General features: G+C 72.0%; 51 protein-coding genes (2 of these 51 only partly in view). 33 read left to right on the plus strand and 18 right to left on the minus strand.

What is annotated here, in order from left to right:
• The 6 genes from FHX45_RS27385 to FHX45_RS27410 all read left to right on the plus strand — a co-directional run.
• Positions 1–573, plus strand: the end of a protein-coding gene (locus FHX45_RS27385) for a DNA glycosylase AlkZ-like family protein (protein WP_167107958.1). 597 nt of this gene lie to the left of the window's left edge; 573 of the gene's 1,170 nt are visible here — the last part of the coding sequence; its start codon lies off the left edge, out of view; it ends in the stop codon at positions 571–573.
• Positions 574–722: 149 nt separating this feature from the next.
• Entirely contained in the window at positions 723–1,727 is a 1,005-nt protein-coding gene (gene gap, locus FHX45_RS27390; RefSeq protein WP_167107961.1) for a type I glyceraldehyde-3-phosphate dehydrogenase, read from the plus strand.
• 4 nt (positions 1,728–1,731) lie between these two features.
• Positions 1,732–2,940, plus strand: coding sequence for a phosphoglycerate kinase (locus tag FHX45_RS27395; protein ID WP_167107964.1), 1,209 nt, complete (start codon positions 1,732–1,734; stop codon positions 2,938–2,940).
• Positions 2,940–3,728: a triose-phosphate isomerase gene (gene tpiA / locus FHX45_RS27400; RefSeq protein WP_167107967.1), complete on the plus strand. Its 789-nt coding sequence runs from the start codon at positions 2,940–2,942 to the stop codon at positions 3,726–3,728. The genes FHX45_RS27395 and tpiA overlap by 1 nt, the downstream gene beginning before the upstream one ends.
• Before the next feature lie 75 nt (positions 3,729–3,803).
• Complete coding sequence (gene secG, locus FHX45_RS27405) at positions 3,804–4,034, plus strand: preprotein translocase subunit SecG (RefSeq protein WP_154758078.1); 231 nt, start codon at positions 3,804–3,806, stop codon at positions 4,032–4,034.
• Between the two features lie 61 nt (positions 4,035–4,095).
• Positions 4,096–4,437, plus strand: a complete 342-nt coding sequence (locus FHX45_RS27410) for an RNA polymerase-binding protein RbpA (protein WP_167107970.1) — start codon at positions 4,096–4,098, stop codon at positions 4,435–4,437.
• A gap of 106 nt (positions 4,438–4,543) precedes the next feature.
• On the opposite strand, the gene FHX45_RS27415 is transcribed toward FHX45_RS27410, so the two are convergent.
• The 7 genes from FHX45_RS27415 to tkt form a co-directional block, all read right to left on the minus strand.
• Complete coding sequence (locus tag FHX45_RS27415; RefSeq protein ID WP_167107973.1) at positions 4,544–5,725, minus strand: sensor histidine kinase; 1,182 nt, start codon at positions 5,723–5,725, stop codon at positions 4,544–4,546.
• A gap of 181 nt (positions 5,726–5,906) precedes the next feature.
• Complete coding sequence (gene pgl / locus FHX45_RS27420; protein ID WP_167107976.1) at positions 5,907–6,680, minus strand: 6-phosphogluconolactonase; 774 nt, start codon at positions 6,678–6,680, stop codon at positions 5,907–5,909.
• On the minus strand, positions 6,680–7,699 hold the full coding sequence (opcA, locus tag FHX45_RS27425) for a glucose-6-phosphate dehydrogenase assembly protein OpcA (RefSeq protein WP_167107979.1): 1,020 nt from the start codon (positions 7,697–7,699) through the stop codon (positions 6,680–6,682). Before opcA ends, pgl begins: the two co-directional genes overlap by 1 nt.
• Positions 7,696–9,228 carry a glucose-6-phosphate dehydrogenase gene (zwf, locus tag FHX45_RS27430; protein ID WP_167107982.1) on the minus strand — a complete coding sequence of 511 codons (1,533 nt, stop codon included), beginning with the start codon at positions 9,226–9,228 and terminating at the stop codon, positions 7,696–7,698. Before zwf ends, opcA begins: the two co-directional genes overlap by 4 nt.
• 73 nt (positions 9,229–9,301) lie before the next feature.
• Positions 9,302–10,918 (minus strand): glucose-6-phosphate isomerase, encoded by a 1,617-nt coding sequence (locus tag FHX45_RS27435; RefSeq protein WP_167107985.1) that lies wholly within the window; start codon positions 10,916–10,918, stop codon positions 9,302–9,304.
• 4 nt (positions 10,919–10,922) lie between these two features.
• Positions 10,923–12,032 carry a transaldolase gene (tal, locus tag FHX45_RS27440; protein WP_167107988.1) on the minus strand — a complete coding sequence of 370 codons (1,110 nt, stop codon included), beginning with the start codon at positions 12,030–12,032 and terminating at the stop codon, positions 10,923–10,925.
• Positions 12,033–12,053: 21 nt separating this feature from the next.
• Positions 12,054–14,159 carry a transketolase gene (tkt, locus tag FHX45_RS27445; RefSeq protein ID WP_167107991.1) on the minus strand — a complete coding sequence of 702 codons (2,106 nt, stop codon included), beginning with the start codon at positions 14,157–14,159 and terminating at the stop codon, positions 12,054–12,056.
• Between the two features lie 317 nt (positions 14,160–14,476).
• Here tkt and FHX45_RS27450 point away from each other — a divergent pair, with 317 nt between their 5' ends.
• From FHX45_RS27450 to FHX45_RS27480, 7 genes are all read left to right on the plus strand, one after another.
• Positions 14,477–15,454, plus strand: a complete 978-nt coding sequence (locus FHX45_RS27450; RefSeq protein ID WP_167107993.1) for a heme o synthase — start codon at positions 14,477–14,479, stop codon at positions 15,452–15,454.
• Between the two features lie 86 nt (positions 15,455–15,540).
• Positions 15,541–17,808: an ATP-binding domain-containing protein gene (locus FHX45_RS27455; RefSeq protein ID WP_167109531.1), complete on the plus strand. Its 2,268-nt coding sequence runs from the start codon at positions 15,541–15,543 to the stop codon at positions 17,806–17,808.
• 42 nt (positions 17,809–17,850) lie between these two features.
• A complete protein-coding gene (locus FHX45_RS27460) occupies positions 17,851–18,441 on the plus strand; it encodes an FKBP-type peptidyl-prolyl cis-trans isomerase (RefSeq protein ID WP_167107996.1) in 591 nt (196 codons plus the stop codon).
• 5 nt (positions 18,442–18,446) lie between these two features.
• Positions 18,447–19,208 (plus strand): SDR family NAD(P)-dependent oxidoreductase, encoded by a 762-nt coding sequence (locus FHX45_RS27465; protein WP_167107999.1) that lies wholly within the window; start codon positions 18,447–18,449, stop codon positions 19,206–19,208.
• 42 nt (positions 19,209–19,250) lie between these two features.
• The gene (locus FHX45_RS27470) at positions 19,251–20,228 is read left to right on the plus strand and encodes a DMT family transporter (RefSeq protein ID WP_167108002.1); all 978 of its coding nucleotides are present in this window, start codon (positions 19,251–19,253) and stop codon (positions 20,226–20,228) included.
• A gap of 110 nt (positions 20,229–20,338) precedes the next feature.
• Positions 20,339–21,022 carry a DUF3159 domain-containing protein gene (locus FHX45_RS27475; protein ID WP_167108005.1) on the plus strand — a complete coding sequence of 228 codons (684 nt, stop codon included), beginning with the start codon at positions 20,339–20,341 and terminating at the stop codon, positions 21,020–21,022.
• A gap of 230 nt (positions 21,023–21,252) precedes the next feature.
• On the plus strand, positions 21,253–23,313 hold the full coding sequence (locus FHX45_RS27480) for a phosphatase PAP2 family protein (RefSeq protein ID WP_167108008.1): 2,061 nt from the start codon (positions 21,253–21,255) through the stop codon (positions 23,311–23,313).
• On the opposite strand, the gene FHX45_RS27485 is transcribed toward FHX45_RS27480, so the two are convergent.
• Entirely contained in the window at positions 23,267–24,481 is a 1,215-nt protein-coding gene (locus FHX45_RS27485; protein WP_243869242.1) for a PucR family transcriptional regulator, read from the minus strand. The two genes, FHX45_RS27480 and FHX45_RS27485, sit on opposite strands and share 47 nt — an antisense overlap.
• A 137-nt stretch (positions 24,482–24,618) precedes the next feature.
• Between FHX45_RS27485 and hpnC the strand changes: the two genes are divergently transcribed.
• From hpnC to map, 8 genes are all read left to right on the plus strand, one after another.
• Positions 24,619–25,521 carry a squalene synthase HpnC gene (hpnC, locus tag FHX45_RS27490; RefSeq protein WP_167108013.1) on the plus strand — a complete coding sequence of 301 codons (903 nt, stop codon included), beginning with the start codon at positions 24,619–24,621 and terminating at the stop codon, positions 25,519–25,521.
• Entirely contained in the window at positions 25,518–26,381 is an 864-nt protein-coding gene (gene hpnD / locus FHX45_RS27495; RefSeq protein WP_167108016.1) for a presqualene diphosphate synthase HpnD, read from the plus strand. The genes hpnC and hpnD overlap by 4 nt, the downstream gene beginning before the upstream one ends.
• Positions 26,378–27,733, plus strand: a complete 1,356-nt coding sequence (gene hpnE, locus FHX45_RS27500; RefSeq protein WP_167108019.1) for a hydroxysqualene dehydroxylase HpnE — start codon at positions 26,378–26,380, stop codon at positions 27,731–27,733. Before hpnD ends, hpnE begins: the two co-directional genes overlap by 4 nt.
• The gene (locus FHX45_RS27505; RefSeq protein WP_167108022.1) at positions 27,730–28,737 is read left to right on the plus strand and encodes a polyprenyl synthetase family protein; all 1,008 of its coding nucleotides are present in this window, start codon (positions 27,730–27,732) and stop codon (positions 28,735–28,737) included. Before hpnE ends, FHX45_RS27505 begins: the two co-directional genes overlap by 4 nt.
• Positions 28,737–30,635, plus strand: a complete 1,899-nt coding sequence (shc, locus tag FHX45_RS27510) for a squalene--hopene cyclase (protein ID WP_167108024.1) — start codon at positions 28,737–28,739, stop codon at positions 30,633–30,635. Before FHX45_RS27505 ends, shc begins: the two co-directional genes overlap by 1 nt.
• On the plus strand, positions 30,632–32,107 hold the full coding sequence (gene ispH, locus FHX45_RS27515) for a 4-hydroxy-3-methylbut-2-enyl diphosphate reductase (RefSeq protein WP_167108027.1): 1,476 nt from the start codon (positions 30,632–30,634) through the stop codon (positions 32,105–32,107). Before shc ends, ispH begins: the two co-directional genes overlap by 4 nt.
• A 3-nt stretch (positions 32,108–32,110) precedes the next feature.
• Positions 32,111–33,115, plus strand: coding sequence for an adenosyl-hopene transferase HpnH (gene hpnH, locus FHX45_RS27520; protein WP_167108030.1), 1,005 nt, complete (start codon positions 32,111–32,113; stop codon positions 33,113–33,115).
• Positions 33,116–33,409: 294 nt separating this feature from the next.
• Positions 33,410–34,216: a type I methionyl aminopeptidase gene (gene map / locus FHX45_RS27525; protein ID WP_167108033.1), complete on the plus strand. Its 807-nt coding sequence runs from the start codon at positions 33,410–33,412 to the stop codon at positions 34,214–34,216.
• Between the two features lie 21 nt (positions 34,217–34,237).
• On the opposite strand, the gene FHX45_RS27530 is transcribed toward map, so the two are convergent.
• Both FHX45_RS27530 and FHX45_RS27535 read right to left on the minus strand, forming a co-directional pair.
• Complete coding sequence (locus tag FHX45_RS27530) at positions 34,238–34,714, minus strand: TIGR03618 family F420-dependent PPOX class oxidoreductase (RefSeq protein WP_208406160.1); 477 nt, start codon at positions 34,712–34,714, stop codon at positions 34,238–34,240.
• Positions 34,715–34,794: 80 nt separating this feature from the next.
• Positions 34,795–35,766 (minus strand): quinone oxidoreductase family protein, encoded by a 972-nt coding sequence (locus FHX45_RS27535; RefSeq protein ID WP_167108036.1) that lies wholly within the window; start codon positions 35,764–35,766, stop codon positions 34,795–34,797.
• A 78-nt stretch (positions 35,767–35,844) separates the two neighbouring features.
• On the opposite strand from FHX45_RS27535, the gene FHX45_RS27540 reads away from it, so the two are divergent.
• Complete coding sequence (locus FHX45_RS27540; protein WP_167108039.1) at positions 35,845–36,150, plus strand: hypothetical protein; 306 nt, start codon at positions 35,845–35,847, stop codon at positions 36,148–36,150.
• Positions 36,151–36,153: 3 nt separating this feature from the next.
• On the opposite strand, the gene FHX45_RS27545 is transcribed toward FHX45_RS27540, so the two are convergent.
• The 5 genes from FHX45_RS27545 to mptB form a co-directional block, all read right to left on the minus strand.
• Positions 36,154–37,068 (minus strand): acyl-CoA desaturase, encoded by a 915-nt coding sequence (locus FHX45_RS27545; RefSeq protein WP_167108042.1) that lies wholly within the window; start codon positions 37,066–37,068, stop codon positions 36,154–36,156.
• A 100-nt stretch (positions 37,069–37,168) separates the two neighbouring features.
• A complete protein-coding gene (locus tag FHX45_RS27550) occupies positions 37,169–38,143 on the minus strand; it encodes a COX15/CtaA family protein (protein WP_167108045.1) in 975 nt (324 codons plus the stop codon).
• A gap of 69 nt (positions 38,144–38,212) precedes the next feature.
• Entirely contained in the window at positions 38,213–38,938 is a 726-nt protein-coding gene (locus tag FHX45_RS27555; RefSeq protein ID WP_167109535.1) for an ABC transporter permease, read from the minus strand.
• A gap of 65 nt (positions 38,939–39,003) precedes the next feature.
• Complete coding sequence (locus tag FHX45_RS27560) at positions 39,004–39,930, minus strand: ATP-binding cassette domain-containing protein (protein WP_167108048.1); 927 nt, start codon at positions 39,928–39,930, stop codon at positions 39,004–39,006.
• A gap of 24 nt (positions 39,931–39,954) precedes the next feature.
• A complete protein-coding gene (mptB, locus tag FHX45_RS27565; RefSeq protein WP_424923828.1) occupies positions 39,955–41,571 on the minus strand; it encodes a polyprenol phosphomannose-dependent alpha 1,6 mannosyltransferase MptB in 1,617 nt (538 codons plus the stop codon).
• 206 nt (positions 41,572–41,777) lie between these two features.
• Here mptB and FHX45_RS27570 point away from each other — a divergent pair, with 206 nt between their 5' ends.
• From FHX45_RS27570 to FHX45_RS27600, 7 genes are read left to right on the plus strand one after another with little or no spacing between them, the layout of a single operon-like run.
• Positions 41,778–42,488: a helix-turn-helix transcriptional regulator gene (locus FHX45_RS27570; RefSeq protein WP_167109539.1), complete on the plus strand. Its 711-nt coding sequence runs from the start codon at positions 41,778–41,780 to the stop codon at positions 42,486–42,488.
• The gene (gene sufB / locus FHX45_RS27575) at positions 42,485–43,933 is read left to right on the plus strand and encodes a Fe-S cluster assembly protein SufB (protein ID WP_167108051.1); all 1,449 of its coding nucleotides are present in this window, start codon (positions 42,485–42,487) and stop codon (positions 43,931–43,933) included. Before FHX45_RS27570 ends, sufB begins: the two co-directional genes overlap by 4 nt.
• Before the next feature lies 1 nt (position 43,934).
• A complete protein-coding gene (sufD, locus tag FHX45_RS27580; RefSeq protein ID WP_167108054.1) occupies positions 43,935–45,101 on the plus strand; it encodes a Fe-S cluster assembly protein SufD in 1,167 nt (388 codons plus the stop codon).
• A gap of 42 nt (positions 45,102–45,143) precedes the next feature.
• Complete coding sequence (gene sufC, locus FHX45_RS27585) at positions 45,144–45,914, plus strand: Fe-S cluster assembly ATPase SufC (RefSeq protein WP_167108057.1); 771 nt, start codon at positions 45,144–45,146, stop codon at positions 45,912–45,914.
• A 46-nt stretch (positions 45,915–45,960) separates the two neighbouring features.
• Entirely contained in the window at positions 45,961–47,247 is a 1,287-nt protein-coding gene (locus tag FHX45_RS27590) for a cysteine desulfurase (RefSeq protein ID WP_167108060.1), read from the plus strand.
• A complete protein-coding gene (gene sufU, locus FHX45_RS27595; protein WP_167108063.1) occupies positions 47,248–47,691 on the plus strand; it encodes a Fe-S cluster assembly sulfur transfer protein SufU in 444 nt (147 codons plus the stop codon).
• On the plus strand, positions 47,688–48,080 hold the full coding sequence (locus FHX45_RS27600; protein WP_167108067.1) for an iron-sulfur cluster assembly protein: 393 nt from the start codon (positions 47,688–47,690) through the stop codon (positions 48,078–48,080). The genes sufU and FHX45_RS27600 overlap by 4 nt, the downstream gene beginning before the upstream one ends.
• 116 nt (positions 48,081–48,196) lie before the next feature.
• Here FHX45_RS27600 and FHX45_RS27605 read toward each other — a convergent pair whose 3' ends face one another.
• Positions 48,197–49,846 carry a GGDEF domain-containing protein gene (locus FHX45_RS27605; protein WP_208407927.1) on the minus strand — a complete coding sequence of 550 codons (1,650 nt, stop codon included), beginning with the start codon at positions 49,844–49,846 and terminating at the stop codon, positions 48,197–48,199.
• Between the two features lie 171 nt (positions 49,847–50,017).
• On the opposite strand from FHX45_RS27605, the gene FHX45_RS27610 reads away from it, so the two are divergent.
• The 3 genes from FHX45_RS27610 to FHX45_RS27620 all read left to right on the plus strand — a co-directional run bounded on the left by FHX45_RS27610 (position 50,018) and on the right by FHX45_RS27620 (position 53,767).
• Entirely contained in the window at positions 50,018–51,574 is a 1,557-nt protein-coding gene (locus tag FHX45_RS27610) for a deoxyguanosinetriphosphate triphosphohydrolase family protein (protein WP_167108070.1), read from the plus strand.
• 178 nt (positions 51,575–51,752) lie between these two features.
• Positions 51,753–53,381 carry an ATP-binding cassette domain-containing protein gene (locus FHX45_RS27615; protein WP_167108073.1) on the plus strand — a complete coding sequence of 543 codons (1,629 nt, stop codon included), beginning with the start codon at positions 51,753–51,755 and terminating at the stop codon, positions 53,379–53,381.
• Between the two features lie 176 nt (positions 53,382–53,557).
• Entirely contained in the window at positions 53,558–53,767 is a 210-nt protein-coding gene (locus tag FHX45_RS27620; RefSeq protein WP_017982988.1) for a helix-turn-helix domain-containing protein, read from the plus strand.
• On the opposite strand, the gene FHX45_RS27625 is transcribed toward FHX45_RS27620, so the two are convergent.
• Positions 53,754–55,061, minus strand: a complete 1,308-nt coding sequence (locus FHX45_RS27625) for a glycosyltransferase 87 family protein (protein ID WP_167108076.1) — start codon at positions 55,059–55,061, stop codon at positions 53,754–53,756. The two genes, FHX45_RS27620 and FHX45_RS27625, sit on opposite strands and share 14 nt — an antisense overlap.
• 277 nt (positions 55,062–55,338) lie before the next feature.
• On the opposite strand from FHX45_RS27625, the gene FHX45_RS28665 reads away from it, so the two are divergent.
• The gene (locus FHX45_RS28665) at positions 55,339–56,562 is read left to right on the plus strand and encodes a cytochrome P450 (protein WP_341771633.1); all 1,224 of its coding nucleotides are present in this window, start codon (positions 55,339–55,341) and stop codon (positions 56,560–56,562) included.
• 73 nt (positions 56,563–56,635) lie between these two features.
• Here FHX45_RS28665 and FHX45_RS27635 read toward each other — a convergent pair whose 3' ends face one another.
• Positions 56,636–57,671, minus strand: the end of a protein-coding gene (locus tag FHX45_RS27635; RefSeq protein ID WP_167108082.1) for a LuxR C-terminal-related transcriptional regulator. It continues 1,289 nt past the right edge of the window; only the last 1,036 of its 2,325 coding nucleotides appear in the window; its start codon lies off the right edge, out of view; it ends in the stop codon at positions 56,636–56,638.

The raw sequence follows: 57,671 nt of genomic DNA on the forward strand, positions 1-57,671 counted from the left end.
TACGCCTGGTCCACCGTGGAGACCTGGCTGCCCGGGCTCGAACCGGTGGACGCCGGCACCGCCCGCGCCGAGCTGGCCCGCCGCTGGCTGCGTGCCTTCGGCCCGGCGCCGGTTGCCGACCTCAAGTGGTGGACCGGCTGGAGCGCCGGGCAGGTGAAGAAGACGCTCACCGCGATCGGCCCGGTGGAGGTCGACCTCGACGGGGGGCCGGGCATCGCGCTGCCCGGCGACGACGAACCGGTTCCCGAGCCCGAGCCGTCCGCCGCGCTGCTGCCCGCACTGGACCCCACCCCGATGGGCTGGCAGGAGCGCGGCTGGTTCCTGGGCGAGCACCAGCCGCTGCTGTTCGACCGCACCGGCAACATCGGCCCGACGGTGTGGTGGGACGGCCGCGTGGTCGGCGGGTGGGCGCAGCGGCCGGACGGCGAGATCGCGATCCGCCTGCTGGCCGACATCGGCGCCGACGGAACCGCGGCCGTGCACGCGGCGGCCGGCCGATTGCACGGCCGCCTCGGCGGCGTCACGGTCATACCGAAGTTCCGCACTCCCGTCGAGCGAGATCTCTCATCTTGATCGTCCTCTTGATCGATTCCCCACGGTGGTGGACATCTCGCTAGGGTGTGCGGGTAGACGCAGGCCAGCACCGATAGGGTTGGCCTCGAGCCCGAAGATGTGTGCCCGGCTCCCGCGTGGGCCGGGACGAACCCGAGGAGACAGCAGCAGTGACGGTTCGCGTAGGTGTGAACGGCTTCGGTCGGATCGGCCGCAACTTCTTCCGCGCCGTGCAGGCCGCGGGTCACGACATCGAGGTGGTCGCGTTCAACGACCTCGGTGACGTCGCCACCATGGCGCAGCTGCTCAAGTACGACAGCGTCCTGGGCCGCTACCCCGAGGAGGTCACGGTCGGCGACGACGGCATCGTCGTGGGCGGCAAGACCATCAAGGCCCTCGCCGAGCGCGACCCGGCCAACCTGCCCTGGGGCGACCTGGGCGTGGACGTCGTGGTCGAGTCCACCGGCTTCTTCACCCACGCCGACGCGGCGAAGGCCCACATCGCGGGTGGCGCCAAGAAGGTCATCATCTCGGCCCCGGCCAAGGGCGAGGACCTGACGGTCGTGCTGGGTGTGAACGACGACCTCTACGACGGCTCGCAGACGATCATCTCGAACGCGTCCTGCACCACCAACTGCCTCGGCCCGCTCGCCAAGGTCCTGCACGAGGCCTTCGGCATCGAAAAGGGCCTGATGACCACCATCCACGCCTACACGCAGGACCAGAACCTGCAGGACGGCCCGCACAAGGACCCGCGCCGCGCCCGCGCCGCCGCGCTGAACGTCGTGCCGACCTCCACCGGCGCCGCCAAGGCCATCGGCCTCGTCCTGCCGGAGCTCAACGGCAAGCTGGACGGCTACTCGCTGCGGGTGCCCGTGCCCACCGGCTCGATCACCGACCTCACCGTCGACCTGGCGAAGAAGGCCTCCGTCGAGGAGATCAACGCCGCGTACCGCGAGGCGGCCGAGGGTTCGCTGGCCGGCATCCTGCGCTACAGCGAGGACCCGATCGTCTCCAGCGACATCGTCAACGACCCGGCCTCCTGCATCTTCGACGCGCCGCTGACCAAGGTCATCGACAACCAGGTCAAGGTGTTCGGCTGGTACGACAACGAGTGGGGCTACTCCAACCGCCTCGCGGACCTGGTCAAGCTCGTCGGCTCGAAGCTCTCCTGAGGCCATGGCTGTCAAGACTCTCGAAGACCTGCTGGCCGAGGGTGTCTCCGGGCGGCGCGTTCTGGTCCGGTCGGATCTGAACGTGCCGCTCGACGGCTCGACCATCACCGACGACGGCCGCGTGCGGGCCGCGCTGCCCACCATCCGCCGCCTGTCCGAGGCCGGCGCGAAGGTGATCGTCGCGGCCCACCTCGGCCGCCCGAAGGGCACCCCGGAGGCCAAGTACTCGCTGCGGCCGGTCGCCGACCGGCTCGGCGAGCTGCTCGGCGCCGAGGTCCGGCTGGCCGGTGACGTCGTCGGCGAGCAGGCCCGTGCGGTCGTCGCGGGCCTGGCCGACGGCCAGGTCGCCCTGCTGGAGAACGTGCGGTTCGACCCGCGCGAGACCAGCAAGGTCGACGACGAGCGGGCCGGGCTGGCCCGCGACCTCGCGGCCCTGACCGGAGAAGGCGGCGCGTTCGTCTCCGACGGCTTCGGCGTGGTGCACCGCAAGCAGGCCTCGGTCTACGACGTGGCGCGGGCGCTGCCCGCCTACGCCGGTGGCCTGGTGCTCGCCGAGCTGGAGGTCCTGAGCAAGCTGACCGGTGACCCGCAGCGGCCGTACGTGGTCGTGCTCGGCGGGTCGAAGGTGTCGGACAAGCTCGCGGTCATCGAGGCGCTGCTGCCGAAGGTGGACCGCCTCCTGATCGGGGGCGGCATGGCCTTCACGTTCCTCGCCGCGCAGGGCCACGGCGTCGGCAACTCGCTGCTGGAGCAGGACTACGTGGACACCGCGCGCACGCTGCTGGCCGAGCACGCCGACAAGATCGTGGTGCCGTCCGACGTCGTGGTGGCGGACAGGTTCGCGGCCGACGCGGCCACCGACACCGTCGCGGCCGAGAAGATCCCGGACGGCTGGATGGGCCTGGACATCGGCCCGGCCACCACCGAGCACTTCGCGGCCGAGGTCGCCGCGGCGAGGACGGTGTTCTGGAACGGCCCGGCCGGCGTGTTCGAGATGGCGCCGTTCGCGGCGGGCACCAGGGGCGTCGCCGAGGCGATCGCCGCGTCCGGCGCGTTCAGCGTGGTCGGTGGCGGGGATTCCGCGGCCGCGGTCCGTGTGCTGGGCCTGCCCGAGGAGAAGTTCTCGCACATCTCCACCGGCGGCGGCGCTTCCCTGGAGTACCTCGAGGGCAAGGAGCTGCCGGGCGTGGCGGTACTGGAGGGTGGTGCCTGATGGCGCGCAAGCCGTTCATCGCCGGCAACTGGAAGATGAACCTCAACCACCTCGAGGCCATCGCCCTGGTGCAGAAGATCGCCTTCTCGCTGCCGGAGAAGTACTACGCGAAGGTGGACGTCGCGGTCCTGCCGCCGTTCACCGACATCCGCAGCATCCAGACCCTCATCGACGGGGACAAGCTGCTGCTGGCCCACGGCGCGCAGGATCTCTCGCCGCACGACTCCGGTGCCTACACCGGGGACGTGTCCGGGCCGATGCTCGCCAAGCTGGGGTGCTCCTTCGTGACGGTCGGGCACTCCGAGCGCCGCGAGTACCACCACGAGGACGACGACGTGGTGAACAAGAAGGTCCGCGCCGCGATCAAGCACGGCATCAAGCCGATCCTGTGCGTCGGGGAGAAGCTCGACGTGCGCGAGAGCGGCGGGCACGTCGAGCACTGCAGCGAGCAGCTGCTCGCCGGGCTCAAGGGGCTCACGGCCGAGCAGGTCAAGGACAACGTCGTGGTCGCCTACGAGCCGGTGTGGGCCATCGGCACCGGTAAGGTCGCGACCCCGGCCGACGCCGAGGAGGTCTGCAAGGCGCTGCGCGGCGCCCTGGTGGACAAGTACGGCGCCGAGGTGGCCGACGAGGTCCGGGTGCTCTACGGCGGCTCGGTGAAGTCGGGCAACATCGCCGAGCTGATCGCCTGCGACAACGTCGACGGTGCGCTGGTCGGCGGGGCGAGCCTGCAGGCCGACGAGTTCACCAAGCTCTGCGCCCTCGCTGCTGGCGGGCCGCTGCCGTAACGGGGCGGTCGGCGAGTAGTCTGGCAACCTCAGACCGTCACACGATCAGGCAACCCCCGAAGACCAGAGGATGAGATGAAGCTGTTCCTGCAAATCCTGCTGATCGCGTCCAGCGTGCTGCTCGTGATCGCCGTGCTGCTGCACCGTGGGCGCGGTGGCGGGTTGTCCTCGCTGTTCGGGGGTGGCATGCAGTCCAGCCTCTCCGGGTCGAGTGTGGCCGAGAAGAACCTCGACCGCATCACGCTGCTGCTCGGTGCCATCTGGCTGATCAGCATCGTGGGCCTGGGGCTGTTGCTGAAGGTGTGACGGACTGAAACGCACGGGCGTGCCTATGGGGGGTGCGCCGCCTATCACACTGTGAGGATTCATGGTTGGCGGTAACGCAATCAGGGGCACCAGGGTCGGTGCCGGTCCGTCCGGTGAGTCGGAGCGCGGTGAGGCCGCTCCCCGCCGCCGGGTGTCGTACTGGTGTGCCAACGGGCACGAGTCCCAGCCGTCGTTCGCCGTGGAGGCGGAGATCCCGGCGGAGTGGGACTGCCCGCGGTGCGGGCTGCCCGCCGGTCAGGACGAGAAGAACCCGCCGGCCGCGCCGCGGACCGAGCCGTACAAGACCCACCTGGCGTACGTGAAGGAACGGCGCAGCGACGCCGACGGTGAGGCCATCCTCGCCGAGGCGCTCGAGCGGCTGCGCCAGCGCCGTCAGATCTGAGGAATCGCTTACCCACGGACGGACCCGTCCCGCCGGCGCGCACCGGCGGAGCGGGTCCGTTCCGTCTGTCCGGGGTCCCGCCGGCAGCGGTCGCCGGCTTCGATGGTCAGACCCCGAGCGGGTAGCGGGCGCGGATCCGGAAACCGCCGTCCTCGGTGGTGCACGTCTCCAGGCTGCCGCCGAGCAGCCGGGCCCGTTCGGCGAGCCCGGCGAGCCCGTAGCCGCCCGACGGGAGCGCGGGCGGTTCCCCCCGGGGCCGTTCGTTGCGGATCTCCACGGTCAACGCGCCGTCCCCGCCGCGGACGAGCACCGTCGCCGGTGCACCGGGCGCGTGCTTGCACACGTTCGTCAGCGCCTCCTGCACCGTCCGGTACGCCGCCGCCGACACCTTCGGCGGCACCTGCTCGGGCACCGCGTCCATGGTCAGCCGCACGGCGAGGTTGCAGTTGTGCACCAGGCGGCCGAGCTCACCGATACCGGGGTGCGGGCCGTCGTCCTCGCCGCCCGAACGCAGAACCCCGACCAGTGACCGGAGTTCCTCCAGGGTGCGGGTGGACAGCTGCCGGATGACCTCCGCCGTCTGCCGCGCGGACGGCGGGTCCTGGGCGGTGAGCGCCCCGGCCTGCATGGCGATGAGCGTGATGTCGTGGGACACCACGTCGTGCATCTCCCGGGCGAGGCGGGCCCGTTCCTCTGCGCGCACGGCGGCGGCGGCGAGCCGGCGTTCCCGGTCGCGGCTCGCGGTCAGCTCACCCAGCTTCCGGGTCAGCCGCGCGCGAGCCCCGGCGAGCAGGCCGATCGCGATCGGCATGCCCGCGACGAGCACGCCGTAGATGCCGTCGAGGACGTGCTCCCGCCAGCTCAGCTGGGTGAAGTCGCCGGGCGGCCACCGCACGAACCGGCACGCCCACACCAGGACCGCGCCGGCCCACACCTGCCAGTGCATCTGCTTGCGGGTGGCGAGCATGCCCAGCGCGATCATCGCGGCCAGCTGGGACCAGCCGATGAGGAAGCCGGGCACGGTCAGCAGCACCGCGCCGAAGGGCAGCCGGCGGTGCGCGGCCAGCGCGAGGCAGGCCAGCGCGGACAGGAGGATCGAGTACGGCGGTGCGTTCGCCGGGACGGCGAGCCAGACGTCGAGCGCGGCGACGAGGATCGCGGCGACATCGACCGCGAGCGGCACCCACCGGGACCGGCGGACCACGGCCGCGGGGCGGTGTGCCCGGCCGGCGGCCCCCGCGCCCGGGCCGCCGACCGAAATCCCGATGGACAGTCCCTCGGAGCTCATGGTTGCGACCTCACTCGTCTTGTGGACTGTCTAGGAGAGTCCCCAGCGGTGCGAGCGGGACGCGTGCCGTCACAACAATGTGCGGATGCTAACGAGAATGCGGTGCGGGCCGTGAATCGCCGTCGCCCACCGGCACGAGAAAGGCCCGCCGGCAGCACCGGCGGGCCTCGTCCCAGTCGGCTCAGGCCGTGGGCGGCTGGTAGACGTGCGACAGCTTGCTCGCCGCCGTCCGGTCGAGCAGCCACAACGTGCGCCGCCGCCCCTGGGCACCAGCCACGGGCAGCTGGACCTCTCCCGCGCCGGACAGGGCCAGCGCCACCGCGTCGGCCTTCGCCTCGCCCGTGGTCATCAGCCAAACGTCGTGCGCGCGGCGGATCGCGGGCAGGGTCAGCGACACCCGCGTCGGCGGCGGCTTCGGGCAGTTCCGCACCGCCACGACGCTGCGCTCCGTCTCGTACACCGCGGGCGACTCGGGGAACACCGACGCGGTGTGCCCCTCGCCGCCGAGGCCGAGCAGGCAGATGTCGAACGACGGCACGTCGCCGTGGTCCTCCGGCCGCGCGTTGTCCGCCAGCACCCGCGCGTAGGCGGCCGCGGCCGCGTCCACGTCGTCGCCGAACTCGCCGTCCGACGGCGCCATCGCGTGCACCCGCTCCGGGTCGACGGGCACGTGGTCCAGCAGCGCCGCACGCGCCTGCTTCTCGTTGCGCTCGTCGTCGTCCGCGGGCACGAACCGCTCGTCGCCCCAGTAGATGTCGAGCCGGGACCAGTCCACCGCGTCCCGGGCGGGGGAGCGGCGCAACTGCTCCAGCACCGCGATCCCGGTACCGCCGCCGGTCAGCACCAGCGAAGCCGAACCCTTTGCGGCCTGCAGGTCCACCAGGCGCGTCACCAGCCGGGCCGCCGCCGCGGCCGCGAGCAGCTCGCCGCTCGCGTACACCACGACCTCCGCCATCAGGCGCTCGCCTCCGACTTCACCGACTTCACCGACTGCGCCGACTTCACCGGCTTCACCGGCTTCTTCGCGGCGGGCTTCTTCCTGGTGGCGCCCGCCGACCCGCCGGACAGCTTGTCCAGGCCCTGCAACGCCGCCTCGTACACCTCGTCCGGGTCGAGCCGCCGCAGCTCCTCGATCAGGCAGTCCTTGGTGTTGCGCCGGTGCAGCGCGATCCGCCGGGTGGGCTGGTCCGGCTGCATCAGCGTGCCGACCTTGCCGTCCGGCCGGTGCAGGGCGATCGCGCCCGACCGCCGCTCCATCTCCACGGACACGATGCCCTGCGCGGTGGTCGTCTTCACCCGGCGCACCGGCACCTTCAGGTACTCGGCCAGCCAGCCTGCCAGCAGCTCGGTGGACGGCGAATCCGCCTCGCCGGTCACCGTCGCGCCGGTGATCTTCTCGTAGGGCGGCAGATCCAGCGCGGCCACCAGCTGGGCCCGCCAGTTCGTCAGTCGCGTCCAGGCCAGGTCCGTGTCGCCCGGCACGTACGACTTCCGCCGCGCCGACAACGCCCTGATCGGGTTGCGCTCCGCCGCCGAGTCGGTGATCCGGCGCTGCGCCAGCTGCCCGATCGGGTCCTCCGCCGGCACCTTCGGCCCGGAACTGGGCCACCACGCCACGATCGGCGCGTCGGGCAGCAGCAGCGGGATCACCGCGCTCTGACCCTGCGAGGCCAGCGGGCCGTACAGCCGCAGGATGATGACCTCGCTCGCGCCGGCGTCGCCGCCGACGCGGATCTGCGCGTCGATCCGGGCCGCGGCCGTGCGCGAACCGCGGGCCAGCACGATCACCCGGCACGGGTGCTCGCGGCTGGCCTCGTTGGCCGCGTCGATGTGCTCCTCCAGGTGCTCGCCGTCGTCGTCGACGATCACCAGCGTCAGCACGCGGCCCAGCGCGACGGCGCCGCCGCGCTCGCGCAGCTCGACCATCTTCCGGTTGACCTGCGAGGTCGTGGTCGAGGGCAGGTCGATGATCACGGGCGCCTCCAGTTCCGGCCGCTGCGCTGCAGGACCTCGTCCGCGGACTGCGGGCCCCACGTGCCCGGGGGATAGGGCTCCGGCGCGCCGTGCTTCGCCCAGAACTCCAGGATCGGGTCCAGGATCCGCCAGGACAGCTCGACCTCTTCGTTGACCGGGAACAACGAAGGCTCGCCGAGCAGCACGTCCAGGATCAGCCGCTCGTAGGCCTCCGGCGAGGACTCGGTGAACGCGTGCCCGTAGCCGAAGTCCATCGTGACGTCGCGGACCTCCATCGTGGTGCCCGGCACCTTCGAGCCGAACCGCAGCGTCACGCCCTCGTCCGGCTGCACCCGGATCACCAGGGCGTTCTGCCCCAGCTCCTCGGTGGAGGTGTAGTCGAACGGCAGGTGCGGTGCGCGCTTGAACACCACCGCGATCTCGGTGACCCGCCGGCCCAGCCGCTTGCCGGTGCGCAGGTAGAACGGCACCCCGGCCCAGCGGCGGTTCTGCACCTCCAGCGACACCGCGGCGTAGGTCTCGGTGGTCGAGTCCTTGGCGAACCCGGCCTCCTGCAGCAGGCCCGGCACCTTCTTGCCGCCCTGCCAGCCACCGGTGTACTGGCCGCGCGCCGTGGTCTCGGCGAACGGCTCCATCGGCTTGGTGGCCCGCAGCACCTTGATCTTCTCCGCCCGCAGCGCCCTCGGCTCGAACGACAGCGGCTCCTCCATCGCGGTGAACGCGAGCAGCTGGAGGAGGTGGTTCTGGATCACGTCGCGCGCCGCGCCGATGCCGTCGTAGTAGCCGGCGCGGCCGCCGAGGCCGATGTCCTCGGCCATGGTGATCTGCACGTGGTCGACGTAGTTGGCGTTCCAGATCGGCTCGAACAGCTGGTTGGCGAAGCGCAGCGCGAGAATGTTCTGGACGGTCTCCTTGCCGAGGTAGTGGTCGATGCGGAACACCGACTCCTCGGGGAAGACGTCGTTGACGATCGCGTTGAGCTCCTTGGCGCTCGCCAGGTCGTGCCCGAACGGCTTCTCGATGACCACCCGCCGCCACGACTCGTCGTCGGACTGCGCGAGCCCGGACCGCGCCAGCTGCTTGGTCACCACCGGGAACGCGCCCGGCGGGATCGACAGGTAGAACGCGGTGTTGCCGCCGGTGCCGCGTTCGGCGTCCAGCTCGCGCACGGTCTGCGCGAGCCGGTCGAACGCGTCGTCGTCGTCGAAGGTGCCCTGCACGAAGCGGATGCCCTCGGCGAGCCGGTTCCACACCGACTCCCGGAACGGGGTGCGCGCGTGCTCGGCCACCGCGTCGTGCACGAGCTGCCCGAAGTCCTCGTCCTCCCAGTCCCGCCGGGCGAAGCCGACCAGGGAGAACCCGGCCGGCAGCAGCCCGCGGTTGGCGAGGTCGTAGATCGCCGGCATCAGCTTCTTGCGCGACAGGTCACCCGTGACGCCGAAGATCACCAGGCTGGACGGCCCGGCGATGCGCGGCAACCGCTTGTCGCGGGGATCCCGCAACGGGTTGGTCCACCCCTTGCTGCTCATCGCACCGCCTCGACGCGCTCGGCGGACCGGGGTACCAGCACTGCTGTGGTGAACGGTCCGGTCACAAGCTCCCTCACTGAGCCTCCTGTACGGCACGCATGAGCTGGGCCAGGCCCGCGGCCCGGTCGGTCAGGTGCAGCCGCAGCATCGGGCGGCCGTGCTCGGTGAGCACCTGGCCGTCGCCGAGCGCCTGCGCGTGCTGCAACTGGCCCAGCGTGTAGGGCCGGTCCGGCACGTCCAGGTCGTGCTCGCCGGCCCCGGTGATCTGCAGGAAGATGCCGTTCTGGTGGCCGCCCTTGTGGTACTGGCCGGTCGAGTGCAGGAACCGCGGCCCCCACCCGAAGGTGGTCTGCAGCCCGGTCCGCTTCGCCAGCTCCGGCCGCAGCAGCGCGGCCGAGGCGTCGTCGAGCCGGTCCAGGTAGGCCTGCACCGCGAGGTAGCCGCCCTCCGGCGCGGTCGCCAGGAACTCCCGCAGCACATCCGCCAGCGAGCCGTCGCCGGACACCCCGGCCGGCGCGAAGATCTCCACCGCGTCGTCGGTCGCGCTCGGCGTCTCGCCGCCGGAGAGTTTCGACGGGTCGTCCAGCAGCACCCGCGCGGCCTTCTTCGCGGCCTCCACGTCCGGCTGGTCGAACGGGTTGATCTTCAGCAGTCGCCCGGCGATCGCCGTGGCGAACTCCCACAGCAGGAACTGCGCGCCCAGCGAGCCGGTGGTGGACACCTTGGCGTTGCCGGTGTCCGGGCCGATCGCCACCGGCGTCGCGTCGGCCTTGGCGTCGGCGAAACCGGGTGCGGCCGGGCCGTCCACGGCCACCGGCAGCAGTCCGGTGCCGAGCTTGCCGGTGGACTCGGCGATCAGCTGCTCCGCCCAGTCGGCGAAGCCGGTGATGCCCGAGCCGGTGTCGGCCAGCACGACCTTCTCCGCGCCGGCGTTGTGCGCGGCGCCCCACGCGGCGGCCAGCTGGAGGGCCGGGTTGTCGGGGCTGTCGGAACCGAGCACCTGCGCGGCGGCCGCGGCCTGGTCGAGCAGCCGGGCGATGTCCGCGCCGGCCAGCCCGGCGGGCACCAGCCCGAACGCGGTGAGCGCCGAGTAGCGCCCGCCCACGTGCGGGTCGGCGAGGAACACCTTGCGGTACCCCTCCTTCTCGGCCAGCTCCGCCAGCGGCGAGCCCGGGTCGGTGACCACGACGATCCGCCGCGCGCCGTCGATCCCGTTCTCGGCGAACGCCTTCGCGAAGATCCGGCGGTGGCTGTCGGTCTCCACCGTGCCGCCGGACTTCGACGAGACCACCAGCACCGTGCGCTGGAGGTCGCCGGCGAGGGCGTCGGCGACCTGGCCCGGGTCGGTGGTGTCCAGCACCGTCAGCGCCACGTGCTCGGTCGCCGCGATGACCTCCGGGGCGAGCGAGGAGCCGCCCATCCCGGCGAGGACGATCCGGTCCACGCCCTCGCTGCGCAACTCCTCGCGCAGTGCCTCGATCTCACCGATCAGCGGCCGCGACGACTTGTGCAGCGTGGTCCAGGACAGCCGGATCGACGCCTCGGGCTCGGCGTCGGGACCCCACAGCGTGGGGTCCTGCGCCGCGACCTTGGAGGCGACCTGGTCGGCGACGAGCTGGTCGACCAGGGGAGCGGCCTGCGCGGCCAGCTCCCCGTCGCTGATCGTGACCGTCAGTCGTTCCCCCACCACGGCGTCAGCCCTTCGCCTTCTCGAGCTGGCCGGTGACCGTCTCGAGCAGCTCGGCCCAGGACTTGTCGAACTTGTCGACGCCCTCGTTCTCCAGGGTCAGGAAGACGTCGGTGATGTCGATGCCCACCGCGGCGAGCTGGTCGAACACCTCCTGCGCCTGCGCGCCGGTCCCGGTGACCTTGTCGCCCTCGATCCGCGCGTGGTCGGCGACGGCGTCCAGCGTCTTCTCCGGCATGGTGTTGACCGTGCCGGCGACCACCAGCTGGTCGACGTAGCGGGTGTCGGAGTAGGACGGGTCCTTCACCCCGGTGGAGGCCCACAGCGGCCGCTGCGGCCGGGCGCCCGCCGCGGCCAGCGCCTGCCAGCGGTCGGTGGCGAAGAGCTCCTCGTAGGCGGCGAAGGCCAGCCGGGCGTTGGCGATGGCGGCCTCGCCGCGCAGCGCCTTGGCCTCGTCGGTGCCGATCGCGTCCAGCCGCTTGTCCACCTCGGTGTCCACCCGGGACACGAAGAACGACGCGACCGACTCGATCGTGGCGAGGTCGTGGCCGTTGGCCTTGGCCTGCTCCAGGCCGGCGAAGAAGGCCTCGATCACCTTGCGGTACCGCTCCACGGAGAAGATCAGCGTGACGTTGACGCTGATGCCCTCGGCGAGGGTCTTGGTGATCGCCGGCAGGCCCTCCTCGGTCGCCGGGATCTTGACGAAGATGTTCGGCCGGTCGACCGTCTTCCACAGGTCCTGCGCCTCGGCGGCCGTCTTGTCCGCGTCACGCGCCAGGCGCGGGTCGACCTCGATCGACACGCGGCCGTCCACGCCGTTGGTGCGGGTGTAGATGTCGCGGAACAGGTCCGCGGCGTTGCGCACGTCGGTGGTGGTCAGCTCGCGGACGACGGCGTGCACGTCGGCGCCGCGGGCGGCGAGCTCGCGGACCTGCTCGTCGTAGGACTCGCCCTGCGACAGGGCGTTGGCGAAGATCGTCGGGTTCGTGGTGACGCCGACGACGTGCCGGTCGCGGATGAGGCCGGCCAGGTTGCCGGAGTTCAGCCGCTCACGGGACAGGTCGTCGAGCCAGATGGACACGCCGGCCTGGGACAGTTGAGCAAGGTTGTCGCTCATGACTTCATCCCCTTCGGATGATCAGGAGTTCTTGGTCTTGGCGAGCGAGCGCCGCGCGGCGTCGGCCACGGCGTCGGCGGTGAACCCGAACTCGCGGAACAGGGTCTGGTAGTCGGCCGAGGCTCCGAAGTGCTCGATCGAGACGATCTCGCCGGCGTCGCCGACCCAGCGGTACCACGGCTGCGCGATGCCGGCCTCGACCGACACGCGGGCCTTCACCCCGCTGGGCAGGACCGACTCGCGGTAGGACTCGTCCTGCGCCTCGAACCACTCCACGCACGGCACCGACACGACCCGGGTGGGCACGCCCTCGGCCTCCAGCGTCTTGCGCGCCTCGACCGCCAGCTGGACCTCCGACCCGGTGGCCATCAGCACGACCTCCGGGGTGCCGGAGGAGGCGTCGGCGAGCACGTAGGCGCCCTTGGCGACGGCCTCGGCCGAGCTGCCCTCCAGCACCGGCACGTTCTGACGGGTCAGCGCCAGGCCCGACGGGTGCCGCTTGTCCTCCAGCGCGGCCTTCCAGGCACCGGCCGTCTCGTTCGCGTCGGCCGGCCGGACCACGTTCAGGCCCGGGATGGCGCGCAGCGCGGCCAGGTGCTCGATCGGCTGGTGCGTCGGGCCGTCCTCGCCGAGACCGATCGAGTCGTGCGTCCACACGTAGATGACCGGCGCGTGCATCAGCGCGGCCAGCCGCACCGGCGGGCGCATGTAGTCGCTGAACACCAGGAAGGTGGCGCCGTAGGGGCGGGTGCCACCGTGCAGCGCGATGCCGTTGAGGATCGAGCCCATCGCGTGCTCGCGGACACCGAAGTGCAGGGTGCGGCCGTAGGGGTTGGCCTGCCACATCCCGGTGGAGGCCTTCTCCGGGCCGAACGAGTCGGCACCCTTCATCGTGGTGTTGTTGCTCTCGGCCAGGTCGGCCGAGCCACCCCACAGCTCCGGCAGCACGTCGGCCAGGGCGTTGAGGACCTCGCCGGACGCCTTGCGGGTGGCGATGCCCTTGGCGTCGGGCTGCCAGGACGGCAGCTTGTCGGACCAGCCCTCGGGCAGGTCGCGGGTGGCCATCCGGTCGGCCAGCTTCTTGCGCGCCGGGTTGGCCGCGGCCCACTCCTCGAAGCGCTCCTGCCAGGCGGCGCGCTCCTGCTTGCCGCGCTCCAGCGCCTTGCGGGTGTGCGCCAGCACCTCGTCCTCGACCTGGAAGCTGCGCTCCGGGTCGAAGCCCAGGATCTCCTTGACGGCCGCGACCTCGTCGGCGCCCAGGGCGGCGCCGTGCGCCTTGCCGGTGTTCATCTTGTTCGGCGCCGGGTAGCCGATCACGGTGCGCAGCAGGATGAACGACGGGCGGGTGGTTTCCGCCTTGGCGGCCGCGATGGCCTCCTCGAAGGCGACGACGTCCTCACCGCCCTCGACGACCTGCACGTGCCAGCCGTAGGCCTCGTAGCGCTTCGCGGTGTCCTCGGACAGCGCGATGGTGGTGTCGTCCTCGATCGAGATCTTGTTGTCGTCGTAGATCACCACCAGGTTGCCCAGCTCCTGGCGGCCGGCGATGGAGGAGGCCTCCGAGGTCACGCCCTCCTCGATGTCGCCGTCCGAGGCGATCACGAAGATGTGGTGGTCGAAGATGCTCTCGCCGGGCGCGGGCTCGGGGTCGAGCAGGCCGCGCTCGCGGCGGGCGGCCATCGCCATGCCGACCGCGTTGGCCAGGCCCTGGCCGAGCGGGCCGGTGGTGGTCTCCACACCCTTGGTGTGCTGGTACTCCGGGTGGCCCGGGGTCTTCGAGCCCCACTTGCGCAGTTGCTTGAGGTCCTCCAGCTCGAGGCCGTAGCCGGCGAGGAACAGCTGGATGTAGAGCGTCAGGCTGGAGTGCCCGGCGGACAGGACGAAGCGGTCCCGCGCGGGCCACTCCGGGTCGCTGGGGTCGTGGCGCATGATCCGCTGGAACAGCGCGTACGCCACGGGCGCCAGGCTCATGGCGGTGCCGGGGTGACCGCTGCCGCAGTTCTCGACCGCGTCGGCGGCGAGCACCCGGACGGTGTCAACCGCACGGGTGTCGAGGTCGGTCCAGTCGGCGGGCAGGTTCCGCCGCAGCAGTGGGTTGTTCTCGCTGATGGAGGCGATATCGGACACTGAACTCGAACTCCCCGTCCTTCTCGGTGACATCTCTTCTGTTGGTGGGGGTCTTCGCGCGCGCAGGCTCCACTCATCTCAATCGATCCCGAAGAGCCGATATTCCTGCCAGCGGGCGTGCGCACGACCACAAGCGCAACCCCGGCGCCAGCCTAATGGGTCGGGTACCCGGCGGCCGCGGGGCCGACACACCCCGCAGTGCGCGCCCCCGCACACCCCTGCGCACCCCGGTGCACGCGGGGCCGCGGCCCGGCGATTACGATCGGTTGTGGCACCGGGCCGTCCCGGCGCCCCCGAATCTGACTCAGGGAGCGGAATTGTCGTTGGTGAACGCTGCGCACGGGCGCAGTGACAGCACCAGCGCTGTCGACCCCGGAGGCGAGCGCCCGCGCGGTCTGCGGCGCGTGAGCCGGATCGCCGGCGCCTACGTCGCGCTGACCAAGCCACAGGTCATCGAGCTGCTGCTGGTCACCACCATCCCGGCGATGTTCCTCGCCGCGCGCACGATCCCGTCGCCGTGGCTGATGCTGGCGACACTGGTCGGCGGCACCATGGCCGCGGGCAGCGCGAACGCGTTGAACTGCGTGATCGACGCCGACATCGACAAGGTGATGAAGCGCACCAAGCGGCGCCCGCTGGTGCGCGACTCGGTGCCCCGGCGCAACGCGCTGGTGTTCGCCCTGGCGCTGGGGCTCGGGTCGTTCGCGATGCTGTACTTCACGGTGAACCTGCTGGCCGCTGTGCTGGCGATCGCCACGATCCTGTTCTACATCCTCGTGTACACGCTGGTGCTCAAGCGGCGCACGGCGCAGAACGTGGTGTGGGGCGGCGCCGCCGGGTGCATGCCGGTGGTGATCGGCTGGGCCGCGGTCACCGGCACCGTGCAGTGGCCGGCGTTCGTGATGTTCGCGGTCATCTTCTTCTGGACGCCCCCGCACACCTGGGCGCTGGCGATGAAGTACCGCGACGACTACGAGCGCGCCGGCGTACCGATGCTGCCGGTGGTCGCCACCGCGGAGCACGTGGCCCGGCAGATCCTGATCTACTCGTGGGTCATGGTCGGCTGGACGCTGCTCCTGCTGCCCGCGACGAGCTGGCTGTACGCGGGCTTCGCGGTGCTGGCCGGGGCGTGGTTCCTCTTCTACGCGCACCGCCTGTACTCGGCGGTCCGGCGCGGGGTGGAGACCAAGCCGATGGCCCTGTTCCACCGGTCGAACACCTACCTGATGATCCTGTTCTGCGCGCTCGCGGTCGACTCGGCGATCGGGCTGCCCGCCCTCGGCCTGCCGTTCTGACGCGGTCCGGGGAATTCCCCGGCGCCGGTCTTCGTTGGCTTCCTGGCCGACTTGTCCCCGAAGCCGAAAGCAGGTTGCTCTTGTCCGTGGCTGAGGACCGGGAACCACACCGCACCACCGACCTTCAGCACGAGCAGGACTACGTGTCCATGCTCTACCGCCGGCTCGACGCCGAGCGGGCGACCACCGAGCGCCGCCTGGACCGGGCGCTGCGCTCGCACGGCGAAACCCCGCAGGAGAGCGCCGAGCGCGACGCGGCCACCAGCCTGCACCACGAGCGCCTCGCGCAGCTCGGGTCCGTCGAGCAGGGCCTGTGCTTCGGCCGGCTCGACTTCCACGACGGCCACGCGCCCGCCTACATCGGGCGGATCGGGCTGTTCGACTCCGACGGCGACTACGAGCCGTTGCTGCTGGACTGGCGCGCCCCGGCCGCGCGGCCGTTCTACCTGGCCACCGCCGCCTCACCGGAGGGTGTGCGGCGGCGGCGGCACATCCGCACGCTCAGCCGCAAGGTCGTCGGTCTCGACGACGAGATCCTCGACCTGCGGGCCGCCGACGGGCAGCAGGCCGACCTCGGGCTGGCCGGCGAGGCCGCCCTGCTGGCGGCGCTGGAGCGCAAGCGCACGGGTGAGATGGGCGACATCGTCGCCACCATCCAGGCCGAGCAGGACGACATCATCCGCGACGAGCTCGGTGGCGTCCTCGTCGTGCAGGGCGGGCCGGGCACCGGCAAGACCGCGGTCGCCCTGCACCGGGCGGCCTACCTGCTCTACACCTATCGCCGGCAGCTCGCCTCGCGCGGCGTGCTCGTGATCGGCCCGAACAGCACCTTCCTGCGCTACATCGGCCAGGTCCTGCCGTCGCTGGGCGAGACCGGCGTGCTGCTGTCCACGATCGGGCAGCTGTTCCCCGGCGTCCGGGCGCGCGGCACGGACCGCCGCGAGGCCGCCGAGGTCAAGGGGCGCCCGGTCATGGTCGACGTGCTCGCCCGGGCCGTGGCCGACCGCCAGCGGGTGCCCGAGGACCGGTTCGCCGTCCAGTTCGACGACGACCTGCTGGTCCTGCGCCGCGAGGTCGTGGAGCGGGCGCGGGAGAAGGCCCGGCGCACCGGCCGGCCGCACAACGTGGCGCGCCGGGTGTTCGTCGAGGCCGTGCTCGACGCCCTGGTCGAGCGTGCCGCGGTCCGCATGGAGGTCGACCTGTTCGCCGGGGTGCCGGACATCCCGCTCGCCGCGGGGGAGACCGCCGGCGCGCAGGTGCTCGACGCGCGGGACCGGATGGAGATCCGCACCGAGCTCGCCGGGTCCGCCACGGTGGCGGCCGCGCTCGACGAGCTGTGGCCCAAGCTCACCCCGCAGCGCCTGCTGCGCGACCTGCTCGGCGACGCGGACCGCCTGCGGTCGGCGTCGCAGGGGCTGCTCTCCGACGCCGACCGGGCGGCGGTGCAGCGGCCTGCGCGCTCGCCCTGGACCCCGGCCGACGTGCCGCTGCTCGACGAGCTGGCCGAGCTGCTCGGGGAGGACGACGACGCGGAGCGCGCCGCCCGCGAGCGCCGGGAGCGCGAGGAACGCGCCTACGCCGAGGGTGTGCTCGACATCATGGACCAGGACGAGGAAATCCTCGACGAGGACCAGATCCGCATCGCCGACGTCCTCGACGCCGAGCTGTTCGCCGAACGGCAGGAGCGCCGCAGCCGGCTCACCGCCGCCCAGCGCGCCGCGCGCGATCGCACCTGGACGTTCGGGTACGTCATCGTCGACGAGGCGCAGGAGCTGTCCGCGATGGACTGGCGGCTGCTGGCGCGCCGCTGCCCGACCCGGTCGATGACCGTGGTCGGCGACGTCGCGCAGACCGGTGCGCCCGGTGGCGCGTCGTCCTGGCAGGAGATGCTCGGCCGTCACGTCGGCGACCGGTGGCGGCTGCGCGAGCTGACGGTCAACTACCGCACCCCGGTGGAGATCATGAACGTCGCCGCCGGGGCGCTCCGCGAGGTCGATCCGGACCTGCGGGTACCGACGTCGGTGCGCGAGACCGGAGTTGAACCGTGGCGCGCGCCCCTCGGCGAGCGGCCGCTCGCGTCCGTGGTGGACGACGAGGTGGCGGCGGCGGACGGCGGCACCGTCGCGGTGCTGGCCCCCGCGGCCCGGCTGGACGCGGTCCGGTCCGAATTGGACGGTCACGGCGAGGCGGTGTCGGTGCTCACCGTCGCCGAGGCCAAGGGCCTGGAGTTCGACGGCGTCGTGGTGCTCGCGCCGGAGGACATCGTGGCCGAGTCGCCCCGCGGCTGGAACGACCTCTACGTCGCCTGCACACGCGCCACGCAGCGCCTCGGGATTCTTTACACGGAGCGGTAACCCGCGGAAACCGACTGGTCAGCGCCCGGTTAAGGTGTCGCCATGCGTAACGCTGGCAAGATCGTGCTCGCGGCAGCCGCCGCCCTCGCCGTCGCGGCCTGCTCTCCCGACCAGGAACCGTCGTCCGTCCCGCCCGGTGGCGGCCCGACCTACCCGGCGCCCGAGCCGGCGGCGGCGTCCACGAGCGCTTCGGCGGCCCACGGCACGAGCAGCAACGCCACGCGCGAGTGCACCGCCGACGACATCACGGTGACCGGTGACGTCGGCGCCAAGCCGACGATCACGATCCCGGACACCTGCGCCGCGCCGACCAAGCTGGTGACCAAGGATCTCAAGCCGGGCACCGGGGCCACCGCGCGCGCCGGCAGCACGCTGCAGATGAACTACGACCTGGTTACCTGGTCGGACAAGACCGACCAGCAGAACTCGTTCGGCTCGGCGCCGTTCTCGTTCGCGCTCGGCGCGGGCACCGCCATCCCCGGGTGGGACCAGGGCCTGGAGGGCATCAAGCAGGGCGGCCGCCGCCTGCTGGTCGTCCCGCCCAACCTCGGCTACGGCCCGCGCGGCAACGGCCCGATCAAGCCGAACGAGACGCTCGTCTTCGTCGTCGACGCCGTCCAGGTCGCCGGCTGACGCCGGTGGACGTCCGCGGTGCGGTCGCAGTGGTCACCGGTGCCTCCTCCGGCATCGGGGCCGCCACCGCGCTCCGGCTGCACGAGGCCGGTGCTCGCCTCGTGCTGCAGGGCCGCGACGGTGACCGGCTCGCCGCGATCGCCGACCGCACCGGCGCCGTCGCGATCCGCGCCGACTTCGCCGAGCCCGGCGCGGCCGAGGCGGCCGCGGAGGAGATCGCGCGGCGGGCGGAGCGGATCGACGTGCTCGTCAACAACGCCGGCCTGGGCTGGGCGGGGGCGGTGGCCGAGATGTCCGGTCCGGACGTACGGCGGTTGCTCGACGTGAACCTCGCCGCCCCGCTCGAACTGACCCGTGCGCTGCTGCCCCGGCTGCTGGCGCGGCCCCGCGCGGCGGTGGTCTTCGTCACCTCCATCGCGGGACGGACAGGGGTCGCGGGGGAGTGCGTCTACTCGGCGGCCAAGGCCGGGGTTGACGTGTTCGCGGAGAGCTTACGGCTCGAACTGGCCGGTACCGGGGTGCACGTCGGGGTCGTCGTGCCCGGGGTGGTGGACACCGCGTTCTTTGCCCGCCGCGGCCGCCCCTACCAGCGGCGGAGCCCGAAACCGGTCCCGGCGGCCACGGTCGCCGCCGCGGTGCTCGAAGCGGTCACCGCGGAGCGTGCGGAGCAGTACGTCCCGCGCTGGCTGCGGCTGCCGACAGTGGTGCGGGCGACGGTGCCTTCGGTGTACCGTGCACTGTCTGCCCGATTCGGGGGCTCGAGCTGAGGCCCCGGAATCTTTCCGCCACTGGAAGCGCTGACAAGTGACGTGCTAGTCCCGGTCTTCCTCGGATTCGCCGCGGCATTCCTGTTCGCCGCGTCCGCCGCGCTGCAACGACGCGCGGTGATCGAGGTTGCCGACAGCGACGTCGACGGTCGCGCCGCACGGCACCGGGTCCCCGTACTGTGGCTGATCCGCAAGCTGTTGCGCAAGAGGGTGTGGCTCGCCGGGTGGGCGACCAACCTGTTGGGATTTTTCAGCCAGGCCGCCGCGCTGCACTTCGGCTCGATCGCGCTCGTGCAGCCGCTGCTGGTCACCGAGCTGCTGTTCGCGCTGCCGATGGCCTCGGCCGCGATCCGGCGCTGGCCGCCGCTGCGGGACTGGCTGGCCGGGCTCGCCATCACCGGGGGCGTGGTGGTGTTCCTCGCGGTCGAGGGGGCCGCACCCCTGGACGGGCCGCCGGACCAGGGCCGCCTGCTGATCGCGGTGCTGATCGCCGCCGCCACCGTCGTCACCCTCGTCCAGGTCGCCCAGCACCGCGGCCCGCTCGTGCACAGCGCGCTCATCGCGGCCGCGGCCGGGATCTGCTACGCGATCAGCGCGGCCATGATGAAGGTGACCACCGATCTGCTGTTGAACGAGGGTGTCGCTCACACCGCCATCACCTGGCCGGGTTACGTCCTCGCGCTGTCGACCCTGTCCGGGCTGCTGCTCGGCCAGCAGGCGTACGGGTCGGGGTCGCTGTCCGCGGCGATCGCCGTCATGTCCATCGTCAACCCCGCCGCCAGCTATTTCCTGGGACTACTGGCGTTCAACGCGACCCTGGTGACCGAGCCCGGTCCGCTGGCCGCCACCGCCGGCGCCGCCGTGCTGCTCAGCCTCGGCGTGTTCGGGCTGGCGCACTCGCCGAGCGTCCAGGCCGAAGCGAGCCGGTCCGCCCAACGCGGGGTTTACCCCGGAGGTGATAGGTTCTCCGGAACCGTCCCCGCCCGGCGTCGTTCTTCGGACACCCTCGCACAGGAATAATTCAGGTTTCCGGCGCAGGTTTCGCCCGGGCGGGCAGTGGAACCCACAGAGCCTGTCGATGAGTGCGCTGCCCCCGCGCAGTCCAGGCAGACCCTTGGAGGCTGGAACCCGTGCACCACCGAGCGTCGTCCGGCGAGCGCCACCTGGTGATCGAAATCCCGCACCTGGGCAAAACGGTCAAGGACGCAGTCATCATGCTGCTCGAGACCGTCATCGTGCCGACCGTGCTGCTGGCGCTGCTGCTGCACATGGTCGGTCTCGTGCCGGCCTTGTGCGCGGTCATCGGCTGGAGCGCGTTCGTCATCGGCGCGCGACGGCTGATGAAGCGCGACCTGCCCCGCACGCTGCTGCTGTGCACCGCCATGCTGATCGGACGCGCCGCGGTCGCGCTGATCACGTCCAGCGCGGCGGTGTACGTGTTGCAACCGGTCCTCGGATCGGTGCTGATGTTCGTCATCTTCGTCGGCAGCGCGATGATCGGCCGGCCCATCACGGCCCGCCTGGCCAAGGACTTCGTGCGGCTGCCCGCGGAGCTGTTCAAGCACCGCACGGTGAACCGAGTGTTCGTCGAGGTGGCCCTGATGTGGGGCGGTTCGCGCCTCATCGACGCCGGGATGACCCTGGGTTTCCTGCACTGGGGCGTCGAGGCCGGCCTGATGTCGCGCGGCCTCCTCAGCGGCCTGCTGACCGCGCTCACCGTGGCGGTCTGCACCGCGCACGGCTGGCGCAAGCTCCGCCGCGACGGCGTGACGCTCCGCCTGGCCGGACGCAGCCCGGCCCCCGCCGCCGCCTGACCCGCGGCCCTTCCTCTCCCGCACCCTCTCCACACCCGGCCCGCGCACGCAAACCGCCCAACACGCCGCCGCGCTCGGCCAACACGCCGCGCGGACCGGCGAACACGGCGCCGCGGGCGGCGAACACGCGCGGGGTGGTGTGTTGGCCCCTCCGGGCGGTGTGTTGGCTGCTCATGGTGGTGGCTTGGCTGTTCCGGGCGGGTTCGCGGCGAGCGCCGTGACGGTGAACCGTGATATATGACGGTGTGCTCACGGTCGGTTTCCGCTCCCGGTCCCCGGTGGTCGCGGATGGCCGCACGGCGGCCCTCCGGCGTCCGAGCTGGTGGGGTGAGCTGCTGCTCGGCCTCGCCGTGTTCGGCGTCTACCTGCTGGTCGAGGCGTTGCCGCTGCCCGATCGTGAGGCGCGGGCCCACGCCGGCGGCGAGGCGTTGCTGGCGTTCGAGCGGATGCTGCACCTCGACTTCGAGCTGCCGGTCAACCAGTGGCTCGCCGGGCAGGGCTGGCTCCGGGTCGCCGCCAACTACGAGTACGCGATCACCTACATCGTCAGCGCCCTCGTCCTGCTGATCTGGGTGCACGCCCGCTACCCGGCCCACTACCGGTCGGTGCGCACCAGTTTCGTCTGGCTCAACCTGTTCGCCCTCGCCTGTTTCTGGCTGTTCCCGGTCGCGCCGCCCCGGATGCTCCCGGGTGCCGGGTTCGTCGACACCGTCCGCCTGGGGCACACGTTCCTGTCCTGGGGCTCCCCGGCGTTGCAGGGCGCCAACCAGCTGGCCGCGATGCCGTCCCTGCACGTCGGCTGGGCGTTGTGGGTGTCGGTGGTCCTCGCGCGCATCAGCGGCGGCTGGATGGTGCAGATCGTCAGCGCGGTGCACGTGCTCGTCACGTTCGCGGTCATCATCGCCACCGGCAACCACTACTGGGTGGATGCCGTCGGCGCCGCCGTGCTCATCGCCGCGGCGACCGGGCTCGCCCGGGTCGCCCGGCCGGTGGACCGGGTGCCCGCCTCCGACACGTTCTTCCTGCACGTGGAAACGCCCGCGTACCCGCAGCACGTGGGCGGTCTCATCATGCTGGACACCTCGGCCGACCCCGCCGGCCCGGCGGGTGCCTGGGTCCGGGCCGCGATCCGGGACAAGCTCGCCGACCTGCCCCGCTACACCCAGCGCCTGTCGGAGTACTCGCCCTGGCGGCGGCAGTACTGGGTGCCGCATCCCGATCTCGACTGGGACTGGCACGTTCCCGAGTTCGACCTCACCCGCCCGGACGGCACCCCCGGCGGCATGGGGGAGCTGCACAAGCTGGTCGCCCGGTTCCAGGGTGAACCCCTGCCGCGGGACCGGCCGCTGTGGCGGTTCGTGGTCGTGCGGGGTGTCGAGACGAACACCGCCGCGGTGATCTCGCTGGTGCACCACGCCGTCGCCGACGGCATCGGCACGATCAGCCTGATGCTCGACCTGTTCGACTCGCCGAGCCTGCTGGAGGGGCTCAACGAGACGACACGGCCCACGGTCCTGCAGAAGGTCGCCGCCGGGGCGGTGGGCCTGGCGCAGCTGGCCACCGACGGGCGGCCGAAGTCCCGGCTGCCGGCCCGGAACCCGCCGGATCGCCGCTACGCCACCCTGCAGATCCCGCTCGACGACGTCCGCGAGCTGGCGCGCAAGCACGGCGTCCGGGTCACCGACCTGCTGCTGGGTGGGGTCGCGGGCGCACTGCGCCGGGTGGCGGTCACGCCGCTGCCCGAGTCGATGCTCACGTCGGTCACGCTGATGGCCGCCGAACCCCGGCCGGGCGCGGAGGGCAACGTCACCGCCGCGGTGATGGTCGACATCCCATTGGGGGACATGCCCGAGGCCGAGCGCCTCCGGCGGATCGCCAAGGCCACCCGACGGCTGCGCACCGGCACCCGGGTCGTCGCGTCCCGGTTCGTGCAGCACACGGTGGCCGGTCTGCTGCCTGCGTGCGTGCACGCCTGGTTCGCCCGGACTGTCTACAATGCACGGTTCTTCAACGGCACGGTGTCCAACATGCCCGGGGCGTCGTGGCAGGTGAATTTCCGGCATTTCCCGCTGCGCACCGCGTTCGCCATCATCCCGCTCGCACCGGGCACCCCGTTCACCATCGGCGTGCTCGGCTGGTACGGGTCGTTCTCCCTCAGTGCCACCGTGGACGCGGCGCTCGTGGACAGTGTGGACGAGTTGCTCGCCGCGTTCCGCGCGGTGCTGGCGGAACTGGACCGAGTCCTCACAGGTCGTCCGGTTCGGACCCGCCCCAGGCGAGGGCGAGCGTGAGCCGGCGCCGGTTGTCCGGATCGTCCAGGCTCTCCCCGAACAGCTCCCGCAACTGGGCCATCCGGTAGCGCACGGTCTGCGGGTGGATGTGCAGTTCCTCCGCCATCGCCCGGCGGTCGCCGAGGTGCCGCAGCCAGCAGGCGAGCGTTTCGCACAACCGCTTGCGCGTCACCGGCCCCAGGTGCGCCAGGGGAGCGAGGCACTGGTGGCGGAAGGCGTCGAACAGCTTCGCGTCCCGGTGCACGATGAGCGAGTCCAGGTGCTCGTCCACGAACACCGGATCGTCGGTCAGCACGTGGTCGCGGCGCAGCTGCGCGGCCAGCTCGGCGATGTGCATGCTGGCCGGCAGGTGTTCCAGGGCCACCGCGTGCCCGACCACCGCTCCGGCACCGCGCAACGCCGACGACAGCCACTGGCGGCGTTGCGGCCCACCCGGATCGGGCACGATCGCGCAGACCAGGCGCTGCCGCCGGACGTGCAGGCAGGACTGCCCCAGCCGCCCCAGGAGGGCGCTGCCGACCGGGTTGTCCGGCTCGACCAGCACCACCGCGGCCTGCCGCGGCAACGGCCAGTCCACGCGGGCCGCCGCGGCGCGGATCGCGGCGGAATCGGAACGGTCCGACAGCAGCATGTCCGCGAGCTCGTCGCGCAGCCGTTCCCGGGTGGCCGCGGATTCCGACTGCTCCAGCACGTATCCGCGCGCCGAGGCCGAGGACAGCTGGTCCACGAAGATGAACACCGCCTCGGCCAGCGAGGCGAACATGTCGGAGGGGACTCCGACCTCCAGCGCGACCTCGGCGACGTGGTGCCACGCCACGCGCGCACCGATCTGGTACGCCGAGAGCAGGCTCGTCAGATCGCGGCCCTGCTGCCACTGCGCACGCCCGATCTCCTCGAACAGCGGCTGTTCGCCGAACCGGTCGGCCCCCTCGGCGATCCCGGACAGCTCGGCGATGTCCCACTTGGCCATCCGGAGCAGGCGCTGCAGGAACATGTTGGCCGAGACCAGGACCTCGTCCCGCTCGGTGACGATGAACTCGGCGTAGTCCGGCCAGTGCTCGTCGAGCAGCCGTGCGACGTCGTCCAGCATCCGCGGCAGCCGTTGGGAGGTCGCCGCCGCGAGATGCGCCAGCTTGCCGTCGCTGGTCTCCGTCCGTCTGCCCGCCATGTCGTGGACCCCCACTCGCCCAGCCCGCGTGCCGTCCATCGTCCGGGTCAATACTGTCAGCTCGTGACAACCGGGGCTTCTCCATTCTTGTTTCCGGTGCGAAGAATTCGCCTCGGGGCCCGAGTGATTATGAGGCGATGGCTCCCGCACCCGCTGGTTCCGGCACGGTCGACGACCGCGTGCTGCGCGAAAAGAAGCAGGCCGAGAACTTTCCGGTAGCGCTGCGGATTCTTCCCCGTGACCTGCGTGCGGACCTGGGTGCGGTCTACGACGTGGCACGCGTCATCGACGACCTGGGCGACGAAGCGGCCGGCGCGGCGGCCGAGCGCACGGCCGGGTTGCTGCGGTTCCAGAACGATCTGGAACGCGCCTTCCGGGGCGAGCAACCACACGAACGGGTATTGCGTGATCTTGTGCCCGCGATTCGGCGCCGGGATCTGGAACTCGAACCGTTCACCCGGCTGGTGCGGGCCAACCTCCAGGACCAGCGTGTCGCCGCCTATGCCACGCAGGCCGAGCTGGAGAGGTACTGCGTGCTCTCCGCCGACCCGGTCGGCCGCATCGTGCTCCGGATCTTCGGCGTGCGCGACGCCGAGGCCGAGCGCCTGTCCGACCGGGTCTGCACCGCGCTCCAGCTCATCGAGCACTGCCAGGACGTCGCCGAGGACCGCCGCAACGGGCGGGTCTACCTGCCGGAGGCCGACCTCGCCGCGTTCGGCGCCACCGCCACCGACCTGGACGCGCGCGTCACCAGCCGCCCGGTGCGGCTCGCCGTGGCCGCGCAGTGCGCTCGCGCGCTGGACCTGCTGACCGAGGGCGCGGCGCTGCTGGACCGCCTGCACGGCTGGGCGCGCCTGGCCGTGGCGGGTTATGTCGCCGGGGGGCTGGCCACTCTCGACGCGTTGCGCCGGGTTCGCTGGGACGTCCTGTCCGGCACCCCGCGCCCGCGCAAGCCCGATGTCCTGGCGCACCTGATCGCCCTGCTGGTGCGCCCGGCCGCCCATGTCCGCCGGATCCGGGAAGGTGGTCGGTTCTCGTGACGACCCCGACGATCGCACAGGCCTACGCCACCTGCGAGGACATCACCAGGACGGAGGCCCGCAACTTCTACTGGGGCATCCGGCTGCTCACCAGGGAGCGCCGCTCGGCGCTGTGCGCGGTGTACGCGCTGGCGCGCCGCGTGGACGACATCGGCGACGGCGACCTGCCGCTCGAGGAGAAGGCCGCGCAGCTGGAGACGGTCCGCAAGGAGCTCTCCGCGCTCGACCGCAGCACGGACCCGGTGCTGGTCGCGGTCGCCGACGCCGCCCGCCGCTACCCGGTACCGCTGGAGGCCTTCGAGGAACTGCTCGACGGTGTCTGGATGGACATCGAGGGCCGCCGCTACGGCACTTTCGACGAGCTGACCGAGTACTGCCGGTGCGTGGCCGGGTCGATCGGCCGGCTGTGCCTCGGCGTGTTCGGTCACCGGCCGCACCCGCACGCCGCGCACTACGCCGACGCGCTCGGCATCGCGTTGCAGCAGACCAACATCCTGCGCGACATCCGCGAGGACCTCCTCACCGGCCGGGTCTACCTGCCCGCGGCGGATCTCGACGCGTTCGGCGTCGAGCTGGCCGTCGACGAGCGGGGCGTGCTGGCCGATCCGCACGGCGGCCTGGCGAACCTCATCCGGCACAGCGCGGCCCGCGCCCGCGAGTGGTACGCCGACGGGCTGCGGCTGGGGCCGCTGCTGGACCGCCGCAGCGGGGCGTGCTGCCTGGCGATGGCCGGTATCTACCGGCAGCTGCTGGACCGCATCGCCGAGCAGCCCTCCGCCGTGTACGACCGGCGGCTGTCGCTGTCCGGGCGGGAGAAGCTGGGCGTGGCGTTCCGCGCCCTGGGCGGGCGGGCGGCATGAGGCAGCGGGTCGCGGTCGTCGGTGGCGGGCTCGCCGGGATCACCGCGGCCCTGCGCTGTGCCGACGCCGGGCACGAGGTGACGCTGATCGAGTCGCGCGGCGTGCTCGGCGGTCTCACGCACTCGTTCACCCGCGACGGGCTGCACGTCGACAACGGGCAGCACGTCTTCCTGCGCTGCTGCACCGCCTACCTCGGGCTGCTGCGCCGGCTCGGTGTGACCGACCGCGTCCACCTCCAGCCACGCCTGGAGATCCCGGTGCGCTCGCCCCGGCTGCGCCGTCCGGCGTGGCTGCGCCGCAACCCGCTGCCCGCGCCGCTGCACCTGGCGGACTCGGTGCTGCGGTACGCCCCGCTCGGCCTCGGCGACCGGATGCGCTTCGCCGGCGCCGCGCTCGCGCTCAAGGCCGTGGACCCCGCCGCGCCGGCTTCGGACCGGCGCACGTTCGGCGAGTGGCTGGCCGCGCACGGCCAGAGCCGGGAGGCCGTCACCAAGCTCTGGGACCTGGTCGGCATCGCGACGCTCAATGCCCCCGCCGAGCAGGCCTCGCTGGGCCTGGCCGCGACGGTGTTCCAGGTCGGGCTGCTCACCGACGCCTCCGCCGCCGACATCGGTTGGGCGACCGTCCCGCTGCGCCGGCTGCACGGCGAGCCGGCGCTGGCCCGGCTGACCGCGGCCGGCGTGCGGGTGCGGCTGAACACCAAGGTCACCGGCCTGTCCCGGGTGGACGGGAGCTGGCGGATCGGCGCGGACGAGCCGGTGACGGCCGAGCAGGTCGTGCTGGCCGTGCCCCCGCCCGTCGCGGCGAAGCTGCTGCCCGAGGGCACGGTGCGCCTGCCCGCGGACTTCGCCGACCGGCTCGGCAGCTCGCCGATCGTGAACGCGCACGTGGTGCTCGACCGCCGGGTCACCGAGGCTCCGTTCTTCGCCGTCGTCGACTCGCCGTTGCAGTGGGTCTTCGACCGCACCGCCTCGTCCGGGCTGGCCCACGGCCAGTACCTGGCGATCTCGCTGTCGGCCGCCGTCGAGGAGATCGAGCTGCCGGTGCGGGTCCTGCGGGCGCGGCTGCTGCCGGCGCTGCGGCAGGTGCTGCCGGCCGCAAGGGACGCGCAGGTCCTCGATTTCTTCGTGACCCGCGAGCGGCACGCCACGTTCCGCCCGGTGCCCGGGTGCGCGCAACTGCGCCCACCCGCGCGCACCCGCGTCCCGGGGCTGGTCCTGGCCGGTGCGTGGACCGCCACCGGCTGGCCGGCGACCATGGAGGGCGCCGTGCGCAGCGGTGAGGCGGCCGCCCAAGCCGTGCTCGGCGCCCCCGCGGGGGTGCCGGGCCGATCGGAAGGGATACCCGCATGACCGCTGTTCTCGATTCCCTGCAGCAGGGCAGGCAGGCCGTCCTGCCCGCGATGCGGGCCGCCGTCGACCGGCTCGACCCGGCCAGCCGCGCGATCGCCTACTACCACCTCGGCTGGACCGACCTGGACGGCAACCCGACCTCCGGTGGCGGCAAGGCCGTGCGCCCCGCCCTCGCCCTGCTGTCGGCCGAGGCCGCCGGTGCGCGCCCGGAGACCGGGCTGCCCGGCGCGGTCGCGGTCGAACTCGTGCACAACTTCTCGCTGCTGCACGACGACCTGATGGACGGCGACACCGAGCGGCGCCACCGGCCGACGGTGTGGGCGGTGCGCGGCGCGGCCAGCGCGATCCTCACCGGGGACGCCCTGCTCGCCCTCGCCAACGAGGTCCTGCTCGAGGCCGACGGGCCGGGTGCGGTCGGCGCGGCGCGGCTGCTGTCCGAGGCGGTCGGCGAGCTGATCCGCGGTCAGGTCCTCGACGTCGCTTTCGAGCAACGCGACGACGTCACGCTGGACGAATGCCTGGACATGGCCGGCGGGAAAACCGGGGCGCTGCTGTCCGCGAGCGCCGCGATCGGGGCGGTGCTGGCCTGCGCGCCACCCGGCGTGGTCGACGCGCTCGCCGAGTTCGGCGCCGACCTGGGCCTGGCCTTCCAGCTCGTCGACGACGTGCTCGGCATCTGGGGCGAGCCGTCGGTGACCGGCAAGCCGGTGCACTCCGACCTGCGGGCCCGCAAGAAGAGCCTGCCGGTCACCTACGCGCTGACCCGCGGCGGCGCGCCCGGCCGGGAGCTGGCCGCGTGGCTCACCGGCGGTGACACCGACGACGATGCGGTGCGCCGCGCCGCCGACCTGGTCGACCTGGCCGGGGGGCGCGCGTGGGCGCTGGAGGAGGCCCACCGACGGATGGCGGCGGGACAACGCAAGCTCACCGACTCCGGGGTCCCGGGGCGGGTGCGCGCGGAGCTGCTGGCCCTCGCGCGGTTCATCGTGACCAGGGAGGCTTGATGACGCAGACCTCGGAGGTCTCCGGGGCGGTCGGTTTCGATCCGGCCGGCACGCTCGACCGCGCGGTCGCCCACCTCAAGGGCCTGCAACGCGACGGCGGCTGGTGGAAGGGCGAGCTCCAGACGAACGTGACCATGGACGCCGAGGACCTGCTGATGCGGGAGTTCCTCGGCATCCGGACGGCCACCGAGACCGCGGAGGCGGCCCGCTGGATCCGCTCCCAGCAGCGCGCCGACGGCACCTGGGCCACCTTCCACGGCGGCCCCGGCGACCTGTCCACCACGCTGGAGGCGTGGGTGGCGCTGCGGCTGGCCGGCGACTCGCCGGACGAGCCGCACATGCGTGCCGCCGCCGAGTTCGTCCGGGCTTCCGGTGGGGTCGGGGCCAGCCGGGTGTTCACCCGCATCTGGCTCGCGCTGTTCGGGCTGTGGTCGTGGGACGAGTTGCCCACCATGCCGCCCGAGCTGGTGCTGCTGCCGTCGTGGGTGCCGCTCAACGTCTACGACTGGGCGTGCTGGGCGCGCCAGACCGTGGTGCCGCTGACCGTGGTCAGCACGCTGCGGCCGGTCCGCCCGCTGCCGTTCGGGATCGACGAGCTGCGCACCGGGAACCGGCGCGGCGGGCTGGTCGCGCCGTGGACCTGGCCGGGCGCGTTCCACTACCTGGACAAGGCGCTGCACCTCTACGCCAAGGTCGCGGTCAAACCGGTGCGCGAGTTCGCGATGCGGCAGGCCGCGGAGTGGATCCTGGCCCGGCAGGAGGCCGACGGCGGGTGGGGCGGCATCCAGCCGCCGTGGGTGTACTCGCTGCTCGCGCTGCACCTGCTCGGCTACTCGCTGGACCACCCGGCGATGCGTGCCGGCCTGGCGGGACTCGACGGGTTCCTCATCAGGGAGGAGACGCCGGAGGGCACCGTGCGGCGGCTGGAGGCGTGCCAGTCGCCGGTGTGGGACACCGCGCTGGCGATCGTCGCGCTGCTCGACGCCGGGGCGCCCGCCGATGATCCGCACGTGCTCAAGGCCGTCGACTGGATGCTCGGCGAGGAGATCGCGGTCCGGGGCGACTGGGCGGTGCGCCGCCCCGGTCTCGACCCGGGCGGCTGGGCGTTCGAGTTCGCCAACGACCTCTACCCGGACACCGACGACACCGCCGAGGTCGTGCTCGGCCTGCGCCGCGTCGCGCACCCGGACCGCGCCCGCCTGTCCGGTGCCCTGGACCGGGCCGTGAAGTGGGTGACCGGCATGCAGTCCCGGGACGGCGGCTGGGCCGCCTTCGACGCCGACAACACCCGGGAACTGACCACCAAGCTGCCGTTCTGCGACTTCGGCGCGGTGATCGACCCGCCGTCGGCCGACGTCACCGCGCACGTGGTCGAGATGCTCGCGAAGGAGGGCAAGGCCGGCAGCCGGGAGTGCCGCCGCGGCATCGAGTGGCTGCTGGACCACCAGGAGGCCGACGGCTCCTGGTTCGGCCGCTGGGGCGCGAACTACGTCTACGGCACCGGCGCCGCGGTGCCGGCGCTGGTCGAGGCCGGGGTGCCGACGTCGGCCCCGGCGATCCGGCGGGCGGTGCGGTGGCTGGCCGGGCACCAGAACGCTGACGGCGGCTGGGGTGAGGACCTGCGCTCCTACCGCGACCCGTCGTGGTCCGGGCGCGGCGAGTCGACCGCGTCGCAGACGGCGTGGGCGCTGCTCGCGCTGATCGCCGCGGGGGAGCGGGACTCGGCGGTCACCGAGCGCGGCGTGCGATGGCTCGCGGAGACCCAGCGCGCCGACGGCACCTGGGACGAGCCGCAGTTCACCGGCACCGGGTTCCCCGGTGACTTCTACATCAACTACCACCTGTACCGGCTGGTGTTCCCGGTGACCGCGCTGGGCCGCTACCTGGGACGGTCATGACCGGCGTGGTGGTCGCGCCGATGCGCGTCGAGGCGGCGGCACTGCGGGTGCCGGGCCTGACGGTGCTGCGCGGCGGGATGGGCCCGCGCCGGGCGGCCGAGTCGGCGCGTCGGCTGACCGCGGCCGGCCGGCCGGTCCTCGTGGCGGGTGTGGGTGGTGCGCTGGTGCCGCAGGTGCGACCGGGGGACCTGGTGGTGGCCACCGCGCTCGACGGGCCCGCCGGTCGCGTGCCGCTGCCGTCCGCGCCGTTGCTGGCGGCCGCGCTGCGGCGCCACGGGCTGAGCGTCCACGCGGGACCGGTCGCGTCGGCACCGTCCGTCGTGGACGGTGCGGACCGGGCCCGGTTCGCCGCCCGCGGGGCCATCGCGGTCGACATGGAGTCCGCCGAGTTCGCCACCCTGTCCGGCCCGCTGGCTGTCGTGCGCGCCATCGTGGACACCCCGGACCAGCCGCTGTGGCGGCCGGGAACCGTGCTGCGCGGCATCAGCGGACTGCGCTCGCTGCGGGCCGCGGTGCCGGCGCTGCGCGAGTGGTGCGAAGCGGCGGGCGACGGTGAACTGCTGCTCGCCAGCCCGCGCTCGTTCTGCGCCGGGGTCGAGCGGGCGATCCAGATCGTCGAGCGTGCGCTGGAGAGGTACGGCGCACCGGTCTATGTGCGCCGCCAGGTGGTGCACAACGCGCACGTCGTGCAGCGGCTGGAGGCGATGGGCGCCGTGTTCGTCGCCGAGGTCGACGAAATCCCGCGTGGCGCGACCACGGTGCTCGCCGCGCACGGGGTCGCACCCGCGGTGCGCGCGGCGGCCCGGGCACGGGACCTGCGCGTGGTCGACGCGACCTGCCCGCTGGTGACGAAGGTGCACAGCGAGGTCAAGCGCTACACCGGCCGTGGCGACACCGTGTTCCTCATCGGCCACGTCGACCACGAGGAGGTCGAGGGCACCGTGGGGGAGGCACCCGACCGGATCGTGGTGGTCGAGGACGCGGAGGCGGCGGCGCAGGTGCGCGTGCCCGAGGGGACCGGCGTGGCCTACGCGATGCAGACGACGCTGGCCGTCGACGAGGCGGAGGAGATCGCCTCGGTGCTGCGGACGCGGTTCCCGTCGATCGCCGGTCCGCGGCACGACGACATCTGTTACGCCACCACGAACCGGCAGCGCGCGGTGACGAGGGTGGCCCAGGAGGCGGACCTCGTCCTCGTGGTCGGCTCGGCGAACTCGTCCAACTCGCAGCGCCTGGTCGAGGTGGCACGGCGGCGGGGAACGCGGGCCCGGCTCGTCGACGACGTGTCCGAAGTGGACTTGCGCTGGCTCGCCGGGGCGCGGCGGATCGGGATCACCGCCGGCGCCTCGGCGCCACCGGATCTGGTGGCGGATCTGGTGCGGTGCCTGCGCGGCGTGGGACGGTCGACGGTGACCGAGCACGCGGAGGCCGATGAGGACGTGGTTTTCACATTACCCCGGGAGGTGAGCTAGACCATGGCGATGCCGTTACGCCAGTCGATCCGGCTGGGTGCGTTCCTGGCCAAGCAGAAGCTGCTGCGCAAGGACAAGTACGCGATCCTGGTCGAGCTGGAACCGCTGTTCGCGTGCAACCTCAAGTGCGGTGGTTGCGGGAAGATCCAGCAGCCGGCGCACCTGCTCAAGCAGCGGATGCCGGTGCAGCAGGCGGTGGGTGCGGTGGAGGAGAGCGGTGCGCCGATGGTGTCCATCGCCGGTGGTGAACCGCTGATGCACCCGCAGATCCACGAGATCACCCGCATCCTGCTGGAGCGCAACAAGATCGTGTTCCTGTGCACGAACGCGCTGCTGCTGCCCAAGCACATCCACAAGTTCAAGCCGCACCGGAACTTCACGTGGATGGTCCACATCGACGGGCTGGCGGACAAGCACGACGCATCCGTGCGCAAGGAGGGCGGGTTCCAGGCGGCCGTCGACGCGATCCAGCTCGCGAAGTCCAAGGGCTTCAAGGTGATGACGAACACGACGTTCTTCAACACCGACACCCCGCAGGACGTCATCGACGTGCTGGACTACCTCAACGACGTCGTCAAGGTCGACAACATGCAGCTCTCGCCCGGGTACGCCTACGAGAAGGCCCCGGACCAGGAGCACTTCCTCGGGGTGCGGCAGACGCGGGAGCTGTTCGCCAAGGCCTTCGCCGACGGGCGCCGCAAGAAGTGGCGGCTCAACCACTCGCCGGTGTTCCTCGACTTCATCGAGGGCAAGCGGGACCTGGAGTGCACGCCGTGGGGGATCCCGTCCTACTCGCTGCTGGGCTGGCAGCGGCCGTGCTACCTGCTCGACGACGGCTACGCCAAGACCTGGCGGGAGCTGATCGAGGAGACCGAGTGGGACAAGTTCGGCCGGGGCAAGGACCCGAGGTGCGCGAACTGCATGGCGCACTGCGGTTACGAACCCACGGCCGTGATCGCGACGACGAGCAGTCTCAAGGAGACGATCCGCGCCGCGGTCAGCGTCTGACCCGGACCCGGCGCGCGGGGACCACCACCGTTCGTCCCCGCGCCGCCGGTCAACTCCCGGAGAACGGGTGATCCACCGCGATGCGCCCGGCGGGGCGGTCCTCGTCGCCGTGGCGGACGCCTTCTTCGATCGCGGCGCCGTAGCGTCCGGCGGGATCCACGTCCGCTGAGCATCGCCTTCGCCGGTGCGGCGGACGATTCCCCGCGCGGTACGCCAGGGCCCTGGTATTTCTATACCAGGCGAGTGTTAGGGTTCCGGTATAACTATACCGAGACCCTGGGACGCGAGGTACCCGTGATCGAGTTGAAGACGCCCGCCGAGATCGAGCGCATGCACGTGGCCGGGCGGTTCGTCGCCGAGGTGCTCTCCGAGGTGGGCCGGCTGGCCGACGTGGGCGTCAACCTCCTGGACCTGGAGCACCACGTCCGCGGGATGATCACCCGGCGCGGAGCGGAGTCCTGCTACTGGGACTACGCGCCGTCGTTCGGCCGCGGTCCGTTCCGCAACGTCATCTGCCTGTCGGTCAACGACGCGGTCCTGCACGGCCTGCCCCACGACTACACCCTGCGCGACGGGGACGTGCTCACCGCCGACCTCGCCGTCGGCATCGACGGCTGGGTGGCCGACTCGGCGCGCACCGTCGTCGTCGGTACCGCCGCCGAGGAGGATGAGCGGATCGTCCGCGCCACCGAGGAAGCGCTCGCGGCGGCGATCGAGGCGGCACGTCCGGGCAACCGCCTGGGGGACATCTCGGCGGCGATCTGGGCGGTGGCCCGTGCGCACGGCTATCCGGTCAACACCGAGTTCGGCGGACACGGCATCGGCCGCACCATGCACGAGGACCCGCACGTGCCCAACAAGGGTCACGCGGGGCGGGGGCTGACGCTGCGGCCCGGGCTGACCCTCGCGCTCGAACCCTGGTTCGCCCGCACGACCGACCGGATCGTCCACGACGCGGACGGCTGGACGATCCGGTCGGCCGACGGTTCCCGCACCGCACATTCCGAGCACACGGTCGCCGTCACCGAGGACGGCCCGCTGGTGCTCACCCGGCGCGCAGAGGAGTCCGCGGGGCGCCAGGGCCGCACCGAACGGCTGTGACCAGCGCGAATCTGAGACGTCCTAGCCGTCGATGTCGAGCGCCGTGCCGTACAGGCGGTCGACCTTCAACCGGATGACCACCCGGCGCTCGGCAACCAGCTGCTCCAGGAACGCATCCTCATCCTCCGGTTTCGCTGCCTGCGGGATCATCGCGAGGAGTTCCCGCCCGACGGCGTCACCGGGAACGGTCGTGGTCCCGGACACCTCGGCCTCGCCTTCCGCGACGGCGAACGACCACACGTCGCCACCTCGCACATGCAGCGCCGCACGCGGGTTGCGCCGCAGATGCCCGACCTTGGCCCGGTCGGCCGTCGTCGACAGCCGCACCATGCGGGCTTCGGGATCCCATTGGTAGAGCATGGTGCTCAGGTGGGGGTGGCCACTGCGCTTGACGGTGGCGAGTGTGCCGAACTGCTCCCTGCCGAGCAGGCTCGAGAGGGCTTCGTCGGACAGTGGGCGAGGTGCGGGTCCTTGATTCACGTCGTGATCAACCTCCATGGTTGCGCCATAATTTCCCGGACGGTGCGTCCGAGACCACTTTCCGCATAGACGCCAGGCCGGGGTGCGCCGGCGCCGTCCTACGGGATCAGCAGCAGCTTGCCGGTCGTGCGGCGGCCCTGCAGGTCCTCGTGCGCCTTCGCCGCCTCGGCGAGCGGATAGCGACCGCCGATCCGCACCGTCAGCGCGCCGGAGGCCACCGCCTCGAACAGCTCGCCCGCCCGCCAGTCCAGTTCCTCCCGGGTCCGCACGTAGTGGGCCGACGTCGGGCGCGTCAGGTACACCGAGCCGGCCGCGTTGAGCCGCTGCGGGTCGACCGGCGGGACGGGGCCGCTCGCGGCCCCGAACAGCACCAGGAACCCCCGCACCCGCAGGCTCGCCAGGCTGCCGTCGAACGTGGTCCGGCCGACCCCGTCGTACACCGCGGCCACCCCTTCGCCGTTGGTGAGGCGCCGGACCTCCTCGGCGAAGTCCACCTGGTCGTAGCGGATCACCTCGTCCACGCCGGCCTCCCGGGCCAGCGCCTCCTTCTCCGCGGTCGACACCGTGCCGATCACGCGCGCACCGCGCGCCTTGGCCAGTTGCGCCAGCAGCAGCCCCACCCCGCCCGCGGCCGCGTGCAGCAGGATCGTGTCGCCCTCGGCGACCTGGTAGGTCGACCGGACCAGGTAGTGCGCCGTGACACCCTGCAGCATGACCGCGGCGGCCACCTCGTCGGACACGCCGTCCGGGATCCGCACCGCGCTGCGTGCCGGGACCCGGGCCCGCTGCGTGTAGCCGCCGAGCACGCCCTGCCACGCGACCCGGTCGCCGACCTGGAAACCGGTGACGTCCGAACCGGCCGCGGCGACCGTTCCCGCGCCCTCCTGGCCCAGCGTCGCGGGCAGGTCCAGCGGGTAGATACCGCTGCGGTGGTAGGTGTCGATGTAGTTCACGCCCGCGGCCGCGACGTCGACCAGCAGCTCCTCCGGCCCCGGGTCGCCGACCTCCACCTCGGCGACCTCCAGCACCTCGGGTCCGCCGGTCCGCCGAATCTGCACTGCCGTGGGCATCGTCTGTCTCCTCCTGACGTGGTCGGGTTCACCCCGTACGGGCCGGTGGGACCGCCCGATCTTTCCTAAGATGCCGGCATGGCTGAAGAGACCGAGGCACCGGCGCCCACCGCCCAGCAGCTTACGACCGCCCGCCGATTCGTCGCCGAACACGGCAAGCCGGCCAAGGCCGTGGTGGAGAACATCGGCCGCGCCGGTGCCCGCGTGGTGCTCGTCGGCCACGACGGTGCGCTCGGTGACATCGTCGTGCGCACCGTCGAGACCGGTCAGCAGCTGGTCGAGGCGGTCGAGGACCTCGAGCCGGCCGAGTGGGACTCGGCGACCGTCAACGAGACCCGGATCGGGCCCGGCCACCGCCGCCGGATGGCCGGGCACGCCCTGTAGGGCTCAAGCAGCGGTTTGCAGCCGCTTCGCGGCGAGGCGCTCGGCGCGCGGCCAGCGCACGTCGTGCGCCCAGCCCAGCTTCTCGAAGATCCAGATCAGCCGCGCCGACACGTCCAGCTGCCCGCGCAGCACACCGTGCCGCGCGCATGTCGGATCGGCGTGGTGCGAGTTGTGCCACGACTCGCCCATCGACAGGATCGCCAGCGGCCAGAAGTTGGCCGCCCGGTCCCGGCTGGCGAACGGCCGGTCCCCGATCATGTGGCAGATCGAGTTCACCGACCACGTCACGTGGTGCAGGAACGCGATCCGCACCAGCCCGGCCCAGAAGAACGCGGTCACCGCGCCCCACCAGGACCAGCTCAGCAGCCCGCCGAGCAGCGTGGGCAGCGCGAGGCTGAGCACGATCCACAGCCAGAACAGCTTGCTCACCACCCGCACGTCGCGGTCGGCCAGCAGATCCGGTGCGAACCGCTCGTAGTTGGTCACCTCGCGCTCGAACATCCACCCCATGTGCGCGTGCCAGAACCCGCGCAGCAGCGCCGCCGGGCTCGTGCCGAACAGCCAGGGGGAGTGCGGGTCGCCCTCGCGGTCGGCGAACGCGTGGTGCCGGCGATGGCTGGCAACCCAGAACAGGGCTGACCCCTGCACGGCCATGCTGCCGGCGATCGCCATCGCGACCCGCAGCGGCCGTCCGGTCTTGAACGAGCCGTGCGTGAAGTGGCGGTGGTAGCCGACGGTCACGCCGAGTGTGGCGACCACGTAGAAGAACACCGCCAGGCCGAGGTCGAGCCAGGTCAGTCCCCAGCCCCAGGCCAGTGGCACCGCGGTGACCAGCGCGAGGAACGGGATCAGCAGGAACGCTTTGAGCACGATCATCTGACCGGTGGACCGGCGATGCGAAATCAGGGGTTTGGTCATGGGCGGTGGCTACCTCTCTTCCCGGCCCCACCGTACGAGGCCGTCCTGGCGGATACCCCCCTCGGGCGTTACCACCGCATGACGAGCGCGGAAATCCGGCTCACGCCGTGGTCAGCTCCGGGCTTTGGGGCGGGGCCGGTGCGGCGGAGACGACCGGGCCCCGGTCGCGGCAGCCGCACCACAGGGCGGCGGTCGCCACGATCACCAGCGCCGATCCGAGCACGTGCAGCGACACCAGCGCCTCCGGGATGCCGAGTGCGTACTGCACCGACCCCAGCACACCCTGTGCGAGCGCCACCACCCAGACGACCGCGTAGCGCCGCCACACCGCCGGCGGGGTGCCGCCGCGCATCAGGACCAGGCCGAACATCGCGAGCACGAGCAGGTAGCACACCAGCAGACCGCCGTGCACCTGGGCGAGCACCTCGATCGGCGCGTCCAGGCGGTGGGTCGCCGGGTCGCCGCCGTGCGGGCCGGCGCCGGTCACCGTGGTGCCGGCGATCAGGACCGCCCACATCGCGACCACGAGGGTGACCAGCAGCTTCCTCGCCAGCGGCGGGACCAGCCACCGCGCCGGCTCGTCGCCCTCGTGGAACGCGCGGACCAGCAGCACCGCCAGCCACACCAGCGGTGTGGAGACCAGGAAGTGGATCGCGACCGTCCACCACTCCAGTTTCGCGAGCACCGTCATCCCGCCGACCACGGCCTGCAGCACGACTCCGCCGGGCATCGCCCAGGCGAGCTTGAGCGCCCGCCTGCGCTCCGGGTGCGCGATCTGCACCCGCCACGCGGCGAGCACCGCCAGCGCGGATACCAGGATGACGACCACGGTGAGCAGCCGGTTGCTGAACTCGATCCACTGGTTGAGCGTCTCGAGCTCGGGGTGCGCGACCGGCACCAGGCTGCCCGGGAAGCACTGCGGCCAGGTGGGGCAGCCCAGGCCGGATCCGGTGACGCGGACAACCGAGCCGGTGACCCCGATGCCGGCCTGGGCGACCACCGCGGCGACGGCGATCGCGCCCTGCACCGAGCGCGACGGGTAGGGCAGGCGGGCGATCAGGGACTTCAGTGCCACGCGGAAATAGTAGACGGGCGCGAAGCGCCTCCGTTGAGGGCGGTGGTGGGAGACGGCTGCGCCCTGGGGTTATGTCAGCTTCGTCGTGCGGCCGGCCACTGCCGCCGCCAGCACGCCCCACCCGGCGAGCACGGCGACCGGGCCGCCGGCGAGCTGCCCGTGGACCAGCGCGGCACGCAGCCCTTCGGCCAGCGCCCCCGACGGCAGCAGCTCGATGATCGTCGCCGCCCCGGCGGGCAGTGCCGTGGGCGCGAGCAGGATCCCGCCCGCGAGCAGCAGCACGAACCACACGATGTTGGCCAGCGCCAGCACCACCTCGGCCCGCAGCGAACCGCCGAGCAGCACACCCAGCGCGCCGAAGCTCAGCGTGCCGGCCACCAGCAGGAGGACCGCTTCGGCGAGCCCGGCGCCCGACGGCGCCCAGCCGAGGAACGCCGCGACGACGCCCAGCACGACGACCTGCAGCAGCACCACCACCAGCGCGGCGGCGATCCGGCCCGCGACGAGCAGCCACCGCGGGATGGCCGTGGCCGACAGCCGCTTGAGCACCCCGTAGCGGCGGTCGAAGCCGAGCGCGATGGCCTGCCCGGTGAACGCCGAGGACATCACCGCGAGCGCGAAGATCCGGGGCGTGACCCAGTCCACCTTGGCGACCCCGTCCAGGTCTCCGGTGGGCAGGATGTCCAGCAGCGTGAGGCCGATCAGCAGGGCCAGCGGGATGAGCAGGGTGAGCAGGATCTGCTCACCGTTGCGCAGGGTGAGGCTGGTTTCCAGCTTCGCGTGGGTGAGCAGCATCCGCGTGCGGCGGCCGGAACCGGGCGCGGGGGTGAAGGTTCCGGCGGGGAACCGGGCCGGTGCGGTCACGAGCGCAGCTCCCGTCCGGTCAGCTCGAGGAAGACCTCTTCCAGGTCGCGCTTGCCGACGTGCAGCTCCTCGGCCAGCACGCCCTGCTGCGCACACCATGCCGTCACCGTCGACACCACCTGCGGGTTCACGCTCCCGGACACCTGGTAGCTGCCCGGCGCGGATTCCTGCACGCGGTAGCCCTCGGGCAGCGCGGCCGACAGCAGCTCGGTGTCCAGCCCCGCGCGGGCCTTGAACCGCAGCTGCGCGGCGTCGGAGTCGTCCGCGGTCAGCGCGCTCGGCGTGCCCTCGGCGATCACCTTGCCGTGGTCGACGATCACCACGTCGTCGGCCAGCGCCTCGGCCTCCTCCATCAGGTGGGTGGTGAGCAGGACGCTCACCCCGTCGGCGCGCAGCGCGGCGAGCAGGTCCCACACCAGGCGGCGGGCCTGCGGGTCCATGCCCGCGGTCGGCTCGTCGAGGAACACCAGCTCGGGGCGCCCGACCAGGGCGCACGCCAGCGACAACCGCTGCTGCTGCCCGCCGGACAGGCGCTTGAACGGGGTGCGGCGCGCCGGGGTGAGGCCGAGGACGTCGAGCAGCCACGCGGGGTCCAGCGGGCTGGCGGCGCACGAGGCGACCAGCCCGAGCATCTCGCCGGCCCGGACGCCCGGATAGGCACCGCCGCCCTGCGGCATCACGCCGACACGGGGGCGCAGCGCGGCGCCGTCGCGAGCGGGATCCAGGCCCAGCACGCGCACCGACCCGGCGTCGGCGCGGCGGAAACCTTCGCAGATCTCGACGGTGGTGGTCTTGCCGGCGCCGTTGGGACCGAGCAGCGCGAGCAGGCGCCCCCGGTGCATCTTCAGGTCCAGGCCGTCGACCGCGGTCTTCGGGCCGTACCGCTTCACCAGCCCGGTGATCTCGACGGCAGGTGTGCTCACGACTGTCAAGCGTACGACCCCGGCTCAGGGCGCGGGCTGCGGATCCCTCTTCAGCAGCAGAGGTGCCCTGCGCCACACGACGAGCACGGCCACGGCGACGACGACACCGGCGGCGAGGTAGGCCTGCGGCACGACGAACGAGCGGCCGTCGAACGTGCTGCCCGGCGGTGCGGCGAGGAACGCCAGCGCCACGCTGGCCACCGTGGCCGCGACGCGGAACCGGGACGTGCCCGCGGCGGCGGCGAGCGGGATCACCGCCCACAGCAGCCACCAGGGCTGCATCGCGACGTGCAGGATCATGAAGGCGCCCAGCGAGACGCCGAGCCCGATGATCGGCCGGTAGCGCCAGCGGAAGCTGTCCCACAGGAACTTCGCGGTGATCAGCCCGGCCAGCGCGATGCCGGCCAGCTGCAGGATCGACACCAGCGCGTTGGTGTGGTTGCCCAGGCCGAGCGCGATGCCCAGGACCCCGCCGAGGTTCGCGAGTTCGGCGCTGGGGGAGATCCAGCTGCGCACCAGCCCCGGGGTGCCGAGCGCGCCGATCCAGCCGAAGCCGAGGCCGGTGCCCAGGCACACGGCGGCCATGACGACGGCGAACACGCCGGTGAGCGCGGCGGCGGCGCGCAGCAGGTCGCTGATCCGGCCGCGCCAGCGGCGGGCGATCATGACACCGAAGAAGCCCAGCGCGATGACCGCGTTGATCTTCACCGCGGCGCCGAGCGTGATGACCGCCGCACCGAGCACGAGGAACGGGATCTCGCCGTGGGCCAGGGGTGGCGGCGTGTCGCCGGTGACCCGGACCGGCAGCCGGCGGATGCCCAGCTCCAGGCCGGCGACCATCAGGCCGATGCCGAGCGCCTCGTTGTGCGCGCCCGCGACCAGGTGGAACAGCACGAGCGGGTTGGCGGCGCCCAGCCACAGGGCGGTGGCCGGTTCGACGCCGAACCGCTGGGCCAGGCGGGGCAGGGCCCAGATGATGAGCGCGACGCCGGCCAGGGCGAGGGCGCGCTGCAGCAGGACCCCGGCGACGATGTCGTCCCCGGTGAGCCCGGAGATCCAGCTGCCGAGCTTGAGGAAGAGCGGACCGTAGGGGGCCGGGGTCTCGCGCCACATGTTGGAGACGCCGCTGGTGAGCGGATCGGCCACGCCGAGCGCCTGCGCCGGGCCCAGTTCGTAGGGGTCCATGCCGCGGTGCACGATCTCGCTCTGCGCGAGGTAGCTGTAGACGTCGCGGGAGAACAGCGGCGGGATGAACATCAGCGGCGTCAGCCACATGACCAGCGTGCGGGTCAGCTGGGCGCGGGTGGCCAGCCGCGCGCGCCCGGGCCGCGCGAACCGCCCCAGCAGCAGCCACCCGACGACGAGCATGCCCATCCCGGCGAAGCACATCGCCAGTGAGACGGTGGGGATGCGGGCGAACAGGCGCAGGACGGGGATGTCCTGGACCGGGTTGAGCACCGGGGCCGCGCCCGCGCCGAGCGAGCCCAGGGCGAGCAGCAGCGCGCCGACCGTGCCCAGCCGGCGCACGATGTCGAGGGCACGCAGTTCCCGCTGTTCCAGCGGCCCGGCCCCGGGAGGCTGCACCGGGGACAGCGGCGCCGCCACCGCACCACCTCCGGTGCTCTGCTCGCCCCATGTCACACAGAGAGGGTATCGGCGCCGTCCCGGGCCGCCGAGAAGGGCGGCCGCGGCGGCCGGCCGGACCGTCCCGGCAGCCCGGATCCGTGACCCCGGTCACGCCGAGTTGACCTCTCTTTGCCTCCCGGCCCGAAATACGACACAATTATGTTGTGAAAAACAGCGGACCCCTCTCCCGTCGGGGCGGCGCCGACCGTCCTGGCGACGGGATGGCCGCTCAGGCCACCCCGGACGGGCGCACCCGGCACGAGGTCGCCCGCCTCCTGCTGGAGGACGGCCCGATGACGGCGGGCGTGGTCGCCGACCGGCTGGGCATCAGCCCGACCGCGGTGCGGCGCCACCTGGACGCGTTGCTGGCCGACGGGGAGGCCGAGACGCGGGACGCGCCCCGGCGCGGACCGCGTGGCCGGGGCCGTCCGGCCAAGCTCTTCCTGCTCACCGAGACGGGCCGCGCCCGGTTCGGCCACGCCTACGACGACCTCGCGGTCGCCGCCCTCCGCTTCCTCGCCGAACACGCGGGGGAGGAGGCGGTGCGGGCCTTCGCCGAGCGCCGGGCCGCCGGCATGGTGGAGCCGCACCGGGCCGCGATCACCGCCGCGGACGGCCCGGCCGGCCGCGCGGAGGCCCTGGCCGCCGCCCTGAGCAGGGAGGGTTACGCTGCGTCGGCCCGCCAGGTGGGCGCTCCGGCCACCGGTGCCGGCGCGCAGCTGTGCCAGCACCACTGCCCGGTCGCCCACGTCGCCGCTGAGTTCCCGCAGCTGTGCGAGGCGGAGACCGAGGCGTTCGCCGAGCTGCTGGGCACGCACGTCCAGCGGCTGGCGACCATCGCACGCGGCGACACCGTGTGCACCACCCACGTCCCAGCGGAGAATCCGCCGGGTCTGCAAGCGAAAGCTCCGGACGGAGGGAAACGCGAATGACTGCCGCTGCCGAGCAGCGCAATCCCACCACGACGCCGCTGTCCCAGGAAGAGACCATCGACTCCCTGGGCAAGTACGCGTTCGGGTGGGCCGACCCGGATGCCGCGGGGGCCAGTGCCCGCCGCGGGCTCAACACCGACGTCGTGTCCGACATCTCCGCCAAGAAGAACGAGCCGGAGTGGATGCTCGAGGCGCGTCTGAAGGCGCTGAAGCTCTTCGAGCGCAAGCCCATGCCGAACTGGGGCGCCGACCTGTCGGGGATCGACTTCGACAACATCAAGTACTTCGTGCGCTCCACCGAGCAGCAGGCCGCCAGCTGGGACGAGCTGCCCGAGGACATCAAGAACACCTACGACAAGCTGGGCATCCCGGAGGCGGAGAAGCAGCGCCTGATCGCCGGGGTGGCCGCCCAGTACGAGTCGGAGGTCGTCTACCACAAGATCCGTGAGGACCTCGAGGCCCAGGGCGTCATCTTCCTGGACACCGACACCGGCCTCAAGGAGCACCCGGAGCTGTTCCAGGAGTACTTCGGCTCGGTCATCCCGGCCGGCGACAACAAGTTCTCCGCGCTGAACACGGCGGTGTGGTCCGGCGGGTCGTTCATCTACGTGCCGCCGGGCGTGCACGTGGACATCCCGCTGCAGGCGTACTTCCGGATCAACACCGAGAACATGGGCCAGTTCGAGCGGACCCTGATCATCGTCGACGAAGGTGCCTACGTCCATTACGTCGAGGGCTGCACCGCGCCCATCTACAAGTCCGACTCGCTGCACTCGGCCGTGGTCGAGATCATCGTCAAGAAGGGCGGCCGCTGCCGCTACACGACGATCCAGAACTGGTCGAACAACGTCTACAACCTGGTCACCAAGCGCGCCAAGTGCGAAGAGGGCGCGACCATGGAGTGGATCGACGGCAACATCGGTTCCAAGGTGACCATGAAGTACCCGTCGGTCTTCCTGATGGGCGAGCACGCCAAGGGCGAGGTCCTCTCGATCGCGTTCGCCGGCGAGGGGCAGCACCAGGACGCCGGCGCCAAGATGGAGCACCTGGCGCCGCACACCTCCTCGACCATCGTGTCGAAGTCGGTGGCGCGCGGCGGCGGCCGCACCTCCTACCGCGGCCTGGTGAAGGTGGCCAAGCGGGCACACCACTCCGCCTCCACGGTGAAGTGCGACGCGCTGCTGGTGGACACCATTTCCCGCTCGGACACCTACCCCTACGTCGACATCCGCAACGACGAGGTGTCGATGGGCCACGAGGCCACGGTGTCCAAGGTCTCCGAGGACCAGCTGTTCTACCTGATGTCGCGCGGTCTCACCGAGGACGAGGCCATGGCGATGGTCGTGCGCGGGTTCGTCGAGCCCATCGCGCGCGAGCTGCCCATGGAGTACGCGCTCGAGCTGAACCGCCTGATCGAACTGCAGATGGAAGGAGCCGTCGGCTGACATGACGGTTTCTGCTGAGAACACCGCTGCCGCTGCGGAGGCCGCCGTCCCGGCGGCCTCCCGCGCGGAACGGTTCACCGGGTACGACGTCGCCGCCTTCGAGGTCCCCGGTGGCCGCGAGGAGAACTGGCGGTTCACCCCGATGAAGCGCCTGCGCGGGCTGCACGACGGCACCGCGACGGCCTCCGGCGAGGTCAAGATCGACGTCGACGCCGCCCCCGAGGTGCGCGTGGAGACCGTCGGCCGCGAGGACGAGCGCCTGGGCCAGGCCGGCGTGCCGAGCGACCGGATCGCCGCGCAGGCCTACACCTCGTTCGCCGCGGCGACCCTGGTGACCCTGCCGAAGGAGACCCGCGCGTCCCGGCCGACCGTGCTGCGGCTGACCGGCCCGGGTGAGGGCAACACCGCCTACGGGCACGTGCAGGTGCGCGCCGAGGCCTACGCCGAGGGCGTGGTCGTGCTCGACCACCTCGGCTCCGGCACCTACGCCGACAACGTCGAGTTCGTCGTCGGTGAGGGTGCGAAGCTCACCGTGGTCAGCGTCCAGGACTGGGCCGACGACGCGGTGCACGTCTCCGAGCAGCACATCCGGCTCGGTAAGGACTCCACGGTCAAGCACATCGTCGTCACCCTGGGCGGCGACCTGGTGCGGGTGTCGCCCACGGCGAGCTTCGCCGACCGCGGCGGCGACGTGGAGATGCTGGGCCTGTACTTCGCCGACGCCGGTCAGCACCAGGAGCACCGCCTGTTCGTCGACCACGCGGTCCCGTACTGCAAGTCGAACGTGATGTACAAGGGCGCCCTGCAGGGCGACGACGCGCACACGGTGTGGATCGGCGACGTGCTGATCCGGGCCGCGGCCGAGGGCACCGAGACCTACGAGCTCAACCGCAACCTGGTGCTCACCACGGGCGCGCGTGCCGACTCGGTGCCGAACCTGGAGATCGAGACCGGTGAGATCGCCGGTGCCGGGCACGCGAGCGCCACGGGAAGGTTCGACGACGAGCAGTTGTTCTACCTGCTGTCGCGCGGGATCGAGGAGGAGCAGGCGCGGCGGCTGGTCGTCCGCGGCTTCTTCCACGAGATCCTGATGAAGATCGACGTCCCGGAGGTCCGCGAGCGCCTGGCCGAGGCGATCGAGGCCGAACTCGAAGCCGTCGGCAGCTGAAGCCCTCCCCTTCCACCACGAGAGACAGAGACGAACGAGGCCATGGCCACACTGGAAATCAAGGATCTGCACGCCGGTGTCACGACCGACGAGGGCGCGAAAGAGATCCTCAAGGGCGTCAACCTGACCATCCGCTCGGGTGAGACGCACGCGATCATGGGCCCGAACGGCTCGGGCAAGTCCACCCTGTCCTACGCGATCGCCGGTCACCCCAAGTACGAGGTGACCTCCGGCGAGGTGCTGCTGGACGGCGAGAACGTCCTCGAGATGTCGGTCGACGAGCGCGCGCGGGCCGGGCTGTTCCTGGCGATGCAGTACCCCGTCGAGGTCCCGGGCGTGTCCATGTCGAACTTCCTGCGCACGGCCGCCACCGCGGTCCGCGGCGAGGCGCCGAAGCTGCGGCACTGGGTCAAGGAAGTCAAGGACGAGATGGCCAAGCTGGAGATCTCGGCGGAGTTCGCCGAGCGCAGCGTCAACGAGGGCTTCTCCGGTGGTGAGAAGAAGCGCCACGAGATCCTGCAGCTGGCGCTGCTCAAGCCGAAGATCGCGATCCTCGACGAGACCGACTCGGGCCTGGACGTCGACGCGCTGCGGATCGTCTCCGACGGCGTCAACGAGTACAAGGCCAACAACGAGGTCGGCGTCATGCTGATCACGCACTACACGCGGATCCTGCGCCACATCACCCCGGACTTCGTGCACGTCTTCGCCGACGGCCGCGTCGTCGAGTCGGGCGGCAAGGAGCTGGCCGACGAGCTGGAGGAGAACGGCTACGTCAAGTACACCGGCAAGAAGGAAGCCGCGGCGGTCTGACGTTCCCCGTTCCCGAACTGACACACCGAGAGAGGAGTTGGCGCGCATGACCACCACAGCCGCGGCCAACCTGCCTTTGGACGTCGCTGCCCTGCGCGCCGACTTCCCCATCCTGTCGCGCACCGTGCGCGACGGGAAACCCTTGGTGTACCTGGACTCCGGCGCGACCTCGCAGCGGCCGCGGCAGGTGCTGGACGCCGAGCGCCGGTTCCTGGAGACCTCCAACGCGGCGGTGCACCGGGGTGCGCACCAGCTCGCCGAGGAGGCCACGGACGCCTACGAGTACGCCCGCGCCCGCACCGCCGAGTTCGTCGGTGCCGACCAGGGTGAGCTGGTGTTCACGAAGAACGCCACCGAGGGCATCAACCTGGTCGCGTACGCGATGAGCAACGCGGCCACCGCCGGCCCGGAGGCCGAGCGCTTCCGCGTCGGCCCGGGCGACGAGATCGTGATCACCGCGATGGAGCACCACGCGAATCTGGTGCCCTGGCAGCAGCTGTGCCAGCGCACCGGTGCCACGCTGCGGTGGTTCGACCTCACCGGCACGTTCCGGCTGGATCTGTCCAACCTGGACGAGCTGGTCACCGAGCGCACCAAGATCGTCGCGTTCGCGCACCAGTCCAACGTGCTCGGCACGATCAACCCGGTCGAGCCGATCGTGCGGCGGGCCCGCGAGGTCGGCGCGCTGACGCTGCTCGACGCGTGCCAGTCGGTGCCGCACTTCCCGGTCGACTTCCACGCGCTCGGCGTGGACTTCGCGGTGTTCTCCGGGCACAAGATGCTGGCGCCGTCCGGTATCGGCGTGCTCTACGGGCGCCGTGAGCTGCTCGAGGCGATGCCGCCGTTCCTCACCGGCGGGTCGATGATCGAGCTGGTCACGATGGACCGCACCACGTTCGCGCCGCCGCCGCAGAAGTTCGAGGCCGGGGTGCCGATGACCTCGCAGGCCGTCGGGCTCGGCGCCGCGGTGGACTACCTGAGCGAGATCGGCATGGAGCGGGTGGCCGCGCACGAGCACGCGCTCGTCGAGGCGGCGCTGGCCGGGATCGCCGAGATCCCGGGCGTCCGACTGATCGGTCCGGGGGACACGGCCGACCGCGGTGCGACCGTCGCGTTCGTCGTCGACGGCGTGCACCCGCACGACGCCGGCCAGGTGCTGGACAGCCTGGGCATAGCGGTGCGGGTGGGTCACCACTGCGCGTGGCCGCTGCACCGGGTGTGCCAGGTGCCGGCCACCGTGCGCGCGACGTTCTACCTGTACAACGACTTGTCCGAAGTGGACGCCCTGATGGGCGGTATCCGCGAGGCGCAGAAGTTCTTCGGGGTGGCGTAGGTGAACCTGGAGAGCATGTACCAGGAGATCATCCTGGACCACTACAAGAACCCGCACGGCCACGGCCTGCGGGAGCCCTACGACGCCGAGTCGTTCCAGGTCAACCCGACCTGTGGCGATGAGATCACCCTCCGGCTCAAGGTCGAGGGCGACAAGGTCACCGACGTCTCCTACGAGGGGCAGGGCTGCTCGATCAGCCAGGCGTCCGCGTCGGTGCTGACCGATCTGGTGACCGGGCACACCGTCGGTGAGGCACTGTCCACGATGGACACCTTCGTGGCGATGATGCAGAGCCGGGGCCAGATCGAGCCGGACGAGGATGTGCTGGAGGACGCGGTCGCCTTCGCCGGGGTGTCGAAGTACCCGGCGCGGGTGAAGTGCGCCCTGCTGGGCTGGATGGCGTTCAAGGATGCGCTGACCCGCACGAACGGAGCCGTGAAGTGAGCGAGGAGCAGACGCGCGAGGGCCGCACCGCGGCGGACCTGCCGGAGCAGGCGCAGCCGCCGGCCGCGGACGTGGCCAAGATCGAGGACATCGAGGAGGCCATGCGGGACGTCGTGGACCCCGAGCTCGGCATCAACGTGGTCGACCTCGGGCTGGTCTACGACATCCGGGTGGAACCGGACAACACCGCCACCATCGACATGACGCTGACGTCGGCGGCCTGCCCGCTGACCGACGTGATCGAGGACCAGACGGCCTCGGTGCTGGTCGGCCAGGCCGGGGTGGTCAAGGACTTCCGGATCAACTGGGTCTGGATGCCGCCGTGGGGCCCGGAGAAGATCACCGACGACGGTCGCGAGCAGCTTCGCGCCCTCGGTTTCACCGTCTAGATCCGCACCCGTAGCACAGCGCCGCCGCGGCCGGGCCCGTTCGGGCAAACCGGCCGCGGCGGCGCTGTTCCCGCGTGCAGTGGTGTCGCCCCTCGTCCCAGTGAGCGTATAACGACCTATACGGCGGGGCTCAGGCCGGCCGCGGACCGGTCCCGCTGCTCCGGCAGCCCGTGCCGCGACCGGCCACGCAGCACCTCGACCCGCTCGGAGCCCGGCCGGCCCAGCACCCAGCTCGACCCCGGCACCGCCTTCGCCCGCTTCTTCAGGGGCGCCAGCAGACGGGACGCCTCCCGGTAGGACTCGATCGTCGCCGTCGCGCACACCAGCGTCGCGAGCGACACCGTCACCGGCATGCCTTCGGCCGACCACGGCACGTCCAGCAACGCCCCGGCGATCGTGCCGATCTCCGCCACGTCGCAGGCGATCAGGAAGTCGTCCCCGCCGACGTGGCTCACCACCATCCTCGGCAAGCGGGCCGCCAGATCCGTCAGAGCGCGCCCGATGGCGCGGATCAGGTCGTCCCCGGCCGCGAAGCCCGCGTTGTCGTTCACCGCCTTGAACGAGTCGACGTCCAGCCACGCCGCCACGAACGCCTCCCGGCCGGCGATCCGGCGGTCCACCTCCCGCGCCACCGTGTCGCTGCCGGGCAGCCGGGTGAGCGGGTTCAGCGCGGCCGCTTCCTCGACCTTCGCCTCCGCCACCCCGCGCACCACCTCGGTCACCAGCACCACGCCCAGGCAGCGGCCCGCGTCGTCGACCACCACCACGTCGTCGCCGGTGCGGCCCCAGTCCGCGTCGGTCACCAGCTCCAGCAGCTCCAAGGCCCCGGCGTCGGCGTGGATCGTGTGCGGGCTGTCCGCCAGCCGTTGCGCGCTGCGCCGCGCGTGCAGCGCGTGGCCGTACGGGCCGGTGACCGACACCAGGAACCGCGTGCGGTCGATCGACCACCGCGGGCGCCCCTCGGTGTCGATCCCGACGATCCCGGTGGGCGCGTCCGCGGCGGCGAGCGCGGACCGCACGTCGTCACAGGTCGCGTCGTGCGGCAGGGTGCTGGCCGGGCGCAGGAAGTCACGCACCCGCGGGGTGCCCGGCGGACCCGGTGCCACGCGCTCACCCGGGTCGGGGACGGCCGGGGTGAGCAGGTGACCGAGGCCGACAGCGTCCCCCGCCGGCGCGAACAGGTTGCCCTGGGCGATGCGCACCCCCAGCCGCCGCGCCGCCCCCAGCTGCGCCTCGGTCTCGATCCCGGTCGCCACGAGCCGGGCGTTGCGGCGGGCGGCGAAGTGCAGCAGCGACTCCACGACGGCCACCGAACCGGCGTCGGAGGGCAGCCCGCGCAACACGCTGTGGTCCAGCTTGAGGACGTCCACCGGCGCCGCCGCGAGGAGTGTGAACGGTACGTCGCCGCGCCCGAGACCGTCCAGTGCCAGCCGGAACCCCAGCCGGCGCAGCCGCGTCAGCCCGGCGAGCAGCTGCTCCGGCGCGACCCCGCCGAACGGCGGGCCGACCTCGAGCACCACCTCGCGCGGCCGCTTGCCGGCGCGCGCGAGGGCGTCCATCAGCGGATCCACCGACCCGGCCGCGGCGGTGGCCGCCGTCAGGTTCAGGTGCACCGGCAGCAGCGTCTGCTGGTCGGCTTCGGTGCGCACGGCTTCGCAGGCCAGCGCGAGGTCGGTTTCGACCAGACGCCCTTCGCGGCGCGCGGTGTCGAGCAGCTCGTGCACGCACCCCTCGGCGGGACGGGCCAGCGCTTCGAGCGCGAGCATGCCGCCGGTGTGCAGGCTGTAGAGCGGCTGGAAGGCGAACCGGACTGGGCGCACGGGCCCGATCTTGGCTGGTGCGGTGCCCGCGGTGAAAGAGATGTCCACTGATGTTCACCTCGGGTGCGCTCACCGTATGCCCCCACCGGGTGTCCCCGTACCGATACGGTGACACGCATGGAACTCGATCCGCGGACGCTTCGCCGGGAGAACGCCAAGGAACCGGCCTGGTCCGATCTGGCCGACAACCCGTTCCGGGCCGACCGGGACCGGATCGTGGTGTCGCCGTTCTTCGCCCGGCTCGGTGGCGTGACCCAGGTGGTGAGCGCTGCCGGGTCCGGCCTGCTGCACAACCGCCTCACGCACAGCCTCAAGGTCGCCCAGGTCGCCCGGGCGATCTCGGAGCGGCTGCTGTCCGCGGTGGACTCGGCCGAGCTGATCGGCAAGCTCGGCGGGCTGGACCCGGACGTCGCCGAGGCCGCCGCGCTGGCCCACGACCTCGGGCACCCGCCGTTCGGGCACCTGGGGGAGCAGGTGCTGGACCGCATCGCCCGCCACCGGTTCTCGCTGCCCGACGGGTTCGAAGGCAACGCGCAGACCTTCCGGATCATCACCACGACCGACGTGCGCGGCCCGGCGGCCGTCGGGCTCGACCTCACCGCGGCGGTGCGGGCGGCGGTCCTGAAGTACCCGTGGGCCCGGCTGCACTGGCCCGATCCGCACCCGTCCGCGATGCGGATCCCGCCGCGTGGTGCCGCCGAACCGGACGACGCGCCGGGCACCGGGTCGAGCAAGTTCTCCGCGTACTGCACCGAACTGGACGACGTCGTGGCGGCGCGCCGGTCGTTCGCGGGGCGGATCGAACCGTGGCAGCAGACGGTCGAGGCGTCGGTGATGGACACCGCCGACGACCTCGCCTACGCGATCCACGACATCCAGGACTTCCACCGCATCGGGGTGCTGCAGCACGCGCCGGTCGCGGCCGAGCTGGGGGAGTGGCTGGACCACGCCCTCGACCTGGCCGCGCTCGACAACGCCACGCTCGCGGCGCAGATCCGCCGCCCGGGCCGCTCGCTGGAACAGCTGCGGCGGCGCATGCACGCCAAGGACGCGTGGATCGTCGACGACGACGCCTTCGCCCGCGCCGTGTCCCGGATCCGGGCCGAACTGGTCGACGGCCTGCTCGCCACCCCGTTCGACGGTTCGATCGAGGCCGAGCAGACCACGGCCGCGTTCTCTGCGCAGTGGACGCACCGGCTGGTGGACGGCGTGGTCGTGCTGCCGGCGCCGTCCACCCGGGCCGGGCACGTGTCGCTGCGGACCGCCCAGTGGCACGAGGTGCAGGTGCTCAAGTTCGTGCACCGCAGGTTCGTGCTGCTGCGGCCGGAACTGGCGCTGCACCAGCGGGGGCAGGCGTCGTTGCTGACCACGCTCGTGGACGCGCTGGATGCGTGGCTGGGTGACCGGGACGAGGCGTCCCGGCTGCCGCGGCGCTTGCACGACCTGGTCGAGCTGGCGCAGTCGGAGTTCGAGGACCTCGCCCGCGACGCGCCCGAACTGCTGGTCGGAGCCACCGGCGAGCCGGTGACCGGCGCGGACGCGGTGCGCAGCCTCGCGCGGGGCCGCGCGGTGATCGACTTCGTGTCCTCGCTGACCGACAAGCAGGCGGTCACCCTGCTGGAGGCCCTGTCCGGGCGGTCCTCGCAACCCTGGTCGGATTCTTTCGTGCTGTAGGGGCCGGTTGCCCGCTGCCGGTGGCCGGGTGAGGACGGCCACCGCGGGGAAAATCGCTGGACGGTGATCCGTACACTGGAGACGTGGACGTCCAGTTGGAGTAGCTCCGGGCCCGGCCCCGCCAAACCCGGCGGGCCCGTCGACGTCTCCTGTCCACCCCCGATTCCGGGAGTTCTTCGTGATCACGGCCACCGGCCTCGAACTGCGCGCCGGGTCGCGCATCCTGCTGTCCGACACCACCCTGCGCATCCAGCCGGGCGATCGCATCGGCCTGGTCGGCCGCAACGGTGCCGGCAAGACCACCACGCTGAAGGTCCTCGCCGGCGAGGGCGAGCCCTACGCGGGCGAGGTGCGCCGCGGCAGCGAGCTCGGCTACCTGCCCCAGGACCCCCGCGAGGGTGATCTCTCCGTCACGGCCAAGGACCGCGTCCTGTCCGCCCGCGGTCTCGACTCCCTGCTGCGGGACATGGAGAAGGCACAGACCGCCATGTCCGAGCTGGTCGACGACGCCGAACGGGACCGCGCCATCCGCAAGTACGGCCGGCTCGAGGAGCGGTTCGCCTCGCTCGGCGGGTACGCCGCCGAGAGCGAGGCCGCCCGCATCTGCGCGAACCTGGGCCTGGCCGACCGGGTCCTCGCGCAACCCCTGCGCACCCTCTCCGGCGGCCAGCGTCGCCGTGTCGAGCTGGCCCGCATCCTGTTCGCCGCCTCCGACGTCGGCGCGTCCGGCCGCTCCGACACGATCCTGCTGCTGGACGAGCCGACCAACCACCTCGACGCCGACTCCATCAACTGGCTGCGTGGTTTCCTCAAGGGCCACGAGGGCGGTCTCGTGGTGATCAGCCACGACGTGGACCTGCTGGCCGAGGTCGTGAACAAGGTGTGGTTCCTCGACGCGACCCGTGGCGAGCTCGACTCCTACAACATGACCTGGTCCCGCTACCTGGAGGCGCGCGCCACCGACGAGAAGCGCCGCCGCCGCGAGCGGGCCAACGCCGAGAAGAAGGCCGCCGCGCTGCAAGCGCAGGCCGCCAAGCTCGGCGCGAAGGCCACCAAGGCCGTGGCGGCCAAGAACATGGCCCGCCGCGCCGAGCAGATGCTCGCCGGGCTCGACGAGCAGCGTCACGCGGACAAGGTGGCGCACATCAAGTTCCCCGCGCCGGCCCCGTGCGGGCGCACTCCGCTCACCGCCGACGGACTGTCCAAATCGTACGGTTCGCTGGAAATCTTCACCGGCGTCGACCTCGCGATCGACCGGGGCACCAAGGTCGTCGTCCTCGGTCTCAACGGCGCCGGCAAGACCACCCTGCTGCGGCTGCTGGGCGGAATGGAGAAACCGGATACCGGCAGTGTCGTGGCCGGGCACGGACTGCGCCTGGGCTATTACGCGCAGGAACACGAAACCCTCGACCACGACGCGAGCGTCTGGGCGAACATCCGGCATCTCGCTCCGGACACCGGTGCGCAGGAGCTGCGGAACCTGCTCGGCTCGTTCCTGTTCACCGGCGAGCAACTGGACCAGCCGGCCGGCACGCTCTCCGGTGGCGAGAAGACCCGGCTCGCGCTCGCCGGGCTGGTGTCCAGCGCCGCCAATGTGCTGCTGCTGGACGAACCGACCAACAACCTGGACCCGGCCAGCCGGGAGCAGGTGCTCAACGCCCTGCGCAGCTATACGGGAGCGGTTGTCCTGGTCACCCACGACCCCGGCGCCGTCGAGGCGCTGGAACCCGAGAAGGTGATCCTCTTGCCGGACGGTACCGAGGATCACTGGTCGGATGATTACCTGGAACTCGTCCAGTTGGCATGATGTAAACAATGGAGCCGGTCCTTAGTTGGACTAGGCAACCACCTGGAACGGCGCAATTTTTCCGCCATTGGGCAGGTTTTTCGCGCCTCGTCTGGCAAATTCCCGGTTCGTGTTCGATCATTGCGTGACGAGGCCCACTGTGGCCTGCCAACGCGAACTGGTGGAGGCGGAACGACGTGGCTGACCTGAAGAAGGGCGCGCGGATCACCGGCAGCACGCGTGACAAGCTCGCCGCTGACCTGAAGAAGAAATATGAGAAGGGTGCGAGTATTCGGGCCCTGGCCGAGTCGACCGGACGCTCGTACGGTTTTGTGCACCGCGTACTTTCCGAATCCGGTGTGCAGTTGCGCGGGCGCGGCGGAGCGACACGAGCTAAGAAGAAGTAGGCCCGGCGTCGGCGGCTTCGGCACGGCGGAAGCACAATGCCGCGCCGATGAGCACGCACGGGTACAGCAGGTACCCGAAGCGCGTGGCGGGCGTCAGGAGGGTGAAGGCGCTCAGCCCGGCGGCGATGCGCCACAACGCGTCCGATCCCGCGACGGGCGGACGCCGCAGCAACCAGACGATGATCGCGGCGGCGGCGCCGACGAGCAGGATGAACGCGGCCACTTTCCCGGCCGGTCCGATACCGGCGATGAGGTGACCCGGCAGCGGGCTCGCCGCCGGTGACGTCACCTGGCCCAGGCCGGCCGGGAACCGGATCACGTGCTCGACGAACGCGTGCGGATCGACCACGAACACCGGGACGTTCAGCACCAGGCACGCGGCGACGGTCGTGCCGGCGAAGCGCGCCAGGGCTTTGCGGCCCAGGCGGGCGAAGATCAGCACGGCCAGCACCACCGCGGCCGGTGCGACGATGAGCTTCGCGCTGATCACCAGCGCGAGCACGGTGCCGCTCGCCCTCGGCCGGTCCCGCGCGGCGAGCGCCGCGGCGACCAGCAACAGACCGACGATCGCCAGGTCCGGCCCGGCGACCGCCCAGGTCAGCGCGGTCAGCGGGAAGGCCATGGCCAGCTGGGCCGCGCGCACCGGCACCCGGGGGGAACCGATCAGCCGCAGCGTCAGCCAGGCGCACACGCATGCGGTGAGGACGAACATCAGCCGCGCGTCGGTGAGGGCGTCGGCGACCGGGCCGCCGCCGAACAGGGCGCGCGGCAGGCCGAACACGGCCATCACCGGGCCGTAGGGGGTGTAGTCGTTGACCTCGGGCACGCGGGCGAGCGCGGTGACGTCCACGTACGGCGTGCCGTGCTCCAGCAGCAGACGCGCGGAGCGTTCGATCACCCACACCTCGGGCTGGGCGCTCCAGGAGAACGGCGTGTTCAGCCAGTCGGTGCCGGTGAGACGGCGGATCACCAGGACGACCAGGGGAAGCAGCATCGACAGCACGGCGATGGCCGCGAGGCCCAGCCAGCGGGAGCGCAGCGGGCCGCCCGGCCGGCGCGCCGTCATCAGCCAGCCGGTGTGCGCGGCGGCCAGGCCGTAGCCGAACGCCGCGCACGTGCCCCAGATGCGGAAGCCGTAGAACTCGCCGGTCAGCGCGAGTGCGACCGCGTAGACGGCACACCCGAGGTAGAACAGCAGGTCGACAGCCAGCGGATGCGTCCGGAGCAGTACGCGCGTGCGTGCGAACGCGGTGACCGGGACCGGCGGGCGCGTTGCGGTGCGCTCTGTGGTCACCGCGCGCCACCGCGCGGTTTCATATCGAGATCGTTCCGCCCCATGGGCAAAGGTTACCGAGAACGCCCTGCGCGGCGGTGCCCGGCAAGAGCTCTCCGAAGTCCGAGGCTCCCCGGCCCGTCGATGCCCGGATCTCCCGGCTTCCGCCGATGTGACGCTCCGCACTCGTTTCGGGCGCGCGTTAGTCCAGGCAGTGGCATTTTCTTGCCTGCCACCACCGGGTGCCCAGTACGTTGTACAAGGCAGAGCCTTCCGGCAGCGGCAGTCAAGGAGCATGGTGAGTCGAACGAGTGACCTCACGGGACGCGACGTCGAGGCGGCACGGGCGCAGGAGCAGGCCCGTACCTTCGATCATCTCCATCCGGCGGTGGCGGACACGGTGCACGACACCCTGTCCGAGTTCCGGCGGCATTGCCCGGTGGCCCACAGCGAAGCCCATGGCGGCATGTTCGTGGTGACCCGCTTCGACGACCTCAAGCACGTCGCCGAGCACGGCGAAACGTTTTCCTCCGCTGCCGAGGTCGGTGCGGTGGTGGTCGCTCCGGAGACCGGAGGAGTGATCGCACCGCTGTTCGAGCAGGACCTGACGGAGCACGCGGCGTGGCGCCGGCACCTGCAGCCGTTCTTCACGCCCCGCGCCGCCGCCCGGCACACCGATTATGTGCGGAAGGTTGCGGCGGAGGTGGTCGCGGAGCTGGCCCCGCGAGGTGCAGCGGACTTCGTGCCGGACCTGTGCGCGCGGATCCCGCCGTTGGTGGTCGCCTCGCTGATGGGGATTCCGGAACCGGAGCGGCCCGTGCTGGCGTCGCTGGTGCGCCGGCTGTCCGGCGCGACCACCGAGCAGGAGGCCGCGGCGGTGGGGAAGGAGTACACCGAGTTCCTGCTCGCCCAGATCCGCTCCCGCCGCGGCCGGTCCGGGGAGGACGTGCTGACTTCGGTGGCCAACAGCGAGATCGGTGGCAAGGTGGCCAGCGATCACGAGTTGCTCAAATTCGCGTTCCTGCTGGTGGCCGCGGGCAACCTCACCACCACCGACCAGTTGGCCAGCATCCTGCTCCAGCTGGCCCAGGACAGCGCCCTGCGCGCCCGGGTGGTGGCCGATGTGGCGCTGATCCCGCAGCTGGTGGAGGAAAGCGTCCGGCACGAGTCCGCGGTAGCGGCCACCGGCCGCACCGTCGTGACCGAGACCGAGCTGGCCGGGGTCGCACTGCGGCCGGGGGACCGGATGCTGCTGACGTGGGGATCGGGCAACCGCGATGAACGCTATTTCCCGGACGGCGACGAGTTCCGCCTCGGCCGTCCGCGCAAGCCACACCTCGGGTGGGGCGCGGGTGCGCACCGGTGTCTCGGGCTGCACCTGGCGCGTGTGGAGTTGCGGGTGATCTGCGAGGAGTTGCTGGCCGTGATCCCGGACTTCGCGTTGCCGGACGGGTTCGTGCCGCAACGCACCTACGGGGTGATCCGCGGGGTGAAGGCATTGCCGGTGACCTGGCCGGTCTAGCCAGCGTTCGCAGCGACGTGGATCGTGTGCCGCCACGCTCCACGGGCCGCCCCGGTCGCGGCGCGCGGCGGGCCTAGCGGGCCGCGCGCCGCTGCCCGGCCTCGTACCCGGTCTGCTGGATGTACCAGGTCGCCAGCTGCGCGCGGCGGTTGAGGCGGAGCTTCTGAAAGATCCGGGTGAGATGCGTTTCCACGGTCCGGCGCGACACGGTCAGCGCCCGGGCGATCTCGGGGTTGTTCAGGCCGTCGGCCACCAGGGCGGCCACCCTCTTCTCGGCGCCGGTGAGCACGTCCAGGGTGAGATCGGGCCGGGTGTCGGGGGGAACTTCGACCGGGCGCAGGGCCAGTTCGTAGATCTGTTCGGCGGTCAGTGTGGTGCCCTCGGCGTAGTGGTGGCGGAACGCCACTTCGCCGATCGCGGCGACGATGCGCTCCTCGGCGAGCTTGCGCTGCCGCTGGAACGGCACCAAGCCGCCGACCCCGACCCCGTGGCGTTTCTGCAGCCCCAGGCAACCGCCCAGCAGCCGGGCCGCGTCCTTGGGCTGCCCGGATGCCGAGCGCCACCACGCGCCGGCCTCCACCGTCCAGGTGGACCCCCATCGGTCGCCCATTTCGACCTGCGGGCGCAGGCATTCGTGGAGCACGTACCGACGCTGGGTGCGGGCTGGCAGCCCCTGCGTCCACAGGGCCCAGGTGATGGCCCAGGGCGAGTCGTGCGCCTCGGCGTCGCGCAGGCATTCGTCGGAGGATTCGTCAGCGATGTCGGCGGGGCCCAGCAGCCCGGCGCCGATCGCGAGGATCAGCGCCGCCATCTGGCCGTCACCGGCCATGCCGGCCGCGCGGAATCCGTCCCGGGCCTGCTGCAGCAGTGGCAGGCCGTCGACGTCGCCCAGGCTGAGCACGCGATGGGTGCCGTCGATGTAGAGGGCGGGAGGGCTGTTCCCGGCATCGAGTTTGGCGGCCAGCTCGAGGCACTGGTCGCGATAGCGCCCGCCACGGGTCTTGTCCCCGATCGCGGTCAGGACGAACCCGACCGCCGCGAGCGCGTTCAACCGAGCCGGGCTCTGCGCGTCCGGCTCGATCCGCAACAGATCCTCCATCCAGGAGCAG

It is taken from the genome of Amycolatopsis granulosa (genome assembly GCF_011758745.1).
In the GTDB taxonomy this organism is placed as follows: domain Bacteria; phylum Actinomycetota; class Actinomycetes; order Mycobacteriales; family Pseudonocardiaceae; genus Amycolatopsis_E; species Amycolatopsis_E granulosa.

What these genes read in the sequence shown, in the direction of transcription:
- FHX45_RS27395 (WP_167107964.1), top strand. Translation starts at nt 1,732, where the DNA reads ATGGCTGTCAAGACTCTCGAAGACCTGCTGGCCGAGGGTGTCTCCGGG.
- tpiA (WP_167107967.1), top strand. Translation starts at nt 2,940, where the DNA reads ATGGCGCGCAAGCCGTTCATCGCCGGCAACTGGAAGATGAACCTCAAC.
- secG (WP_154758078.1), top strand. Translation starts at nt 3,804, where the DNA reads ATGAAGCTGTTCCTGCAAATCCTGCTGATCGCGTCCAGCGTGCTGCTC.
- FHX45_RS27410 (WP_167107970.1), top strand. Translation starts at nt 4,096, where the DNA reads ATGGTTGGCGGTAACGCAATCAGGGGCACCAGGGTCGGTGCCGGTCCG.
- FHX45_RS27415 (WP_167107973.1), bottom strand. Translation starts at nt 5,725, where the DNA reads ATGAGCTCCGAGGGACTGTCCATCGGGATTTCGGTCGGCGGCCCGGGC.
- pgl (WP_167107976.1), bottom strand. Translation starts at nt 6,680, where the DNA reads ATGGCGGAGGTCGTGGTGTACGCGAGCGGCGAGCTGCTCGCGGCCGCG.
- zwf (WP_167107982.1), bottom strand. Translation starts at nt 9,228, where the DNA reads ATGAGCAGCAAGGGGTGGACCAACCCGTTGCGGGATCCCCGCGACAAG.
- tal (WP_167107988.1), bottom strand. Translation starts at nt 12,032, where the DNA reads ATGAGCGACAACCTTGCTCAACTGTCCCAGGCCGGCGTGTCCATCTGG.
- FHX45_RS27460 (WP_167107996.1), top strand. Translation starts at nt 17,851, where the DNA reads ATGCGTAACGCTGGCAAGATCGTGCTCGCGGCAGCCGCCGCCCTCGCC.
- FHX45_RS27485 (WP_243869242.1), bottom strand. Translation starts at nt 24,481, where the DNA reads ATGGCGGGCAGACGGACGGAGACCAGCGACGGCAAGCTGGCGCATCTC.
- hpnC (WP_167108013.1), top strand. Translation starts at nt 24,619, where the DNA reads ATGGCTCCCGCACCCGCTGGTTCCGGCACGGTCGACGACCGCGTGCTG.
- hpnE (WP_167108019.1), top strand. Translation starts at nt 26,378, where the DNA reads ATGAGGCAGCGGGTCGCGGTCGTCGGTGGCGGGCTCGCCGGGATCACC.
- FHX45_RS27505 (WP_167108022.1), top strand. Translation starts at nt 27,730, where the DNA reads ATGACCGCTGTTCTCGATTCCCTGCAGCAGGGCAGGCAGGCCGTCCTG.
- shc (WP_167108024.1), top strand. Translation starts at nt 28,737, where the DNA reads ATGACGCAGACCTCGGAGGTCTCCGGGGCGGTCGGTTTCGATCCGGCC.
- ispH (WP_167108027.1), top strand. Translation starts at nt 30,632, where the DNA reads ATGACCGGCGTGGTGGTCGCGCCGATGCGCGTCGAGGCGGCGGCACTG.
- hpnH (WP_167108030.1), top strand. Translation starts at nt 32,111, where the DNA reads ATGGCGATGCCGTTACGCCAGTCGATCCGGCTGGGTGCGTTCCTGGCC.
- FHX45_RS27530 (WP_208406160.1), bottom strand. Translation starts at nt 34,714, where the DNA reads ATGGAGGTTGATCACGACGTGAATCAAGGACCCGCACCTCGCCCACTG.
- FHX45_RS27535 (WP_167108036.1), bottom strand. Translation starts at nt 35,766, where the DNA reads ATGCCCACGGCAGTGCAGATTCGGCGGACCGGCGGACCCGAGGTGCTG.
- FHX45_RS27540 (WP_167108039.1), top strand. Translation starts at nt 35,845, where the DNA reads ATGGCTGAAGAGACCGAGGCACCGGCGCCCACCGCCCAGCAGCTTACG.
- FHX45_RS27545 (WP_167108042.1), bottom strand. Translation starts at nt 37,068, where the DNA reads ATGACCAAACCCCTGATTTCGCATCGCCGGTCCACCGGTCAGATGATC.
- FHX45_RS27555 (WP_167109535.1), bottom strand. Translation starts at nt 38,938, where the DNA reads ATGCTGCTCACCCACGCGAAGCTGGAAACCAGCCTCACCCTGCGCAAC.
- FHX45_RS27570 (WP_167109539.1), top strand. Translation starts at nt 41,778, where the DNA reads ATGGCCGCTCAGGCCACCCCGGACGGGCGCACCCGGCACGAGGTCGCC.
- sufB (WP_167108051.1), top strand. Translation starts at nt 42,485, where the DNA reads ATGACTGCCGCTGCCGAGCAGCGCAATCCCACCACGACGCCGCTGTCC.
- sufD (WP_167108054.1), top strand. Translation starts at nt 43,935, where the DNA reads ATGACGGTTTCTGCTGAGAACACCGCTGCCGCTGCGGAGGCCGCCGTC.
- sufC (WP_167108057.1), top strand. Translation starts at nt 45,144, where the DNA reads ATGGCCACACTGGAAATCAAGGATCTGCACGCCGGTGTCACGACCGAC.
- FHX45_RS27590 (WP_167108060.1), top strand. Translation starts at nt 45,961, where the DNA reads ATGACCACCACAGCCGCGGCCAACCTGCCTTTGGACGTCGCTGCCCTG.
- FHX45_RS27605 (WP_208407927.1), bottom strand. Translation starts at nt 49,846, where the DNA reads ATGCTCGCGCTCGAAGCGCTGGCCCGTCCCGCCGAGGGGTGCGTGCAC.
- FHX45_RS27610 (WP_167108070.1), top strand. Translation starts at nt 50,018, where the DNA reads ATGGAACTCGATCCGCGGACGCTTCGCCGGGAGAACGCCAAGGAACCG.